The 42,971-nt window shown below is 61.2% G+C and carries 37 protein-coding genes and 1 pseudogene; 20 read left to right on the plus strand and 18 right to left on the minus strand.

What is annotated here, in order from left to right:
- Positions 1-285 (plus strand): LamG domain-containing protein (locus Q7S58_RS09275; RefSeq protein WP_304823945.1); only part of this gene is annotated, 285 nt, incomplete at its 5' end.
- Between the two features lie 135 nt (positions 286-420).
- Complete coding sequence (locus tag Q7S58_RS09280; RefSeq protein WP_304823948.1) at positions 421-1,467, plus strand: S1C family serine protease; 1,047 nt, start codon at positions 421-423, stop codon at positions 1,465-1,467.
- A 60-nt stretch (positions 1,468-1,527) separates the two neighbouring features.
- On the opposite strand, the gene Q7S58_RS09285 is transcribed toward Q7S58_RS09280, so the two are convergent.
- From Q7S58_RS09285 to nudC, 3 genes are all read right to left on the minus strand, one after another.
- Positions 1,528-3,300 (minus strand): NAD(P)/FAD-dependent oxidoreductase, encoded by a 1,773-nt coding sequence (locus Q7S58_RS09285; RefSeq protein ID WP_304823951.1) that lies wholly within the window; start codon positions 3,298-3,300, stop codon positions 1,528-1,530.
- 146 nt (positions 3,301-3,446) lie between these two features.
- Positions 3,447-4,331, minus strand: coding sequence for an LLM class F420-dependent oxidoreductase (locus tag Q7S58_RS09290; RefSeq protein WP_304823954.1), 885 nt, complete (start codon positions 4,329-4,331; stop codon positions 3,447-3,449).
- 38 nt (positions 4,332-4,369) lie between these two features.
- Complete coding sequence (nudC, locus tag Q7S58_RS09295) at positions 4,370-5,293, minus strand: NAD(+) diphosphatase (RefSeq protein ID WP_304823958.1); 924 nt, start codon at positions 5,291-5,293, stop codon at positions 4,370-4,372.
- A gap of 279 nt (positions 5,294-5,572) precedes the next feature.
- Here nudC and Q7S58_RS09300 point away from each other — a divergent pair, with 279 nt between their 5' ends.
- From Q7S58_RS09300 to Q7S58_RS09315, 4 genes are all read left to right on the plus strand, one after another.
- Complete coding sequence (locus tag Q7S58_RS09300; protein ID WP_304820759.1) at positions 5,573-5,743, plus strand: Flp family type IVb pilin; 171 nt, start codon at positions 5,573-5,575, stop codon at positions 5,741-5,743.
- Positions 5,744-5,916: 173 nt separating this feature from the next.
- The gene (locus tag Q7S58_RS09305) at positions 5,917-6,825 is read left to right on the plus strand and encodes an alpha/beta fold hydrolase (protein ID WP_304823961.1); all 909 of its coding nucleotides are present in this window, start codon (positions 5,917-5,919) and stop codon (positions 6,823-6,825) included.
- Between the two features lie 59 nt (positions 6,826-6,884).
- Complete coding sequence (locus Q7S58_RS09310; protein WP_304823964.1) at positions 6,885-8,198, plus strand: CaiB/BaiF CoA-transferase family protein; 1,314 nt, start codon at positions 6,885-6,887, stop codon at positions 8,196-8,198.
- Positions 8,195-9,460: a CaiB/BaiF CoA-transferase family protein gene (locus tag Q7S58_RS09315; protein ID WP_304823967.1), complete on the plus strand. Its 1,266-nt coding sequence runs from the start codon at positions 8,195-8,197 to the stop codon at positions 9,458-9,460. Before Q7S58_RS09310 ends, Q7S58_RS09315 begins: the two co-directional genes overlap by 4 nt.
- A gap of 81 nt (positions 9,461-9,541) precedes the next feature.
- On the opposite strand, the gene Q7S58_RS09320 is transcribed toward Q7S58_RS09315, so the two are convergent.
- From Q7S58_RS09320 to Q7S58_RS09335, 4 genes are all read right to left on the minus strand, one after another.
- A complete protein-coding gene (locus Q7S58_RS09320) occupies positions 9,542-10,102 on the minus strand; it encodes a hypothetical protein (protein ID WP_304823970.1) in 561 nt (186 codons plus the stop codon).
- A 458-nt stretch (positions 10,103-10,560) separates the two neighbouring features.
- Complete coding sequence (locus Q7S58_RS09325; RefSeq protein ID WP_304823973.1) at positions 10,561-11,034, minus strand: Zn-ribbon domain-containing OB-fold protein; 474 nt, start codon at positions 11,032-11,034, stop codon at positions 10,561-10,563.
- Between the two features lie 52 nt (positions 11,035-11,086).
- Positions 11,087-12,316: a hypothetical protein gene (locus Q7S58_RS09330; protein WP_304823977.1), complete on the minus strand. Its 1,230-nt coding sequence runs from the start codon at positions 12,314-12,316 to the stop codon at positions 11,087-11,089.
- A gap of 40 nt (positions 12,317-12,356) precedes the next feature.
- On the minus strand, positions 12,357-13,223 hold the full coding sequence (locus Q7S58_RS09335; protein ID WP_304823980.1) for an LLM class F420-dependent oxidoreductase: 867 nt from the start codon (positions 13,221-13,223) through the stop codon (positions 12,357-12,359).
- A gap of 133 nt (positions 13,224-13,356) precedes the next feature.
- Here Q7S58_RS09335 and Q7S58_RS09340 point away from each other — a divergent pair, with 133 nt between their 5' ends.
- The 3 genes from Q7S58_RS09340 to Q7S58_RS09350 all read left to right on the plus strand — a co-directional run bounded on the left by Q7S58_RS09340 (position 13,357) and on the right by Q7S58_RS09350 (position 16,534).
- Entirely contained in the window at positions 13,357-14,373 is a 1,017-nt protein-coding gene (locus Q7S58_RS09340) for an aldo/keto reductase (RefSeq protein WP_304823983.1), read from the plus strand.
- Between the two features lie 140 nt (positions 14,374-14,513).
- Positions 14,514-15,263 (plus strand): SDR family NAD(P)-dependent oxidoreductase, encoded by a 750-nt coding sequence (locus Q7S58_RS09345; protein ID WP_304823985.1) that lies wholly within the window; start codon positions 14,514-14,516, stop codon positions 15,261-15,263.
- Positions 15,264-15,292: 29 nt separating this feature from the next.
- Positions 15,293-16,534, plus strand: coding sequence for a cytochrome P450 (locus tag Q7S58_RS09350; protein ID WP_304823988.1), 1,242 nt, complete (start codon positions 15,293-15,295; stop codon positions 16,532-16,534).
- A 10-nt stretch (positions 16,535-16,544) separates the two neighbouring features.
- Here the strand turns inward: Q7S58_RS09350 and Q7S58_RS09355 are convergent, their stop codons facing one another.
- Positions 16,545-18,023 (minus strand): acetyl-CoA acetyltransferase, encoded by a 1,479-nt coding sequence (locus Q7S58_RS09355; RefSeq protein ID WP_304823991.1) that lies wholly within the window; start codon positions 18,021-18,023, stop codon positions 16,545-16,547.
- Between the two features lie 148 nt (positions 18,024-18,171).
- Here Q7S58_RS09355 and Q7S58_RS09360 point away from each other — a divergent pair, with 148 nt between their 5' ends.
- From Q7S58_RS09360 to Q7S58_RS09370, 3 genes are all read left to right on the plus strand, one after another.
- A complete protein-coding gene (locus tag Q7S58_RS09360) occupies positions 18,172-18,855 on the plus strand; it encodes a nicotinamidase (protein ID WP_304823994.1) in 684 nt (227 codons plus the stop codon).
- Between the two features lie 86 nt (positions 18,856-18,941).
- A complete protein-coding gene (locus Q7S58_RS09365; RefSeq protein ID WP_304823997.1) occupies positions 18,942-19,811 on the plus strand; it encodes an LLM class F420-dependent oxidoreductase in 870 nt (289 codons plus the stop codon).
- Between the two features lie 18 nt (positions 19,812-19,829).
- On the plus strand, positions 19,830-21,269 hold the full coding sequence (locus Q7S58_RS09370; protein ID WP_304824000.1) for an amidase: 1,440 nt from the start codon (positions 19,830-19,832) through the stop codon (positions 21,267-21,269).
- A gap of 79 nt (positions 21,270-21,348) precedes the next feature.
- On the opposite strand, the gene Q7S58_RS09375 is transcribed toward Q7S58_RS09370, so the two are convergent.
- Together Q7S58_RS09375 and Q7S58_RS09380 are read right to left on the minus strand one after the other, a co-directional pair.
- Entirely contained in the window at positions 21,349-22,107 is a 759-nt protein-coding gene (locus Q7S58_RS09375) for an SDR family oxidoreductase (protein WP_304824003.1), read from the minus strand.
- Positions 22,108-22,135: 28 nt separating this feature from the next.
- Positions 22,136-22,771 carry an HAD-IA family hydrolase gene (locus Q7S58_RS09380; RefSeq protein ID WP_304824007.1) on the minus strand — a complete coding sequence of 212 codons (636 nt, stop codon included), beginning with the start codon at positions 22,769-22,771 and terminating at the stop codon, positions 22,136-22,138.
- A gap of 149 nt (positions 22,772-22,920) precedes the next feature.
- On the opposite strand from Q7S58_RS09380, the gene Q7S58_RS09385 reads away from it, so the two are divergent.
- Positions 22,921-23,943, plus strand: a complete 1,023-nt coding sequence (locus tag Q7S58_RS09385; protein WP_304824010.1) for a flippase-like domain-containing protein — start codon at positions 22,921-22,923, stop codon at positions 23,941-23,943.
- Positions 23,944-23,948: 5 nt separating this feature from the next.
- On the opposite strand, the gene Q7S58_RS09390 is transcribed toward Q7S58_RS09385, so the two are convergent.
- The 4 genes from Q7S58_RS09390 to Q7S58_RS09405 all read right to left on the minus strand — a co-directional run bounded on the left by Q7S58_RS09390 (position 23,949) and on the right by Q7S58_RS09405 (position 30,004).
- Positions 23,949-25,112, minus strand: coding sequence for a CDP-alcohol phosphatidyltransferase family protein (locus Q7S58_RS09390; RefSeq protein ID WP_304824013.1), 1,164 nt, complete (start codon positions 25,110-25,112; stop codon positions 23,949-23,951).
- 96 nt (positions 25,113-25,208) lie between these two features.
- Entirely contained in the window at positions 25,209-26,213 is a 1,005-nt protein-coding gene (locus tag Q7S58_RS09395) for a radical SAM protein (protein WP_304824016.1), read from the minus strand.
- Positions 26,214-26,385: 172 nt separating this feature from the next.
- On the minus strand, positions 26,386-28,200 hold the full coding sequence (locus Q7S58_RS09400; protein ID WP_304824020.1) for an ABC transporter ATP-binding protein: 1,815 nt from the start codon (positions 28,198-28,200) through the stop codon (positions 26,386-26,388).
- Positions 28,187-30,004, minus strand: a complete 1,818-nt coding sequence (locus Q7S58_RS09405) for an ABC transporter ATP-binding protein (RefSeq protein WP_304824022.1) — start codon at positions 30,002-30,004, stop codon at positions 28,187-28,189. The genes Q7S58_RS09400 and Q7S58_RS09405 overlap by 14 nt, the downstream gene beginning before the upstream one ends.
- Before the next feature lie 223 nt (positions 30,005-30,227).
- Between Q7S58_RS09405 and Q7S58_RS09410 the strand changes: the two genes are divergently transcribed.
- The 3 genes from Q7S58_RS09410 to Q7S58_RS09420 all read left to right on the plus strand — a co-directional run bounded on the left by Q7S58_RS09410 (position 30,228) and on the right by Q7S58_RS09420 (position 33,163).
- Positions 30,228-32,051, plus strand: a complete 1,824-nt coding sequence (locus tag Q7S58_RS09410) for an NAD(P)/FAD-dependent oxidoreductase (protein ID WP_304824025.1) — start codon at positions 30,228-30,230, stop codon at positions 32,049-32,051.
- 273 nt (positions 32,052-32,324) lie between these two features.
- Entirely contained in the window at positions 32,325-32,720 is a 396-nt protein-coding gene (locus Q7S58_RS09415; protein WP_304824028.1) for a CBS domain-containing protein, read from the plus strand.
- 17 nt (positions 32,721-32,737) lie between these two features.
- Complete coding sequence (locus tag Q7S58_RS09420; protein ID WP_304824031.1) at positions 32,738-33,163, plus strand: c-type cytochrome; 426 nt, start codon at positions 32,738-32,740, stop codon at positions 33,161-33,163.
- A 61-nt stretch (positions 33,164-33,224) separates the two neighbouring features.
- Here Q7S58_RS09420 and Q7S58_RS09425 read toward each other — a convergent pair whose 3' ends face one another.
- Positions 33,225-34,535 (minus strand): acetyl-CoA hydrolase/transferase family protein, encoded by a 1,311-nt coding sequence (locus tag Q7S58_RS09425; protein ID WP_304824034.1) that lies wholly within the window; start codon positions 34,533-34,535, stop codon positions 33,225-33,227.
- Between the two features lie 406 nt (positions 34,536-34,941).
- Here Q7S58_RS09425 and Q7S58_RS09430 point away from each other — a divergent pair, with 406 nt between their 5' ends.
- Together Q7S58_RS09430 and Q7S58_RS09435 are read left to right on the plus strand one after the other, a co-directional pair.
- The gene (locus tag Q7S58_RS09430; protein ID WP_304824037.1) at positions 34,942-35,580 is read left to right on the plus strand and encodes a hypothetical protein; all 639 of its coding nucleotides are present in this window, start codon (positions 34,942-34,944) and stop codon (positions 35,578-35,580) included.
- 260 nt (positions 35,581-35,840) lie between these two features.
- Entirely contained in the window at positions 35,841-36,299 is a 459-nt protein-coding gene (locus Q7S58_RS09435) for a universal stress protein (protein WP_304824040.1), read from the plus strand.
- A gap of 85 nt (positions 36,300-36,384) precedes the next feature.
- Here Q7S58_RS09435 and Q7S58_RS22145 read toward each other — a convergent pair.
- The 3 genes and pseudogenes from Q7S58_RS22145 to Q7S58_RS09445 all read right to left on the minus strand — a co-directional run.
- Positions 36,385-36,468, minus strand: a pseudogene (locus tag Q7S58_RS22145) (hypothetical protein); the annotation flags it as partial.
- Positions 36,429-37,937 carry a thymidine phosphorylase family protein gene (locus Q7S58_RS09440; protein WP_304824044.1) on the minus strand — a complete coding sequence of 503 codons (1,509 nt, stop codon included), beginning with the start codon at positions 37,935-37,937 and terminating at the stop codon, positions 36,429-36,431. The pseudogene Q7S58_RS22145 and the gene Q7S58_RS09440, both read right to left, overlap by 40 nt.
- 5 nt (positions 37,938-37,942) lie before the next feature.
- Positions 37,943-39,334, minus strand: coding sequence for an MBL fold metallo-hydrolase RNA specificity domain-containing protein (locus Q7S58_RS09445; RefSeq protein WP_304824047.1), 1,392 nt, complete (start codon positions 39,332-39,334; stop codon positions 37,943-37,945).
- 439 nt (positions 39,335-39,773) lie between these two features.
- Here Q7S58_RS09445 and Q7S58_RS09450 point away from each other — a divergent pair, with 439 nt between their 5' ends.
- Positions 39,774-42,377, plus strand: coding sequence for a cation-translocating P-type ATPase (locus tag Q7S58_RS09450; RefSeq protein ID WP_370655492.1), 2,604 nt, complete (start codon positions 39,774-39,776; stop codon positions 42,375-42,377).
- A gap of 70 nt (positions 42,378-42,447) precedes the next feature.
- On the plus strand, positions 42,448-42,971 hold a 524-nt coding region (locus Q7S58_RS09455), incomplete at its 3' end, for a cation-transporting P-type ATPase (protein WP_304824053.1).

A 42,971-nucleotide genomic window follows, 5' to 3' on the forward strand; every position in this document is an offset into this window, starting at 1 on the left:
CCGCTGAATCAGTGGTCGCACGTCGCAGGTGTCTTTACCGGAAGCGTGCTGCAACTCTATGCGAACGGCGTCCTGGTTGGACAGGTCACGCTACCAGCCGGCAAATCCAGATCCAGCCGCATCGGCGTCGGACGGAACGCAGCCGGAGCATCGTACGGCGGCGCTGGCGGATTCAACTTCTTTTCGGGCTTGATCGACGACGTCCGAATCACGGCGCGCGCGCTCTCGCCTGCGGAGTTCGGACCGATTAATCCGCTCTCACAGAAACCTGCCCTGCCGCAGTAGGAGCAGGCGTTGTTGGCGGTTCGCTGGGCCCGTGCGCGTTTCGCGCTGATTAATCTGACCGCGTCGTCAGCGTTGTTCGCGGTCGCAATCACATCGGGCAAATCGTGATTATCTTTACTTCCAGGAGTATCGATAATGCGTTCCTCATTGAGATTGATTTCGGACGCCGGCGCCACCAATTCCGGCCGTCCGTATCCGCCTGATTCGTCCGACGACCGATTGTTCGACGCGTATTCGCGCGCCGTCATCGGCGCCGCCGAATCGGTCAGCCCGGCAGTCGTGAATATCGAGGTTGGCCGGCCTTCCGCGTGGCGATCGGCCGCCTCGCAGCATCCGGATTCGCCCGCCGGCAGTGGCTCGGGCTTCATCGTGGCGCCAGACGGGTACATCATCACCAACAGCCACGTCGTTCATGGCGCCTCGCGAATCTCCGTCACGCTTTCCGACGGGCGCAAATCGCAGGCGGAACTGATTGGCGACGATCCCCACACCGACCTTGCCGTGATTCGAATCGTCGGGTCCGATCTGTCGGCCGTGTCGCTCGGCGATTCGCAGGCGATTCGCGTGGGTCAATTGGCGATCGCGATCGGAAATCCTTACGGCTTCCAATGCACCGTCACGGCCGGCGTCGTTAGCGCCCTCGGACGCTCGCTCCGCACGGCGTCGGGTCGGCTGGTGGATAACGTCATCCAGACCGACGCCGCGCTGAATCCCGGCAACTCCGGCGGACCGCTGGTCAATTCGCGCGGCGAGATTATCGGCGTGAACACGGCGATCATCCTGTCCGCGCAGGGAATCTGCTTCGCAATCGCGATCAACACCGCCAAGCTGGTCGCGGGCCATCTGATCAAGGACGGCAAGATCAGCCGCGGCTATATCGGAATCGCCGGCCACAATGTCGAATTGCCGCGCCGCTTCGTGCGCTTCTATCGATTACCCGCCGACACCGCGGTGCGTGTCGCCGCGGTGGAGACGGACAGTCCGGCTGCGCTCGCCGGCATCAAGGAAGCCGACCTCGTGATTCGGCTCGGTGACACGACAATCGCCGGCATCGACGATTTGCAGCGCTACCTCACGATGAGCCAGGTCGGGATTCGCACGCCGGTCGCATTGATTCGCGGCACGGAGCGTCTGACGCTCGAACTGGTTCCGGTCGAAGCGGCCGCCAAATCGCGCGCCTGATTCGAGCACTTCGCCGAATAGCTTGTGTCGAGACGGCACTTACTTCATTAACTTAGCTGGCTATTTCCTGGTGAACGAGAAGTGCTCGTCCATCCGCGCTTTCACCTCGTTCAGGTGGTTGCAGTACTGGAAGAAGCCGCCGTTATAGTTGCCATCCTGGCGGCGCTGGAACTCGCCCTCGAAGTTATAGTAGCCCGGCGTGCAATCCTGGTTGCGAGTGGTCTTGCCGCGATGCTCGATTACTTCCTGCACCCACCACTCCTCGGCTTCTTTGGTCGCATCCATGGATTGATAGCCATGGCGGCGGGCGTAATCGATACAGGTAGCTATGTAATCGCCTTGAGCTTGCAGCATGTCAGTCAGGTTGAACTGGAAGGACGCCTGGTAGCCGCCCATGATGAACAGGTTGGGATAGCCCTCCGAATGGATCCCTAACAGCGTGCGGATGCCCTCGCGGTACTTATCATTCAGCTCGAGGCCGCCTATGCCCTTGATCTGGTTATAGATGCCGGTCTTCTGCACCTCGAAGCCAGTAGCATAGATAAGTACGTCCTCTTCGTACTGCTTGCCTTCCAACACCGGGCCTTTCTCGGTTATCTCCGTGATGCCCTTACCGTGCGTGTCCACCAGATGGACATTCGGCCGGTTGAAGGTAGGCAGATAATCGTTGTGAAAGCACGGCCGCTTGCACATCAGCATGTACCACGGCTTAAGCGCGTCCGCGGTGGCCTTGTTCTTCACAATTTCATCGATGCGCTGATGGATTTTCATCATCGCTTCGATGTTGGCGTTCTCCTGCAATCGAATCTTATCATCGTGCGACATCGCGTCGAGCTTGGCTTTCTGCGCGGGACTCATCATCATCTGGGGCGCCATCTTTGCCCGTTCGCGCCGCTTCGCCTGCCATCCTTTCGGCAAGCTCTTCGCCCATTCGGGATCGGTCTCCCAGTCATCGCGAATATCGATTGAAGAAGGTGTGCGCTGAAAGACATATAGCTCCTTCGCCGCCGCACCTAGTCCGGGGATAGCCTGTACGGCTGTCGCTCCGGTGCCGATTATCCCGACTACCTTGTCTTTCAGGCCCGACAAATCAGGCTTGGTGTAGGCATAGTCCCAGCGCGATGTGTGAAAAGAATGGCCCTTGAAGATTTCGAGCCCTTTTATCTTCGCCAGCTTAGGCTTCGATAGTGTGCCATTGGCGCAGATCACGAACCGCGCCTTCATGTGGTCGCCCCGGTCGGTGGTCAGGTGCCACATCTGCTCGGCTTCATTCCACTCAGTCGAAGTAACCGTGGTCTGAAACACGGCTAGCTCGTAGAGGTTGTACTTCCTCGCGATAGCCTGGCAGTGTGCGTAGATCTCAGGACCTTTCGCGTAGTGATCCTTAGGCACGTAGTTCATCTCGTCGAGAAGCGGCAGGTAGTCATAAGCGACGACGTCGCACGCGACCCCCGGATAACGGTTCCAATACCAGGTACCGCCAACATCGGCGCCTTTCTCGACGATCCGGATGCTCTCGACGCCAACCTCGCGCAATCGCGCGGAAGTAAGCAGTGCCGAGAACCCGCCACCGATGAACAGGCATTCGACGGTGTCGTTGATCGGCGCGCGCGGCTTGACTTCGCCGCCATACGGATCGATTTCGTATCTGGCCAGGTCGCCGCTAAGGTCGGATATGTATTGCCTGGTGCCTTCCGGGCGGTAGTTCAGCCGGAGATCGCGTTCCTCGGCGAACTTCTGCTTGACGCTATCGTAGAACTCCTGGTTCCGCGTGGGTCTTGCGGCGAGTCCGATAGGTTTCTCGATCTTGGGCCTCTCTTGCGCCTCTGCCATGGTCAGAATCCTCCGTGCGTATGGTCATTGCCGTGCCGGTTCAGCAGCGGTCAATGCCGATGAGCCGATCGATTTTGCAGCTTGCCACGAGATCGATCGAGATTTCCAGTGCGAAGGCACATCAGGAACGACCGAGCCCCGGGCCGCTATTTGATCCTGGCGGCGCGCTCGACCGTCGGCGCCAGCCGGCGCACGATCTCGAGCGTCTTGCCGGCTGCCATTTTGATCGCGTCGCCCTGCGAAAACAGCACCAGCCGATGCGCACCCGCATCCTTGTACAACTTCAGATCCTCGAGCGATATTCCGTCCTCCGGCGGGCCGACAAATCCGCTGACGTGGATCGTATCGGGATTGCGGCCGCGCTCGACGGCGACCTGCTTGAGCGCATCGATATCGCGCTTGAAGCTCGACGGCCGGCCCGCAAGCGGCACCCATCCATCGTAAGTGCGCACCACCCGTTCGAGCACCTTGGGTCCGCGCCCGCCAAGCAAAATCGGCGGCCCCGGCTTCTGAACCGGCTTGGGATCGCATCGTAGCGCCGGAAACTTCACCAACTCGCCCTGATAGCTGGGCTCCGACTGGGTCCATAGCACGCGCATCGCCTCGACCGTCTCGCGGAGCCGCTTCCAGCGCGTTTCAAACCGCGCGCCCATCGCCTCGGTCTCTTCGCGCAACCATCCCGCGCCGACGCCCAGGATCACGCGGCCACCCGACAGGATGTCGAGCGTGGCGATCGTCTTCGCGGTGATGATCGGTTCGCGCTCCGGCAGCAGGCAGATTCCAGTGCCGAGCTTGACGCGCCGGGTAACCGCGGCGGCGACACTGAGCGCAACGAACGGATCCATCCAGCGCCCGTAATGCTCGGGCAGCGTGCCTCCGCCGCCGCCGGGCAGCGGCGTCTTGAAGCCGACCGGAATCACTGGATGCTCGGGGATGAAGAAGGACTCGTAGCCGAGGTTTTCGACTTCGCGCGCGATTTCCGCGATGTCTCCCGATTCTGCGGTCGCCGCGATCATTATTCCTATGTCCATAGTTCCGGCTCCTGTCGATTAGCTAGTCGCATATCCAGTCACTGCTCGCCGAGCGCCCATGTCCTGATCAGGTGGTACGCGATCGCGATCGGCGGCGGCACTCGCACGCCGTCCACCGCCTTGCCTTCGACCAGTTCGCGCGCGACGCTGCGCTCGATCCATCGCACTTCGGCAAGCTCGGTCTCGTCGGCCTTGACGTCGCGGCTTTCCGCCTTCGCGAAGCATCCGATCATCAGCGAAGAGGGAAACGGCCACGGCTGCGTCGAGTAGTAGGTCACCTCGCCCACCTTGACCGAAGCTTCTTCCATCAGTTCGCGGCGCACCGCTTCCTCGACCGTTTCGCCGGGTTCGATAAAGCCGGCCAGCGCCGAGAACATCTCGGGCGGAAACAGCTTGCCGCGTCCGACCAGGCACGCCTCGCCGTGAGTCGCGAGCATGATCACCACCGGATCGACGCGCGGGAAATGCTCGGCGTTGCATTTACCGCATAGCCGGCGATACCCGGCGTCCATCAGCTTGGTCGGCTCGCCGCATCGCGGACAAAAGCCGTGGCGCTGATGCCAATCGATCAGCGCCTTCGCCTGTCCGATGATGGCGGCATCCTTGATCGACACATTCGATGCCGCCACGCGCGCGTCGCGAAAATGGCCGAGTCCCGCGAGCGGTCCCGCGTTCATTGGATCGCCGGCGTCCGAAACGTCGAGCGCGAATACCGCGCGCTCGCCGTCGAGGCCCAGGAAGATGCACGGCGCGTTGCTGCCAGCGAGCGAATCCGCGATGCCGGGCTTCAGCAGCCCAAGCTCGAGCTGAGCGCTCGACTTTTCCGAGCCAAGCAAAAAAGGCTCAAGGCGCCACATCGGGAGTATCAGCGACGACGGATCGCGCCGCTTGGATTCGATCCAGTTTGCGTCGATGCGCTTTTCACTCGCGCGATCCAATGGATTACCGGCAAAAGGAATCATTCAGCTTCTCCAAGGAAATGGCCTATCGATGTCCCGCTCAAACTAGCCCGATTTCACGACCGATTGCACGCGCGAGGTCCATCGATCGCGAAGGGTCCACGTTGGGACACGATGTCCCGTCATGACACTGCGCTTCGATGCAATTCTGGTCATGAGTTCGAATCAACTCGAATTTCACAACACTACTCAGTAGGCCGCGACGGCACGGCGGATGCAGTAGTTAGTCATCAGAACTGACAACGACAAAACAGCGCCAACACGGTGCAAAGGGGAATAAAAATGGACTACCTGACTAAACTCTTCGTCGCAATCCGCGAGAACCGCAAGGGCCAGACGATGACCGAGTACGTGCTGATCCTCGCCGCGGTCGCGGTCGCCGGCATGACGGCCTACACGCTGCTTGGTGGAAAAATCACCAGCGAGATCTCGACCGTCACTGCCGCCTTCTAACTTCCTGAGTTGTGCGGTGGGGGATCGAAACCCTCGCCGCACCCGCACACAAAATCCGTCACCTCCCTCTCAACTCGATTCATACCGTCTGCGCCCTCGGCGATCTCCTGATTCCTTGACGATCGCCGCGCCGGGTTGTAGTTCCGCTTGAGCAGTCGAAAGAGGAACTCGCAATGGAACGAACCGATGAACTCGAGATGTTCCGCACCACGCTCAGGATCGCCGATCTTCATCCCGACGCGATCGCGTTGCCCGACGATTGCCAGGTGATCGTCGGCGCGATGCGCCTGCATTACCTCGACTGGGGCGGCTCCGGCGCGCCGATCCTGTTTCTGCACGGCGGCGGCCTGACCGCGCATACCTGGGACTGCGTCGCGGTGATGCTGCGCGGGCGCTATCGATGCGTCGCGCTCGATCAGCGCGGTCATGGCGACAGCGAATGGTCGCCGGTCGTCGATTATCGGGTCGCGGCTCATCTTGGCGATATCGAGGGCTTCATCGACGCGATGAAACTGGACCGTCCGATTCTGGTCGGGCAATCGATGGGCGGTCTCAATTCGATCGCGTATGCGACGCGCCATAGCGATCGGATGCGCGCGATGGTGATCGTCGATGTGGCGCCGGAAATCAGCGCGTCAGGCGCGGACCGCATTCGAGACTTCGCCGCCACTCTGGAACTCGACTCGCCAGAGGAGTTTCTGGAGCGCGCGGTGAAATTCAATCCGATCCGCGATCCCGCGGTGCTGCGCCGCAGCCTGCATTACAACCTGCGCGAGACGCCCGCCGGCAAATGGATGTTCAAGCACGATCAGCGGCGCCGTACCGACGAAGCGATGCGGTCGTTCAGCGATGATCGCGCGCGGCTCGTGTCCGAAGTCTCGAAGATCAAATGCCCGACGCTGGTTGTGCGCGGCGCGCTCAGCGACATCCTCACCGACGAAGGCGCCGAGAAGTTCGCGCGCTCGCTTCCCGATGGCCGATGGGTGCGGATCGAAAAATCGGGGCATAACGTGCAAGGCGACAATCCGCGCGCGCTGCTCGACGCGATGCTCAAGTTTTTCCGCGATGCCGGAATTTCCTGATCGTTCGAAAGCACGTCGCGCTTGAATGCGGACCTCGATTTCGAGTACCGGATAAAGTGATGAGTATTGGCGATGCGAAAGGCGGACGAGCGCTCGAGGGCGTGCGGATTATCGATCTCACCTGGCTGCAGGTCGGGCCGCAGGCGACGCGCCTGCTTGCGTCGTTCGGCGCGCAGGTGATTCGAATCGAATGGCGCGAGCGCAAGGCGATCGATTTCATCCGCTATTCGCCGCCATTCGCGCCCGATCACGCGCGCCCAGACGGCGGGATAAGCCAGGGAGTGTCGCACGGCCACGGTATCCGCGGGAATTTCGATCGCGGCGCGTACTTCAACAACACCAATCCCGGCAAGTACGGAATCACGCTCAACCTGAATCATCCGAAGGGGCGCGATCTGCTGCGGCGGATGGTGCGCGACGCCAACGCGATTACCGAGAACTTCAGTCCCGGCCAGATGGACAAGTGGAATCTCGGCTACGAAGAACTGCGCAAGATCAATCCGCGCATCATCTATATGCAAACCACCGGCGTCGGTAAGGCCGGCGTTTACAAGGACTACGTCAGCTACGGACCGACGGCGCAGGCGTTCTCGGGCCTGACGTTTCTCTCAGGCCTGCCCGAGCCGCGTCCGCCCGCGGGATGGGGCTATTCGTATCTCGATCATTCGCCCGGCTATTTCGGCGCGATCATGCTGATGGCCGCGATTCGCCGGCAACGCGAGACTGGCGCCGGATGCTATATCGACATGTCGCAATCGGAAACCGGCCTGATGCTGTCGGGCACCTCAATCGTCGAGCATCAAATCACCGGCAAGCCCACCGCTCGTTACGGAAACCGGATGCCGTTTCGCGACTGGTCGCCGCACGGCGCTTATCGATGCGACGGCGACGACAACTGGATTGCGATTTCGATTCAATCCGACGAGCAGTGGCGCGCGCTGATCGAGGAGATGGGTTCGCCGGAGTGGGCGCGTCACGATCAATTTGCAAGCGCGGCCGGTCGCAAGCAACACGAGGATGCGCTCGACGAGATGCTCGCGACGTTCACGTCCGCGTGCGAGCGCTACGACCTGATGAATCGATTGCAGGCGCGCGGGATTGCTGCGGGCGTCGTGCAGAAGGCCTCGGATCGATTCGACCGCGATCCTCAGCTCAAGGCGCGCGGCTACTTCGTCGAGTTGCCGCACAGCGAAATCGGCACCTGGCCCATCGAAGGATTCCCCGCCAAGCTGTCGCGATCGCCAGCCAACGTCGGCGGAGCAACCGGCCGCGCCGCGCCCAAACTCGGCGAGGACAACGACTTCGTTTACGGCAAGCTGGTCGGCCTCAGCGCGGATGAGATGTCATCGCTGGCAGAGGAAGGTGTGATTTGAACGATCTAGATCACAACGGCAATCTCGGATCCTCGCTTGCCAATTTCACGATCCTGGAAATCGGCAATCAGCTTGGCGATTACGCGGCCTTGCTGCTCGCGGGCCTCGGCGCCGAGGTCATCAAAATCGAGCCGCGCGACGGCGCGGAGTCGCGACGAATCGGTCCGTTCGCGACCGCCTCCGACGACATCGAGCAGAGTCTTTTTTTCTGGCGCTACAACCTGAACAAAAAGAGCGTCGTACTCGACGTCGATGATGCCGCCGCGATCCCCGTGCTCACCGCGCTCGCCGCCACCGCCGACATCGTGCTCCTCTCCGGCGAGTTCGAGACGGTCGAGCGGCGCCTGCCGCTCTGGCGCAAAATCGCCGCCGACAATCCGCGGCTCATCGTATGCACGATCACGCCGTTCGGACTCGACGGTCCTTATCGCGCGCTGAAAGCCACCGATCTGGTGCAGATGGCGCTCGGCGGAATCATGGCCGTCTGCGGTTACGATCCCGCCGACGACGGAGTTTACGACACGCCGCCGATTGCGCCTGCGATGTGGCATTCGTATCACTTGGGCGGCGAATACGCGGCGGTCGCGATGATGGCGGCGATCAACTTCCGCGAACTCAGCGGCGAAGGCCAGTTCATCGACGTGTCGGTGCATGAGGCGGTCAATACCTGCACCGAGGTCGCGATTCCGACCTACATCTACAGCGGGCTAGTCCTGAAGCGGCAGACTGCGCGCCACGCCGCACCGAGCGTCACGCACGCGCGGCTCTCGAAGAGCGCCGACGGCGTCTTCATGCTCGCGGGCCTCAGTCCCTTCGAACGCGAGATGCGCGCGCTCGGGGAACTTGCCGATCAAGTTGGAATCGGGCACGTGCTGGGAACACCGGAATTTGTGCAACTCGAAAAAGAGGATCGCGTCGCCGCCGCCATCTATCGCAACGACTTGCTCGGCGAGGTAGTCGAGAGCCGCTCTGCCGATGAGATTTTCAGGCGCGCGCAGTCGGTCGGTCTCGCGTGGTCGCCGATTCGCCGGCCCGAGGATAATCTCGACGATCCGCACTTCGCCGCGCGCGGCAGCTTCGCGACGATCGAGCATCCGGAGTTGGGCCGCAGCTTGCGCTATCCGGGCACCGTCGCCAGCGACGGACAGTCGCCGCATTTTTCCTACACCCGCCGCGCCCCGCACCTCGGCGAGCACACCGCCGAAGTTCTCACCCGCGCCGGCGTAACTGCCACCACCATCGCATCACTGCGCAAGTTGTAACGGCGCACTGCGATCTGACGATCGCGCGCGTACGCCTGACGCGACGGATGACCCTCGATCGCGATTCTATGGGGGCGCTCTTCAAAGTCGTGGAGTATCTCGCCCCAGCCGGGGATCGTTGGTCTCGATACATTTTGCATTAGCCATCTCGAGCGAAAACGTCCACTGAAGAGTATCCATACGAGAAGGAGTCTGCTCCATATCCTTCGGCGCTTTCCGTAGAGTGTCGATTGCGGTCTTCGCAAGAGGCGCGCGCGATTTCTCGCAAAGCTCATTCGAGATGTAGACAATCGGAGTACCGTCAGGCCCCTTCTCTATTTGCCATTGGTCGAGAGGTGCGTCGAGGTTCGCCTTCATATAGGTTACGCCCGAACGGACGACTAGTGGAGGTACGACCATGCACCACGCGGTATAGGCCGACTCTTTCGAAAGTCGTTCCGAGCTGGCTGTGACTCGCCAGGGGAAACTCACCGCGAAGATTGAAATTCCCGCGGCTCCCGCCAGTCCGGTTAGTTTGCGCACCTTGAGATATCTGAGTTGGCGTCGCCCGATCTCAACGCGCGCGCGATGCGAGAAAGTAAGTCCGCATAACAGTGCAGCGATGAGCCCGACCATGCCGGCAAACGTGGCGGATTGGCGCACCAAGCGCACTCCCGATAGGCAATAGACTGCGGCGAGAACCAACCCATAGACCACAAGAAGCTTGCTCCCGCTGCTGAGGGCCCCAAGCTCGGTCGCGACACGTTTTAGTGTTATCCGCATAGTTCGAGGAAGGCACTGATAACATCAAGTCAAGGCAAAACGCCAGCAACTCAGCTGTTGGGACGCTTACTTACTCATCCGCTCAGAGTCTGTGAACTTTTTGTACGCCCCACATTTGTCATTCTGAGCCGAAGGCTGCGCAGGCGAAGAATCCCGGAGGGATGCCGAGCGAAGTAAAAGATCCGGGATTCTTCGCTGAGCTCAGAATGACAAAAGTGATTTGCTGATGCAGTTTTCATTTGGGTTCGCTCAAACGTGCCGACCTGAGCGCTGCTTGATCGAGATCCTTCGACTTCGGCAGCCTCCGCTCAGAGCGGCTCCTTGAATTGTGGACCCGGCTACTCTTCGAAGCGCCACGTATTTTCCGCGCTGCCGGTGATGCGCCAGCGGGGCATCACGATCTTCGGATCATTCGTTGCCTCGAACAGCACCTCGCATGGCAGCCCGATCGCGACTTCCGCCTCGTCGTTAGTCAGCACTCCCGCGACGCGCGTGACGGTGCCATCAGCTTCCTTGCAATCATCCAGTTCGATCAACGCGACGACATAAGGCACCGACTCGATGAATGCGCCCACGATCGGCTGCGTCACGACCACATAGCTATGAATCACGCCTTTGCCCGCAGTCTCGAACCATCCGACATCCATCGACATGCATTTGCTGCACGCGGGGATGTTCGGCGGAAACCACTTATGGCCGCATTTATTGCACTGATGCACCAGGTATTTGTGCTGGCGCGTCGCCTCCCACCATTCGCGCGTGTCGGGATCAGGGAGGATGCGGAGTTTCGAATAGTCAATCGTCACCGGCATAAGATGAATCCTTTTGAATCTGTATCGCGCGATTCTTGGAACCGCGCGAAGGTCACGCGGCGATGCCTCGCAGGATTAGACAGCTAGCCATGTTCTCCCAACCCCACGCCATCCCGCAGCAGATGCGCGCGTTCTTCACCTGCCGGCATCCTTGATCGCGATTGTAAGTGTGGTTACCTTCGCGCCATCCGGGGCAGGCGTCGTCCGCGCGATGCCGCAGTTGCCGCACGTTTTCGATCACCATCTGCACGCCATGCGTATAGCCTTCCGACAGATGCCCGCCCGAAAGATTGCTTGGTAACTCGTGATCGATCTTGAGCCGTCCGCCCTTGACGAATTCGCCCGCTTCGCCGGGTCCGCAAAAGCCGTTCGCCTCGAGCTGGATCAGCGTGGTGAAAGTGAACGCGTCGTAGCATGAGACGAAATCCACATCCTTATGGCTGATGCCGGCCATGCCGAACGCGCGCTTCCATCCGTAGTTGCCCGCGACGTAGTGCAGCACCGGCCGCGAGTAGTTCCAATTCGGCGATTCGGTCATCGTGCGCGCATAGCCACCCATGATGAACACCGGCGGATGCCGCAAGTCGTAGGCGCGCTCGCGCGACGTCACGATGATCGCGGCCGACACGTCGGTCTCCTGGCAGCAATCGAGCAGGCGAAACGGCTTGACGACCCATCGCGAGCGCTGATGATCCTCGATCGTGATCGGCGAGCGATGTCGCGCCTTCGGATTGAGGCTCGCGTGATAGCGATGCGCCACGGCGATCTCGGCGAACGCCTTGGTGGTGCATCCGGTGTCGCGCAGGTAGCGCATCGCGGACATGCCGAAGCGCTGCGCCGGCGTCGTCCAGCCCCATCCCATGTTGAACTGGTTGTCGTCGGTGGCGGTCGCGACCGGAATCGGTCCGCCGGGAATCTGTCCGCCCATCCTGCGCCCCGAGCGTCCGTTCATCGAGCGGAAGCACACGATCGTTTTCGCGTAGCCCGCTTCGATAAGGCCAATCGCGTGCGCAACCAGTGCCTCGGTGCTCGAACCGCCGCCGAAAATATCGAGGCAGTAGTTGAGCCTGAGCCCGAGCGCCGTCGCGACGTGCGCCGACGAGGTGGAGTCGCCGATCTGGTAGCTCGTCATCCCGTCGATGTCCGACGCCGCGAGCCCCGCGTCGCGCATCGCGTTGCTCACCGATTCGCACGCCATCGAAAGCGTGGTGCGGTTCGAGGGCCGCATCTGCGGCGTCTCGCCCACTCCTACGATGCAATATTTATCCGTGAGTGCGCCCATCGTTCTCCTCAGCCAGATTTTTTCTTCGACGAGTTAATCGTTACAGCTTCGCGGCGCACTCGACGATCGATTCGAGTCCGCGCACTACTTTGACGCCGTCTTCCGACACCGCCGATGCCGCCACGACGAGCCGGCTCACGCCCGCTTCTGCGTATTGCTTCATCGCGTCGGCGGTCGGCCCGTCGCCGCCCATCAGCAGCACCGAGAATTCGAGCTTGTCGGGATCGCGCCCGAATTCTTTCGCCATCGATTTGATTTGCGGGATACACTCGCGCGCCTTCTCGACACTAAGGCCGCCCGGACACCATCCGTCGGCGTAACGCGCGACTCGTTTCAGCGCGTACTTGGGATCGTGCGCGCCGAGCAATATCGGCGGTCCCGGTTTCTGCACCGGCTTAGGCCCGAGCTTCACCGGCGGGAACTTGACGAACTCGCCCGCATAGCTGACGTCGTCGCCGCTCCACAGCATTCGCAGCGCCTCGACCGACTCGCGCAGATGCTGCCAGCGATGCGCGAAATCGACACCCATGACTTGCGCCTCTTCGCGGAACCATCCGGCGCCGACGCCCAGGATGAGCCGCCCCTTCGAATACAGATCGATCGACGCCGTCACCTTCGCCGTCTCGATCACATCGCGCTGCGGCAGCAGGCAAATCGCGGTGCCGATTTTTATTCGCGAGGTCGCATCGGCGGCGATCGCCAGCGCGACGAACGGATCGATCAGACGCGCGTAGAACTCGGGAACCTTGCCGTCGCGCGATCGCGGATAGTGCGTCGTGTAAGTGCTCGGCACCACCATGTGTTCCGCGACGAAGAACGATTCGAAGCCGAGGTTCTCGGCCTCGCGCGCGATCGCGCCCGGATTTCCCGATTGCTCGGTGAGAAATACCAACGCGCCAATTTTCATCGATACGACCTCGCTCGTGGCGTTTTGATCGAGCGCCACCATAGCACCGAATCGTGCGTAACAGGTTGCGCCGCGAACTTCTCGGCGCTCGCCACAAAGCGCTAGTATCCCGCCAGAATCGCGGAGAAGAAAAATGGCGCTAACGCAATCGAGTCGATTCCAGTTCACGCCCGATCTCAGCATCTGCCGCGTCCTGAACGGGATGTGGCAAGTCTCCGGCGCGCACGGGCGCATCGATCCCGCGCGCGCAGTGGCTGAGATGTTCGCCTATCACGACGCCGGCTTCACCACCTGGGACCTCGCCGATCACTACGGCCCCGCCGAGGATTTCATCGGCGAGTTCCGTCGCGAGTTCGCCGCGCGCCACGGCGCTGAGCGACTCGCCGAGATTCAGGCATTCACCAAGTGGGTGCCGCGGCCGGGCCGAATCACGCGGCGGATGGTCGATGACGCAATCGGGCGCTCCCTGTCACGGATGAACGTCGAGCGTCTCGACCTGCTGCAATTTCATTGGTGGGATTACGCCGACGCGAGCTATCTCGACGCGCTCAAGCATCTCGCCGACTTGGCTAGCGAGGGCAGGATTCGTCATCTCGCGCTCACCAACTTCGACACCGAGCGCGTGCGCATCATCACCGACAGCGGCATCCGCATCGTGTCGAACCAGGTGCAGTACTCGATTGTCGATCGGCGTCCCGAAGTCCTGATGGCGCCTTACTGCCGCGCTCACAACATCACGCTGCTCACCTATGGCACCGTGCTCGGCGGATTGCTCTCGGAGAAATTTCTTGGTCGCAGCGAGCCGAATCGCGGCGAACTCAACACCGCGTCGATGCAGAAATATCGCAACATGATCGACGCGTGGGGCGGATGGGCGCTCTTCCAGGAATTGCTCGGCGCGCTGAAACCGATTGCCGACAAGCACCGCGTGAGCATCGCGAATGTCGGCGTGCGCTACATCCTTGATCGTCCGGCGGTGGCGGGCGTGATCGTCGGCGCGCGGCTCGGAGTCGCCGAGCATATCGCGGACAATGCGCGCGTGTTCGGCTTCGCGCTCGACGCCGACGATCGCGCGAGCATCGACGCAGTGCTTGCGCGATCGCGCGACCTGATGAATTCGATCGGCGATTGCGGCGACGAATATCGCTAGCGCGATCAGAAAACGATCGGCAATTCCAGGTACTTCGTGCGCGAGTGAGTGTTTCCTGATCATCCAAGATAGTCAGCGGCTTTCAAATCACGAGCGCCCCTGCTATCGAACAAATATTCCCGCGAGGAGACTATTCATAAATGGATCGTCTGAAAAACAAAGTGGCGCTGATTTCGGGCGGCGCGCGCGGACAAGGCGCGGCCGAGGCGCGATTGTTCGTCAACGAGGGCGCCAAAGTTGTGATCGGCGACGTGCTCGACGAACAGGCCGCCGCCGTCGCGCGCGAAATCAATGTGAAGGATCGCGCAGTCGTCGCGGTCCACCTCGACGTGACCCGCGCTGACGATTGGCGGAGCGCGGTCGCGCTCTGCGAGAAGGAATTCGGCGGCCTCGACATCCTGGTGAATAACGCCGGCATCTTCAACACCTCGGGCCTCGAGGACACCAGCGAGGAACTCTGGGACGCCATCGTGAGCATCAATCAGAAAGGCGTGTGGCTCGGGATGAAAGCGGCGATCGCGGCGATGCGGCGTCGCGGCGGCGGCTCGATCGTGAATATCTCGTCGGTCGCGGGACTTACCGGTTCCACCGGCTCGACTGCTTACCACGGCACCAAGGGCGCGGTGCGGCTGCTGACCAAGGCCGCGGCGGTTCAGTATGCGAGCGCGGGGATTCGCGTCAACTCGGTGCATCCGGGGCTTATCGGAACGCAGATGATCGACATCATCCCGAAAGAGCAACGCGAGTGGTACGTCAAAAACGTGGTGCCGATGGGACGCGAAGGCACGCCTGAAGAAGTCGCCAAGCTGGTGCTGTTCCTCGCGAGCGACGACGCATCCTACTGCACCGGCGCGGAGTTCGTCGTCGATGGCGGCATGACCGCGACCTGACATCGATTGCACCAGCCAGGAGGTGTCACGTGCATCTGGACGAAATCGATTTGCTGGATGCGGAGCGCTTCGAGCAAAGCGTTCCGCACGAATGGTTCACCTGGCTGCGCCATCACGCGCCAATCTACAAGCATCGCGAGCCCAACAACGGACCAGGCTTCTGGGTGATCACGCGCTACGATGATGTAGTCCAGGTGAATCGCGACGGAGTGACCTTTTCGTCGGAGCAGAGCCGCGGCGGCGTCGTTGCGATGGAAGATGCGGCCGCGGCGGCGGACTTGAGCGCGCAGGGGCGCATGATGCTCACGATGGATGCGCCCGACCATACGCGCTACCGCTCGCTCGTGAATCGCGGTTTCACGCCGCGGATGATCAACGCGCTCGGCGGACGCATCCGCGAGATGGTGATCAAAATCCTCGAGCCGGCGCTCGAGAAACGCGATTGCGATTTCGTCGTTGAGGTCGCGTCGGAGTTGCCGCTACAGGTCATCGCCGAGATGCTCGGTGTGCCGTTCGAGGATCGCCACAAGCTGTTCGAGTGGAGCAACCGCATGATCGGCAGCAAGGATCCCGAATATGCGGTGAGCGAGCAGATGGCGCAGCATGCCGCGATCGAGATGTACATGTACTCGAACGAACTCGCGAAGCAGCGCCGCGAGGACCCGCGCGACGATATCGTCACCACGCTGCTGAAACCGGATGCGAACGGCGACAGCCTCTCCGAGATGGACTTCAACGTGTTCTTCCTGCTGCTGGCGGTGGCCGGCAATGAGACGACGCGCAACGCGCTCTCGCACGGCGTGCACGCGCTGATCGATCATCCGGCGCAGTATCGCAAGCTGGTCGAGAATCCGTCGCTGGTGACGTCGGCAACCGAAGAGGTCCTGCGCTGGGCGTCGCCGGTGATGTATTTCCGCCGCAACGTGACGAAGGATACCGAGGTGCGCGGGCAGCAGATCAAGGCGGGCGACAAGGTGGGCATCTGGTACATCTCCGCCAATCGCGACGAGGAGATTTTCGAAAATCCCTTTACGTTCGACATCGCGCGCTCGCCCAACGAGCACGTGGCCTTCGGCGGCGGCGGTCCGCACTTTTGCCTCGGCGCGAGCCTCGCGCGGATGGAGATAAGCATCCTGCTCGAGGAACTCGCGAAGCGGGTCGGCGCGATCGAGCAAATCGGCGAGGTGAAGCGCCTTCGCTCGAACTTCATCAACGGGATAAAGCATCTGCCGGTGCGGCTGACGCCGTCGAGGCGCGACGCGTCGCACTAGGCAGGCATCATCACGCGGGCTCGAACAGGTTGATGCCGTCGGCGTTGCGGACGCGGCCGCGGCGTCCGACGAATTCCTCGCGCTCGAGATCGGCGAGAATCTCGCGAGGTGCGCGCGCGAAGAATCGCTGGCCGGTCGCGAGGCGTCCAATCACGATCGCGCTTGCGGGAAGGCCCGCGCGATCGTGCTCGACGGTGTAAGTCTCGATCGTCGCGGGACCTTCAGCCTGTTCGATCACGGCAACCGCCGGATGGGCCGGCTCCTTGAATGCGGAGTAAGCGAAGTCGCGCTCGGGCGACCGCGTGTTGTAGATCGCAGCCGCGTGCTTGGTGAAGTACCAGCCGAGGCCGGTCGTCATGCCGAACTCGCCGGGATGGGCGCGCAGGCGCGAAGTCATCGCGGCGATCGAATGGGTCACGTAGTTGTTGGCGGGGCCGCCGGCGAAGGGCAATCCGCCGGTCACGCTGAAGCCGCGCCGCTCGCCGAGCTTCATGCCGACTGCCTCCATCGCAAATTCGACCGCAACCGGAAAGCAGCTATAGAAGTCGAAGTGTGAAACCGCGGCGGCATCGATCGCCGCGCCGCTCAGCGCCGCATCGACGCAGTTTTGCAGCATCGGGGAGCGCGCGAAACTCATCCGCTCGCTCATCCACCATCCGTCGGTCGCGTCTGCTGCGGCATGAATGTAAACGAGCTTGTGATTGGGAACGCCGAGACGGCGCGCCTCGCTCTCGCTCGCGAGAATCACCGCGGCCGCGAGATCGACTTCCATGATCGCGTTCATCAGCTTCGTGTAGGGAAAACATATGATGCGATTGTCCGGCGTCGCGGTGGCGATTTCGCCAGCGGTGCGCTCCTTCGGGAACCACGCGTACGGATTGGCCGCGGCAACCTTGCTCATCGACGACCACAACTGGCCGAGGCGTTCGCGATGCTCGGCTAGGGACCATCCGTTTCGCGCGCGATAGGCATTCTCGTAGAGCGGATAAACCTGGATCGGCATTCGCGCGCCGTGACGATCTTCGTAAGCATTCGAGCCCATGCGCGGATCGCCCATCATCTCGGGCTCGCCGGTTCCGCGGTTCAAATCCCAATTGACGCCACCGGTCTTTTGCGCGTGACGCTGCGAGTAAATAGCTTCGGCGCCGACCACGATCGCGGCGCGAATTTTTCCGGCGGCGATTTCGCCCGCAAGATAATTGACCAGGAATTGCGGCGTGTTGCCGCCGAAGGTGGTGTAAATCTTTCGCTTCGGATCGATGCCGAGGCGCTGTGCCAGTGCGTCGGGCGCGTTCTGATATCGCGCGGAAACGATACTCGGGATGGCGATGGCGTCGATCGACTTGAGCAGATCCGGTGCGCCCGAATCTTCGGCCGCGGCGCGCGCGACCAGCTCCATCATAGCGAGCGGTTCCGGCGCCATCGCGAGACCCGCCGCTCTCGGATTGTACTGCGCGACTCCTGCGATTACTGGAAGATTTGTTTGCATCGGAAGCACCGCGCCGAGGTAAGTGAATCGATCACCTGATCGAACACATAAATTGAAAATGCCGAAGTGGAGATTCCTTTTCGCGGATTCTAGAATGAAGCTTGGCGCCGCGTCCAATTCAACGAACGAAGCAATCCGCTAAAGAGTGATGAAAGAAAAAATAATTCCGTTGGGCAACGATCGCTCGGCGCTGCTGGTGGTCGATATGCAGCCGGATTTCATGCCGGGCGGCGCGCTCGCGGTGCAAGGCGGCGATGAGATCGTTGCTCCGCTCGGAGCGCTGATGGAATCGGGGCTGTTCGATGTGATCGTTGCGACGCAGGATTGGCATCCGCGCGATCATGTTTCATTCGCCAGCAATCATCCGGGGCGGATGCCGTTCGAGACGATCGAGCTTTACGGATATCCGCAAACGCTGTGGCCCGATCATTGTGTGCAAGGGACGCCCGGCGCCGAGTTGCACTCAGGATTGCCGTGGCATCGAGCTAGCGCGATCATCCGCAAGGCGACCGACGCGTCGACCGATTCGTACAGCGCGCTGCGCAACAACTGGAATCCGCACGGTGAACGTCCGCCGACCGGCCTCGGCGGTTATCTGATCAACCGCGGAGTCGAGCACGTCTTCGCATGCGGCCTCGCGCGCGATTACTGCGTCGCGTGGAGCGCAGAAGACGCGCGCGATGCGGGGTTTAGCGTGTCGGTGATCTGGGATCTGTGCCGCTCGATCGATCCTTCAAGGGACGATGCTCTTCGCGACGATTTGGATGCGCGAGGTATCGCGATCGTCACCGCCGCGCAGGTTGCGCAATTGCTCGCATCTGCATGCGAGTGATCGCGCGCGTGCGCTGGCAAGACCGATTCAAATGCGCTATCGAACCTTCAGGAATTTAAATCCCCGCATCGCCGAGACAGACAAAAATGAAAATCGGACTCCTCGCCTTCGTCACAGAAACCACAGTCGATCCCGGCGCGGTCGCGCGCAAATGCGAATCGCTCGGCTTCGATGCGATCTTCATCCCCGAGCATCCCATCATCCCGGTCACGCATCGCACGCCTTATCCGGCCGGCGACGGCAAAATTCCCGAAAATTATTCTCACATGCCCGACCCGTTCGTCAGCCTCGCGATCGCCGCCGCAGCCACCTCGAAGATCAAGCTCGGCACCGGCATCTGCCTTGTCCCCGAGCGCGATCCGATTCTGCTCGCCAAGGAAGTCGCGACGCTCGATTTCTACTCGGGCGGCCGCTTCATCTTCGAAATCGGCGCAGGATGGCTCGCGGATGAATCCGAGATCATGGGAATCGATTTCAAAAAGCGATGGCCGATCACGCGCGAATACGTCCGCGCGATGAAGCAGCTATGGACCCAGCCCGAGCCCAGCTTCGACGGCGAGTACGTGAAGTTCCCGCCTGTCAGGCACTATCCGAAGCCCGTGCAGAAGCCTCATCCACCGATTCATATCGGCGCGGGCGGCAGCGGGCTAGGTCCCAACGATCGCGCGCTCAAAAATGTCGTCGCGATCGCCGATGGATGGAGCCCGATCGGAATCAGTCCTGAGGCGCTCGTGCCGGAATTGGAAAAGCTGAAGCAGATGTGCGGCGAAGCCGGCCGCGACTTCTCCAAGCTCACGATTTCGATCTACCAGCTAGCCGCGCAGAATGATCCGAAGCCGGAGATCGCGCGCTATGAACGCGCGGGTGTGCATCGCATCATTATATCTACTAACCACCTCGAGCCCGGCAGAGCCGACCGCGAGCTTGAGTCGCTTGCGCGGATCTACTTGAACTAGCATCGACAGGAGGCCGCCGTGTCCGAGCTTGCCTATTCCAGCGCAATCACGATCGCGAACAGAATTCGCAGCCGCGAAATCTCCAGTAGAGAGGCGCTCGACTACTTTCTCGCGCGCGTCGAAGCACTCGACCAGCGAATCAATTGTGTCGTGACGATCGACGCCGAGCGCGCGCGCAAGGAAGCTGATGCTGCCGACGCGGCGCTCGCGCGCGGCGAAGTAAGCGGTCCGCTGCATGGCGTGCCGATAACAATTAAGGACTCGTTCCAGACCAGGGGAATGAGAACAACTTCAGGCGCGCCCGAACTTGCTGATTTCGTGCCTGAAGAGGATGCGTGGCCGGTCGCACGCCTGCGTGAAGCAGGAGCAATCATCTACGGCAAGACCAACGCGCCTATCTATGCGGGCGACTTACAAAGCTACAACGAAGTATTCGGTACCACCAACAATCCCTACGACGTGTCGCGAACTCCCGGCGGTTCATCCGGCGGCTCGGCCGCGGCGCTCGCATGCGGCTTTACTCCACTCGAACTGGGCAGCGATATCGGCGGCTCGATTCGCCTGCCGTCTCATATGTCGGGTATCGCAGGCCATAAGCCCAGCTATGGAATCGTACCGGCGCACGGACAGATTCCCGGCCCGCCGGGAACGCTTACGATGGCCGATCTTGCCGTCGCAGGACCGATGGCGCGCACTGTCGAAGATCTCGAGCTAGGGCTCGATCTTATGGCCGGTCCCAATCGCTGGGAACGTCCGGCATGGCGCCTCGATTTGCCGCAACCGCGTCATCAGAGCCTTAAGCAATACCGCATAGCAGCCTGGCTCGACGATCCACGTTGCCGGGTAGAACCAGAGATGCGCGATCTGCTGGAGAAGGCAACACGGATGCTCGCTCAGGCTGGCGCGTGGGTTGACTATGAGGCGCGGCCTGCCTTTACCTTGGAGAAGGCAGTCGACACCTTCTTTGCCCTGTTACAAGCTGCGCTCGCGGGTGGCGTAGCTCTTAACCGGATCGAGGGCTACGCCGCGTCGCCGGGCGATACCCCGGCTGCGCGCACGAAACGCCAACTGGCGATCAGGCATCGCGAGTGGCTGACCTACAATGAGCGGCGTTTGCAGATGCGCAAACGCTGGGAGGAGTTCTTCACGCAGTGGGACGCCATCTTGTTACCCGTGATGCCTTGTCCCGCGATTCCGCACGATCATAGCGAGCCTCAAGCTACCCGTATCGCGTGGGTCGGTGGTGAGCAGCGCCCTTACTGGGATCTTACCGCTTGGATGGCGCCGGCCGGCGTTTGCTACTTGCCGGCTACCGTGATCCCGGTCGGATGCCTTAGCACCGGGCTGCCAGTCGGCATCCAGATTGTAGGTCCCTATTTGCACGATCGCACGACACTTAGTCTCGCCAAACACTTTCTTGCCCTGCTAGGAGGTTGTCCCCGTCCACCCGGCTTTTGAGTAAGTCGTGCGATAGTGATGAGAGTCCGAAACCCATAGGCGGTTCGGATTCTTGCTCCTCGTATCCGACTTACATGGCCTAGCCGCGGCCGACTAAAGGCATCTTGGTCGCCATCACGGTCATGAATTGCACGTTGGCATCGAGCGGCAACGTCGCCATGTAAATCACCGCGCGTGCAACGTGCTCTGCGTCCATGGTCGGCTCGGCAACTATCGAACCGTTAGCTTGAGGGACGCCTTTGCTCATCCTGCGCGTCATCTCGGTCGCGGCATTCCCGATATCGATCTGCCCGCAAGCGATATCGTACTTGCGGCCGTCGAGCGATGTCGCTTTGGTCAGGCCGGTCATTCCGTGCTTGGTCGATGTATAGGGAGCAGAGTTAGGTCTGGGGCTGTGCGCGGAAATCGATCCATTGTTGATGATACGTCCGCCGCGCGGATCCTGGTTCTTCATGATCCTGAAAGCTTCCTGGGTGCAGAGAAACGCGCCGGTCAGATTGATATCGACCACCGCCTTCCATTGCTCGTAAGTGAGATCCTCAAGCGGTATCGGCGGCGCACCGACTCCCGCATTGTTGAATAGCAGGTCGAGCCTACCAAAGGCCGTGGCCGTTTCGGCGAAAAGAACTTTCACCGCGGCCGGATCGGCTACGTCAGTCGGAACGACCAGCGTCGGCGATCCTGATCCCTTCCCGTCTGCGGCCGTTGCCTCAAGCGGTTCCTTGCGGCGTCCGGCGAGTACAACCGCATAGCCTTGCTGCATGAGAGCTAGCGCGACCTGTTTGCCTATGCCCGTTCCCGCGCCTGTTACAATGGCAACTTTAAGATTCGGTTCCATCCCGCGATTCCTTAAGAGTGTCGAGCACCTAGATTAACTTTATGCCGGTAGTAGCTTCAAGCTCAGCTATAGCTTGAGGCCCGTTCTCCACCTTGATTGTCGCCATACCCATCGCGCGCGCCGGTTTGAGATTGACTCCCAAGTCATCCAGGTACACACACGCTTCGGGCCTGACCCCAAGCTTGTCGCACATCATCAGATAGATGCGCGGATCGGGTTTGCGGATGCCGATCTTGGACGATTCTATCAACTCGTCGAACAGTTCCATGATTTCGCGCGCATAGAGCGACCGGTCCGCCGTGTCGCCGCTCGCCGCGTTCGACGGCATGTTGTTAGTGATGCATCCAGTCTTGAACCTGGTCTTGAGGCGGCGCAGCGCCTCGATCATCTCCGGCCGGAAATCGCCCGCCAGCAGCGCGACGACGTCGCGGCCCGGTATATGATGGCCAAGCGCCATCGCTTCCGCCGCGAAGGCAAGGTCGAAGCCGTCAAGGTCCAGATGCGAGCGCTCGAACTTGGCCCACGCGTTGTTTTCATGATTGGTGGAATTGATTTTGCGGATCAGTCCAACCGGAATCCCCTTCTCGCGCTCGTAGCGCTCGAACGCGTGGAACGGTGAGGTCGTGAACACGCCGCCGAAATCCCATATCACAGCTTCGATCATACGATTCTCAATAACATTGATCCGCTGAAGAGCGAATATGGTCGCTCCGGGAGCCGGTCTGTGATTTTATAACTGCCACCCGGAGTCGAAAAGTTGAAAGCGCCGAGAAAGTTCTGCGAGCTTCGTAAAATCATCGGGCGAGGCCGCGGATGAATAGCCGCCGGCAACGCGCCGCATGGACGATGCTGGGCGTGGCGCTGCTCTGCATCCTGATCTACGAATCGGGGCCGCGTCGGATCGTCACGGATCTCTCTTCGGTTGGCATCGGGCTGGTAGCGATAATCCTGCTTGAGTTCATCGTCGACGGATTCAACACGCTGGGATGGTGGTTCACTTTCCCGTCCGAACTTCGGCGTGGCAGCTATCGGCGACTCTTCTTCGTGAGACTAGCCGGCACCGCGCTCAATCAGACCATTCCGGCCGCGTCGATCGGCGGCGAGCCGGCCAAGGTGTATCTACTAACCCCGGATTTTCCAGTCGCGACCGCTATCGCCAGCGTGCTCACGTCCAGCATGACCTTCAGCCTGTCGAAGGTCGTGTTCATCGCGTGCAGCGTAGTCGTTACTTGGCCTCGGTTTCATCTGCCGCACGGATTCTCGGTCGCGGTGCTGAGCGGCTTCATCGTTACGCTGGGCGGAATCCTCGTATTGCTGGTCTTTCAACTGCGCGGTTTCACCACCGCGACCAAGCTTATCATCGCGCGAATCCCGATGCCGGAGCGATGGCGGCAAGGCATCCACCGCCTCACTCCAAACGTCGATCAGGAGATCATCGACTTCTATCGCTCACGTCCGCGCGATTTGCTACTCGCCGCGCTGTCGCATCAACTTGCCTTCGGATGCGGCGTCATCCAGGTTTGGCTGCTGCTCGGCTGGCTCGGACTGCCTCGCGAACTAGTGACTTGCCTTGCTATAGAATCCTTCACGATGCTGCTCGGCTTTGTGACCTTCGTGGTTCCTGATTCGATTGGAGTGCAGGAAGGAAGCAGGCTGATCGCATTCACCGCGCTAGGAATGCCCGCCGCGGCCGGCGTAGCTGTTGGAATAGCGTTCCGGCTGACTTCGATCGTAGGCGCGGCTGCAGGCCTGTTAGCTTTTTCGATTTTGAAAGGACGGCGGCCAGCCGACTTAGTTAGTGGCCGGACCAATCAAGCTATTGCGCCACCGGGCTGATGTGACTAACTGGTAATTCCGGTGCCGGTCCTTTCAACAGCCTCGCCGACGCACCACCATGCATGAATCGCGGCTGTGATACCTGCCCATGCGACTGCCATATAGAAGCCATAGGCCGGGAGTCCAATCAAAATCCAGGGCAGGAACAACCAGTTGTAGATGTTTCTCCGGCCGGCAATCAGGCGGAACCGGGCTAGAAAGTGAGTCGCGTTGTCCACGCTGCGTCCCCATCTGACGTCAGCTACCGAGTAAACGATATTGTCGATCAAATCGAACGCTACCATTAGAACCGCGGCGGTCCATGCGAACTCAAAGCCACTGCGGGGCAGGTAGAATCCCAATGCAATGTACCAGGAGTTCTCATAGAAGAAGTCGAGCACGTGTTCGTACTCGCCAGCCTTTGAGGTCGTGCGGGTGATGCGCGCGAGTTTGCCATCCACACCGTCCAGCACCTCGACAAATACCGCAAGCAGTACGCCGAAGCGCAACCATCCGGAGTAGTAGAGCAGGCTCACCACGAAACCTAGGGCCGTGGTTATAAGAGTGACCTGGTTCGCGGTAATCGCAGTAGGTGCGAGCCATCGAACGAGCAAACTCTCGAAGTAGGGGTCAAAGTATTGCGCTGGCAGTTCGAGCGTGCGCCTTTGGATGTAGTCTAACAGGATTGGCCAACAAGCTTCGGCGTCCGCTTCGGTGGCGATCCGGCGAAGATGGAATGGAACCTCGCCGTGCATCGCGTCCCAGTAAGTGGGCATCGCACTGACCGCCGCAACTTCGATACGCGCAGCGTCGAAGCTGGTAGCATCGAGCGATCGCGCATGGAGAACGGCCGCGACCTCGGGAGCCTCGCCGGCTTTTGGACTTAGGATCGTGTCGATACTTTGTTCAGCGAGCCACGCTAGCAGCCGCTGATCGATTAGCAGATCCGCAGCAACTGCGATGAAGCGATCGGCGAGATAGGGGCGCGCGTCGCGCATCATTGCCCATGCGTCGGAGCCCGCGGCATCGTGATAGGTGACTGCTTTGCGGACTCGCTTCGATGGCTTCGGCAAGGACGAATCGCGAGGCTTCAGCAACGAGATTCTATCGACGGCTCCCAGTTCGGATAGCTGGCGCAGTAACCGCTCGAGCAGGGTAATCCCGCCGACCAGCCGCAAAGTATTGCCCATCTCTGGGGCATATACGACGACCGCCTGAATTCGCGCAGGAGCGACACCTCGCTCACTGTAGGTGTCCGGGAGATGTTCGAGCGCCTCACCCATGAACTAAGGCTGCTGGTGCGCAGCGACGGGCCGGCGCCCGTTGCGAGTGCTGCGTCCGATACCGGTCGCGAGCGAGATGCTGCTGCGCAGGCTTTTGAAGGGTTCACCTAGCGAGTGCGAGATCATGCGGACGCATCCGAGACAGCATCCTTCTTCACAGGGCTTGTGGCGATTGTTGCGCCGAAGTTCGGCCAGGTCCAACTCTGCCAGCGGGAATGAATAGTCGCGCTGCTGGGCGCACCATTGCACCGAGCCTTTGGAGTTAACGTACAGGAACTTGAAGCCCGCGAGACACTTCCACTTTCTCGAAAAGTCGCCCAGCAGCATCTCCTGTAAGTGCTCGCCGTAGAAATTCATGCCCTCGAAGACGCCGTAGCGGCGCAGGATGCTGAGAAACTTTTCGCCTCTGATCGCGAGGCGACCGCCGCGCCCGTGCATGATCGAAAAGCCAAAGGCGAACGGAAATTCCTTCAAGTGATCGCGGAAGCGATCATAATCCGGCAGTGTTTCCTCGTTCAAAACGGTCTGGACTTCGACCTGGAACCTGGCGTGCGCGGCGAGCAGCTTCATCCGCGGCATCAGCGACTTGAGCGACTTGACCGAGCGTGGGGTGGGCTCGATCGAATCAACCGATAGCTGCATGAAGTCGAGGCCGGAATCGTTGAGTCGCTCGATCACTCGCTCAGTCAGAAAGAAACCGTTGGTGATGACGGTCGTGACGTTCGACCCGCCGCGCTTGGTCTTGATATGCGCGATCAGCTCGGGCAGGCCAGGGTGCATAAGCGGTTCGCCGCCGAGCAGGTCGTACACCAACACGCCAAGCTGGTCGAGGTCGTCGATGCGAGTTTTCAGATCGGGCAGCGGGACGGTAGGTCCACCGGGCGTGTACTCGTCACAATAGTCGCAGGTTAGATTGCAATCGTCGGTTACTACTACCTGAGCGTACATCGGGCGCGAGTCCAACACGCGCTTCGCGCCGGTTAGCAAGAATTGGCGATCGACCCCCATCGAAGCCCTCCCTCGGAAACAAAGTGCCGAAACTTCCGATGCAGATAGCACAGCAAGTTTATAAACGCATCTGGGTGGTCGAGAGGGTTGGCGCGGGAGCTCCCCGACGTTTCACGTGAAACGTTCTGATGCGCACGATCATGGTGTAGAAAAAGGGTCGCCGATAGCGGCGTTATCGATACGCGGCGGCCTGGATTCCGTACAGTTCGGCGTACTGGCCGCCCTTCGCCATTAACGCTTCATGCGTGCCGACTTCGGCGACGCGCGCGCCGTCGAGCACGACGATCTGATCGGCCATCCGCACCGTGCTGAAGCGATGCGAGATCAGGATCGTGATGCGCCCATCGCGGCCGTTGCCGATGCCGCCATTATGCCCGCCGCCGCGAGCCGCCGCGGCGTAGCGCTCGAAGAGTGCGTGCTCGGTCTCGGCGTCGAGCGCCGCAGTCGGTTCGTCGAGTATCAGCAGCAGCGGATGATCGCGCATGAAGCCGCGCGCGAGTGCTAATTTCTGCCACTGGCCGAAGCTCACCTCGACTCCGTCGGGCCAGGTCGGACCAAGCTGCGTCTCGAGGCCCGCGGCGAGCCGCGCGATCACGTCGTCGGCGCCCGCGCGTTCGACCGCGGTGAGGACGGCCGCCTGATCGTAGAGTCGCGGAACGTCGCCGACGCCTACTGAGTGGCGCGCGCGAAACTCGAACTTAAAAAAATCCTGGAACGCGCCCGCGACGTGCGCCCGCCAATCCAGCGCTGGAATCCGCGCGAGATCGATTCCATCGACGAGGATTCGTCCGTGGTCAGGTTGATAGAGCCGCGCGAGCAGCTTGACCAGCGTGCTCTTGCCCGCGCCGTTCTCGCCGACGATCGCGACGACCGATCCCGGTTTCAGATTCAGGTTCACGTCTTCGAGCACGTGGCGAGTCGTGCCGGGATACGCGAAGGAGACGTGTTCGAACCGGATTCCATCGACCAGCCGCTCGGGCGCCGGCGTGTCGGCATGCTCCTCCAGCGACGCGGCATAATCCTCCAGCCAGGCGAGACGTTTCGAGCCGTCGAGCCAGATGCCGCGCAGGAATCCGATCTCGCCGACCGTCGCGCCGATATACGCCGACAGCCGCGAGCCCGCCGCCAGCACCAGCAGCACCTGTCCGGGCGTCGCGCGGAGATTCACCGTCACGAACACCACCGCGCCGATATAGCCGGCGCCGAAAATCAGCCACGCGATCGTATGCCATCCCGCGCTGCCCCATCGCGCCGACGCCACCGGCCCGTACCATCGCTCCCACGCCTCGCGCCGCAGTTTCACCAGCCGATTCCCGATCCGCGTGACGCGCACTTCTTTGCCGGGCGGCGCAGTGGTGGCGATGGTGAAGAGATGCCGCGCGAGCCGATTCGCCGATGCGCCTTGTTCCTCCGCCGCGCGCTCGATACCGGGGCGCCATGTCGAAGTCAGCACAGTAGGCAGCGCGAACGCCGCGAGGAGCGCCAGCGCCGGATTGATCGACATCAGCAGCGCGACCGTCACGCCGAGCCGCAGAATCCATCCGCAGGTCGAGAACAGCGACATGTACATATGATCGAGCACGAACACCTGGTCGCGCAGCACCGCGAGCCGATCGAGATACTCGGGGCGCTCATGATGAGCGATCGTTGCGACCGTGGCCTGCAGCCGCGCGACGTGCGACTCGAGCGCGATCGTCAGCCGATCGCGAAACCGGCGCTGGATACGGTCGCTCGTCACACGGAGAAACCAGGTGCCCACCGCCGACACGCCAAGCCCAATCGCGGCGGCGAACAACTCGGTGCGATGATGGCCCGTCACTCCGTCGGCCAGCAGCATCAGCCACAATGCCATCAGCGCGTCGGGCAGCGCCGACAGCAGCGACAGCCCGAACGCGACCGTCAGCAGGCGCGGCTCCGCTTGGTAGCCGCGCTTCAGCGCGCGCCACATCGCGGGTATCGCAGCCGGCAAATCGTCACGCGGGCTCATCGAGCGCGACACCTCCTTCCGCGTCGTCCGCGGCATCGGTGAAGCGCGACGCCTGCAACTCGAACATCGTGCGATAGCGTCCGCCGGCCGCCATCAACTCATCATGCGTGCCGAGTTCGATCACGCGGCCGTGCTCGAGTACGCAGATGCGGTCCGCGTGACGCACGGTCGAGAATCGATGCGATATCAAGATCGTCGTCGCATGATGCGTCGCCTTCAGAATCCGCTCGAAGATTTCCTGCTCGCCGCGCACGTCGAGTTGCGCGGTCGGCTCGTCGAGCAGCACCACGCCCGCGCCTAGCCGCACCGAGCAGAGCGCCCGCGCGAGCGCGATTCGCTGCCATTGCCCGCCCGACAGATCGGTGCCGCCCGGGTAGCCGCGCGCGAGAATCGTATCGAGCGCTGCGAGACGTGACGCGCCGGCCTCAGCGAGCGCCTGCTCGATCTCGGCGTCGGGCGCTCCCTCAGGTGACACGTTGTCGCGGAGCGGCAACTCGAACTTCGTGAAGTCCTGGAACACCGCCGTCACGCGCTCGCGCCACGCGTCGAGATCGATTTCCCGCAAATCGATCCCATCGATCTCGATTGCGCCTTCCTGCGGATCATAGAGCCGGCAGAGCAACTTCGCGAGCGTCGTTTTGCCCGCGCCGTTCTGGCCCACGATCGCGAGCGACGAGCCAGCGGGAATCGTCAAATCGAAACCGTCGAGCACTGGCTCGCCGGTGGTTGGATAGGCGAAGCGCACGTTCCGAAACCGGATCTCCCGCGCCGGCATATTCGTCGCGGCTTGTTCGCCGCGCACGAGATTGCCCGCCAGGGTCATCGCATCCTGCAGCCGCAGCACCGCGCCCGCCGGCGCCGACGCACCATCGAGCGCCCACGACAGTCCACCGAATGCGATCATGCTCGTGCTGACCGCCGCGCTCGCGAAGGTGACGACTTGCCCCACCATGATACGTCCCGCCGCGGCGTCGCTCGCGATCGCCCAGAACACCAGCAGGTTCGCCGATAGCACGAGCAGCAGGCTCCAGAGCACTGGCCGCTCGCGCAGCCGCGTCGCCTCCCAGCGCAGATCGAACAGACGCCGCCGCCTCGACGTGAATCGCTCGATCGTCCATCCCGCGAGCCCGAACAGGCGCAGTTCCTTCGCCGCCGGCGGATCGACCGCGAGCCGGTATGCGTAGTCGGCGTGGCGCTGCGCCTCGCGAACCTCGTCAGTATTGCGATCGCGCCACACGCCGCTCTCCCGCAGCAGCCAATGCGTCGCGAGCCACGCGCCAGCGAGCAGAATCGGCGCCCACCACGCATACGCGGCGAGCACCAACGCCGATAGCAGTCCGCCGACCATCTCGACCAGGCCCGACGCGATGAAGTCCATCGAGATACTCATCGGCGGTCCGCTGATTCCAAGATCGAAGTCGCGCGCCATCGCGAGGTCGGTCGTGAGTCGCGGGTCTTCGAGATGCCCCATGCCGGGCGGAGTGACGCAGGCGGTCGTCAATTGATCGTAGAGCCACGCCGCAGTGCGGCTGCCGAGATTCGCGCCAACCGCATGATGAAGCGGCGGCAGGATCTGCAGCAGGACGAACACTGCGCCGACGGCGAGCAGCGGCGCCGCGAGCGAATTGCCGCGCTGCACCGCGCCGACCAGCACGCCCATCGCGATCGCGAACAGCGCCGGCAACAGTCCGCGCAACCAGAGCGCGGCCCACCATGCGATCGCGAGCGCACGATCGGCTTGCAGCAAAACGCCGAGAAATTTCCACTCGGCGCGCGCTTTCAGGCGATCGATCATCGGCATCATCACTCTATCGTATAACCGTTTTGAGCGTGCGCGGGTTACGCGCTCGAGAGAATAGACCCGACTAATCCAGTGTCTGCAACCGCTGACCGAATTTGCCGTAGCGGTTCGGTATCTGCTTGAATATTATCGCCGATTTGAGTATCGCTCAGTAACTATCCGATCGTTCAATAACGCGTCTCAACAATCCGCGTGTGCTGCCCGCCACGCCCGATGGAGTTCGCCAATGAGTGAAGTCGCCAAGGTCGAGTCCGCCACCAACGGTAATCAAGCGATCGATTTCGACCCCGAAGTTCTGCGTGCCAAGTACCGCGAAGAGCGCGACAAACGCGTGCGCGTCGATGGCAATGAACAGTACGTCGAAGTGAAGGGTGATTACAGCCGTTACGTGGACGATCCCTATGTCGCCCCGGGCTTTACCCGCGAACCGCTCACCGACGATGTCGAAGTATTGATCATCGGCGGCGGCTTCGGCGGCCTGCTGGCGGGCGCGCGCTTGCGCGAGGCCGGCGTCCAGAGCATCCGCATGATTGAGAAGGGCGGCGATTTCGGCGGCACCTGGTACTGGAACCGCTATCCGGGCGCGCAGTGCGATATCGAGGCCTACATCTATCTGCCGCTGCTCGAGGAAACCGGCTACATCCCCAAGGAAAAGTACTCCTACGCGCCGGAAATCCTGGCCCATTCGCGGCGCATCGCCGAGAAATTCGACCTCTATCGCGACGTATGCTTCCAGACCCAGATCAGAGACATAACCTGGAACGAAGACGAGCGCCGATGGATCATCACCACCAACCGCAATGATCGCATGCGGGCGCGCTTCGTCGTGATGTCCAACGGGCCGCTGAACCGCCCGAAGCTGCCCGCAATTTCCGGCATCGACAGCTACAAGGGACACACCTTCCACACCAGCCGCTGGGATTACAACTACACCGGCGGCGATACCACCGGAAATCTGCACAAGCTCGGCGACAAGCGCGTCGCGGTGATCGGCACCGGCGCGACTGCCGTGCAATGCGTCCCGTATCTCGCGCAGTACGCGCAGCATCTGTATGTGTTCCAGCGCACGCCGTCGTCGGTCGATGAACGCCGCAATCGTCCGACCGATCCGGAATGGGTGAAGACCCTGACCCCCGGATGGCAGCGGCGCCGGATGGACAATTTCAACACGCTGGTCTCCGGCGGCTTTGCGCAAGAGGACTTGGTAAGCGACGGATGGACCGACATCATCCGCAACCTCGGCGCGATTCTCCCGGTCAAGAATGATTCCAATCTGTCGCCGCAGGAAATGGCGCGGATGATGGAACTCGCGGATTTCAAAAAGATGAACCAAGTCCGCGCTCGCGTTGACCGGGTCGTCAAGGACCCCAAGACTGCGGCGGCGCTGAAGCCGTGGTATCGCCAGTTCTGCAAGCGCCCGACCTTCAACGACGAATATCTGCCGGCCTTCAACCGCCCCAACGTGACGCTGGTCGATACGCAGGGCCGCGGCGTCGATCGCATCACGGAGAAAGGCCTGGTGTTCGGCGGCGTCGAGTACGAAGTCGATTGCATCATCTTCGCCACCGGGTTCGAGGTCGGCACCGCCTACACGCGGCGCGCGGGCTTCGAGGTGTATGGTCGCGGCGGCCAGTCGCTCACCAAATACTGGGCGAACGGCCTGAGGACGCTGCACGGTTTTTACAGTTCCGGGTTCCCCAACTGCTTCCACATGGGCATCACGCAGAACGCGCTCACCGCGAACTTCCCGCACATGCTCGAGGAACAGTCGCACCACATCACCGAGATGATCCAGCACGCGAAAGCGAATGAGGCGCGATGCATCGAGCCGACGCCCGAGGCCGAAGCCGAGTGGGTGGCGACGATCAAGGAGAAGGCGATCAACAATCGCGACTACCTCGAGGCGTGCACCCCCGGCTACTACAACAACGAGGGTCGGCCCGAGTTGGGCTTCGGGCTGGCCGGCGAGCTTTACGGCGGCGGCTCGATCGAGTTCTTCGACATCGTGAAGAAATGGCGCGAAGAGAAGAAAGGGGTGCAATTCAGCTAATCGATTCGTCGGGAGCCGAGGCCGATCCGCCCGCGGCTCCCGTCGAACCCGCAAGACATCGCGAATCGCGCGCTCGATCCCATAACCGGACCAGAGTGTATCGGAACGCGACACTGGCTCAGCGCTTTGGTGCGAACGGAGCCTCGGTGGCCTTTGACACACTCAAGACGCGCGAAAAGTGAAGTCTTTGCGCATAGACAGATTGCACTTCGGCGCGGCTCGGCGTGGCAGTTGTTTTGCTCCACTTCCTTCGCTCATCGAGGTGAGGTGACCATGATGCAAATGCTCCATGTAATGACAAAGCATCCCGAGACCGTCCGATCGGGCGATATGTTACTGAAGGCTAAGGAGATGATGGATGCCGGCAAGTTCCGCCGCCTGCCGGTGGTCGATGAGGGTCGCGTCGTGGGAATTCTCACCGAGCGCGATCTGCGCGAGCACGCGGGCTACCTCGACTCGACGAAAGTAGATGCAGCTATGAAGGCGCCGGTCGTAAGCGTCGATTCGAAAACTTCGGTGGAAGAAGCTGCGCGATTGATGCTGGTGCACAAGATCGGCGGACTGCCGGTCGTAGATGGCGGCAAGTTGGTCGGCGTCGTCACCTCGAGCGATATGCTGAGAGCATTCCTCAACGTGGTCGAGGCAACCCAGAAGATCGTCGAACATTAGCGAACGGCGGGGGCACAATGTCGGTGAAAAGGGCGATAAGTTCGAGCGGATATGCGCTTATCATCTCGATTATAGCCGGTACTTGCCTTCCTTCGATTGCTGCCGCGCAGAGCGGGAAGCAGGATTACGACGCGTATTGCGCGGACTGCCATGGTGCGAGCGGCAAAGGTGACGGACCGGCCAACCAGGCAATTGCAATGACTCCATCGCCACCGGATCTGAGGCGACTCTCGGCACGCAACGGCGGCAAATTTCCGTTCGACGAGGTCGTCGACATCGTAGACGGCCGAAAGGCGATTCCGTCGCACGCGCGCCTGCAGATGCCGTTTCTTGGGGTGAAGCTTCAGAAGCCGGGCGAAGAGTTCAGTCCCGGCAGTGACGCCGATGTTGCGCGCAGGCTTGCCGCGATCGCTCGCTACGTCGAAAGCCTTCAGCAGAAATAAATCGTCGGTCCGGCTGACGATGAACTCAGACCGTGCGCGATATCTCCACTTGCGCCTCGGCTCAGAGATAGCCTAGTTCCCGCGCGGCGCGGTGAAGTTCTTCCCGAAAATTCGGATGAGCTATCGCGATCAGCGCTTCGGCGCGCTCCGAAGTCGATTTGCCCGACAGGCAAGCCACGCCGTACTCGGTCACGATATACTGAGTATCTGTTCTTGGATCGGTGGTAGGTCCTTCAATCTTTGCGACGATGCGCGAGATGGTGCCTTTGTTCGCGGTCGAGTACGCCGCGAGTATCGACTTGCCGTCCTTCGATAACTGCGCGCCGCGCACGAAATCGAGTTGTCCGCCGGGCGCGCTGTATTGTTTTCCCTGGATTGCTTCGGAATTGACTTCGCCGCCCAGGCCGACCTCGAGAAACGCATTGATCGAGATTACGCGATCGTTCTGCCCTATCACGTTCGGGTCATTCACGTAGTCAACGCCGCGAGCCTCCATGCTCGAATTGTTGTTCAGAAACTCATAGAAAGGTTCGTCCCCCGCCGCCAGCGTGTACACGTTCTTGTATCGATTCAGGGCCTTGTACTTGTTCGTCACGGCGCCTGATTGAATCAGCGCCGCCAGCGACGGCATCATCAGCTCGGAGTGGATGCCCAAATCCTTGTGCCCGTGCAAGGCCGCGCATACCGCGGCAGGTACGCCGCCGATTCCTACCTGCAGCGTCGCACGGTCCGGGACCATTTCGACGATGTGCTTGCTGATCGCCTGATCCAGCGGCGTCAACAGCCGGGGAGGCAGCGCGAACAGCGGGCTGTCGTTCTCGACGATTGCTGCGACTTCGGAGATATGCACCGACGAATCGCCGAATACTCGCGGCATCCTCGGATTGACTTCGACGATCAGCTTCTTTGCGATTCGCGCCGTCGGGATCGTGTAGTCGCCGTTGGTGCCGCAACTGAAGAACCCGCCCTTGTCCATCGGCGCGACCATCATCACGAAAGCGTCGATACCTATTTCGCGCAACGTGCGTGGCATCGCGCTGAAATTGCCCGGCATATAAAAGACCACGCGCCGATTGTCCTTCTGGCCCTGTTCGAGCAGCCGTCGTTCGACGATGGTCGGAAAGAATGGATGCGGCTTGATGACGTCCATGTATTCGTACTTGAGAATCGTCACGGCCGCGGCCGTTACCGAGTGCGAATAGTAAACGCGAAGCTCCTCGATTTGGCCGGCCTTCACTCGCTTTTCGAGCGCCGCTAACACCGCGGGCGGTTCGCTGACCGCCATGCCCATCGAGAGATTGCCGCGCGATGGGATCATCTCCACCGCCGCCGCCGGCGTCATCAACTTGGACTTGTATTCCGTTTCATACACGCGTTCTTTCCGTTGCTCAGCGGCATCACAGGCGGATTGCCTCACAGGAGCCGACGAGCGGACCGCATAGCGACAATAATCAGGAGGCGGTTAGCGGCTTCCATGCCAGCTTGAAACCGGGCCAAACGCCGCTTGATAGCACCTCCGCACAGCCTACCGGTGTCGAATTGCGGCACCAGGAGACGCAGTCGTTGTATCCGATCGCGTCATTTGGAGGCGCCTGCGATTGCAAGTGAGGACAGAACAGCGCTCCCGATCGTGGCATTAATGACCCCAGGCGCATCAGCGGCGGCCCCTTTCGATAAATATACCAGTTATTCCGGTTCGGGTTGCGGAGGGCGGCCATTTGGTCCGCGGTTTGCTCTCTAGTTCGGGAACATCAATCAGCGAGCCGAGGAGAATAACCGTGAACAGAGATTTCGAGATCAGACAACTGCTTCGCGCCTACCGCAGCGGCTTGATGAGCGAGGCCGCGTTCGAAGAGGAGATGACGAAAATCGAACAGGAATCAGCCGCGCCGGGCCAGTCGCGAGAGCCGGGATTCCAGGCGCTGGGGCAGATGTACCGCTCCGAGCGCGAGGCTGTAATTTCCTTTCTCGACGAGTTGCACGCAACCCAGATGGACGCTGCGATCGCATTCGCAAAATGGGCTGCGGTATGCCGCACCAGGGGCTTGCGGACTTGTCTCATGATGATCGCAGAGCGCAAGGCCTATCACGCGCGGATGATCGAGCGCCGCGTTCATGAACTGGGTGGAATGCTGCGCGCGACCTCGACTGAGTATGGCAATAAACTGGTTGATCTACTCGCCAATGCCGAGATCGCTGAAGCGCAAAAGTTTGGCGCGCTGGCATCGCTGGTCCAGGAGCCGCAGCAAGCCGTAGCGCCGATCATGGAATTCGCGGCGGCGCTGACCAACGATATTGAAACCAAGCAAGCGCTGCGTCTGCTGGCGGAAGACGAGTTGTCGTCGGCCGCGTGGTTGCACGAGATCGCAGCGGCGCTCAACGCGGCTGAGGGCTCAGCGCCAAAGGCGCCGCAATAGCAGTTCGTGGGATCAATGCCATCAAGGGGCCGCGGGAAAACCAGGGCGTCGCGGCAAATCGGAGAAAACGCCCGACTGAACCCGGCGAAGGGGACATCGGCGAGCCCTCGCGCTATATCTGGACGCCGCCTGAGGAACTGAATCAGGAGCTGGACAAGTAATCTTGCCTGACGAATGTAATCGGCTTGTTTCAATGCGGCCTGCCGCCGCGTGACTCCCCGCGTGGTCAATGCCGTTCCGGGATTCAGCAGGAGGAAACGATGACTCAACTTTTCCGCAAGATCCTGTGTCCGATTGACTTTGCGGAGCACTCGTTGGCGGCTCTTGAAGTCGCACTGCAATTGGCGCAGCAGAACGATGCCGCTTTGCATTTGCTAAGCATCGCGCCTACGCCAGCGGGCGCGGCCGGCTTTCAGCCGGTCCCGATGGAACCGTATCCCTACGTTGAGAAGGACATGCGCCAGCAGCTCGATAACCTCGCGCGCGAACGGATTCCCCCTACGACGCGCTGCGAAACGCACGTGGTCAGCGGCGATCCTGCCGAGAGGGTGCTCGCCGCGGCGCGTGACCTCGGCGTCGATCTGATCGTCATGGGCACCCACGGACGCAAAGGCTTGAGTCACCTGGTGCTCGGGAGTGTCGCCGAGCGGGTGGTGCGCGAATCACCAGTCCCGGTCCTGACAACGCATTCGACTGCTCGCGTCCGAAAGATCGCTTGAGCGGTTTGCTCACTCGATGGTGGCCGCTTCGAGCAGGTTCCGCCAGCGTGACAATTTCCACCAGGCGGCCGTCCTCGACGACCGGCAATCCCTCGATTTTTCGCTCGCGCAGAATACGCGCGGCCGACCTTACTCGAAGTGGATAAGATGACGCACCGAATCGCAGTATTCGAGCGCGTTCTGAAGCTGAGAATCGTTGTCGGCGTGGATCTCGAAAATCGGCTCGCCCCGCGTCACATTATCGCCCACGTTTTTATGCAGCTTCACCCCTGCAGAGACATTGGCCGGGGCGCCCGCGCGTTTTGCGATTCGCGATATTTCCCAGCAATCGATCTGCTGAATCCGGCCGCTTTGCTCCGCGGCAATCTGCCGCCGCACAGGCGCTTCGGGAGGCAGCTCGCGTCGTCCCTGCGCCGCCACGATTCGGTCGAACCTCGCGAGCGCGGCGCCCGAATCGAGAACCCGGCGTGCAGCCGCATAGCCGCGCGACGGCGGTTCGACGCCCGTAATTTCGAGCAAACGTCCGGATAGCATCAGCGCCTTTTCGCGCAGATCCGCAGGTGCGCCCTGTTCGCATCGGAGGACGGAGAGCACGTCCAGCGCTTCCAATCGCGGCCCGATACCGTATCCGATCGGACCCAGCGCATGGGTTGTCACGATCTCCAGCCTGAGACCTATCCGCTCGGCCACGGCCCTGAACAACCCTCCGACATGCTCGGCAAGTTCGAGTGTTCTGACTTTGGTCGAAGGTCCGACGGGGATGTCGATTAGCACGTGCGTCGCGCCGGCGGTCTTCTTTTTAGCGAGAATTGAGGCGACCATCTGCGCTTCCGTGTCGATCTCCATCGGGCGCTCGACCGTGATGAGAATGTCGTCCGCCGGCGCCAGCTCGAGTGCGCCACCCCATGCGATGCAACCGCCGACTTCATCGACCACCCGGTACAGCCGTTCAGGCGAAAGCGCGACGTCGGCCAGTACCGCCATCGTATCGCCGGTGCCCGACGGACTGGTGATCGCGCGCGAGGACGTTTTCGGAATCTTCAGTCCGAGTTCCGCGAGAATCGGCACAATGATCATGGTGGTTCTGTTGCCGGGAACACCGCCGATACAATGCTTGTCTGCTACAATCGGATCTGCGAACCTGAGCTGCTGGCCGGTTGCGATCATTGCGAGCGTGTAGTCCGTCAGCTCTGCCAGATCGATTTTCTGAAGAGCACAACCCAGCACGAACATCGAAAGTTCGACGCGTGAATAACGCCGCGCCGCCACGTCGGCGAGGATCGCGTCGAAATCCTCGCGTCTGAGCCGTTTTCCGCGGAGCTTTGCCCTGACCAGATCCACGCTCCGCGGTGCGACGGCGAGACTTGCTCCTACCGCGGCGCCTTCAGGCAAGCCGAGATCGTGAAATGCTTCCTTCGACAGACCGATCTCGTCGGCTTCAAGCAAGTCGTCGCTGCAGATGTTCAGAACACCGGTAATTTCCCGCTGTTTGCCGGTTTCGCGATCGGCGCCGAAGACGCGCGCGCGATCGAGCGGACGCAAGCCGAGGTTTCCGTCATGCACGGCACGCTCGTGAATAATGATCACATGCTCGCGCATCGTATCGAGCGGCAGATGTCTCAGCCGAAAGTCCGTCACAGTAGCTAGCCTATACGCACCTGTTCGAGATTGCGCGGCGCCACGGCGTTCCATCCCAGCTCATGCACGATACGGGCGCGCAGAGCTTCGGACGCCGCTGGCGCGCCGTGGACGACATAAACTAATTGCGGCCGAACTTTAGCCTGCTTCAGCCAGTTTACGATTTCGTTCTGATCGGCATGCGCGGAAAACGCGGGGACCTCGACCACTTCCGCAGACACCGGAACGTAGGCACCCAGCATCTTCACCATCTGAGCGCCCTCGAGCAAAGACCTGCCACGTGTGCCCTCGGTTTGATACCCGACCAGGATCACCGTGTTGCGGCGGTCGGGCAGCCGCCTCTTGAGATGATGAAGGACGCGGCCGCCCGACGCCATTCCCGACGCCGAGATGATTATCATCGGTCCCGGCATCGCGTTCAGCCGCATCGACTCTTCCACCGTTTTGATCTCAGTCAAATCCCGATCATTGAAGAAATTCCTGGTGTGCGCGATGTCATCGCGGATTTCGGGACTGCCGCGCTCGATCGAGTCTTCGTAAATCCTGAGCGCCGCTAGCGCCATCGGGCTATCGACAAAAATTGGAACTCGCGGTATTCGGCCCGCGGCGCGCAGACCCGCCAAATGGTGCAGGACGACTTCGGTCCGATCAACTGCATATGAAGGAATCACGACTACGCCGCCGCGCTCCACGGTCTTTGCAATCGCGTCTGCGAACCGCTGAAGCGACGAAGTATCGTCATGAATCCGATCGCCGTAGGTGGATTCGATCACGATCACTTCGGCCGCGGGAGGCGGTGCCGGAGGCCGCAGCAGTGGATGATATGGGCGGCCCAGATCGCCGGAAAAGAGCACTCGCCGGGCCGAATTTATCTCCAAACATATCAGCGACGACCCGAGGATATGCCCCGCGCGCAGAAAACGAGCGGTGATCGGACCCACCTCAACTTTTGCATCGAATTCGACTGAGGAAAAATATCCGAGCGAATTCCATGCGTCGCTTTCGCGATAAAGGGGCAGGGCGGGAGAGTGCTTGGAGTATCCTTTCAAGTTCGCGTAGTCGGCCTCTTCCTCCTGCAGATGGCCGCTGTCGGGCAGCAGGATCCGACACAGCGCCTGTGTGCCGGGTGACGAAATCACCTTGCCGCGGAAGCCGTCACGCACCAGGCGAGGAATAAACCCGCTATGGTCCAGGTGTGCGTGCGTCAGCAGGACAGCGTCAATAGCCCTCGCATCCAGCGGCAACGGTTCCCAGTTCATCAGGCGCAGTTGCTTGAGACCCTGGAACAAACCGCAATCCACCAGTACCCGATGGTCACCGAAGGTAAGCAGAAACTTGCTGCCGGTGACAGTGCCGGCAGCACCCAGAAACCTGAGTATTGGAGCGGGCGCGGTCACGATGAACTCCCCATCAGGGCCCGAGCCGTAAGCGGGGCCGTCCTAATCGTGTCGGTTGAATGATCGATGGTATCACACGAGGCGATCCGTCGAACGCCGGCGCGTCGAAGGCCGCAAAAACCCGTGCTCCCGATGTCATCGATCATGACGACGCTTCCATCCGCAGGCAATTCGTCGGAATCAACCTTGATCCTTTTATCCGCGAGACGGCGCTTGCGCCCGACGATTCATTCGATACCCGCGCAACGCTGCGCTGAGCAGTAATGCCGTTTCGCCATACGGTCGCGAAAATAGTTGAATCCGCGATGCATGTCATCCGGGGCATCGCTCGCAGAGCCGCTTGTGATGCATCTAACTGTAGAACGCTATAGTGTCTTGGTCATCTGGCGGCAAAGACGACCCATCCGTTCTTGATATGGGTTGAGGCCGCCAACCTGACATGACTTCGGCAGCGAATCAGCAGGGGGGCGCGATTCATTCGGATTCCGCGCACGAATCCGCAATTCCGCGGGGATTTTCTGAAGCGGAAGCTGCGGCCCGCCTCAAATCAGAGGGATTCAACGAACTTCCGCAGAGTTCCCGGCGGACATTATTGCGAATCGCGCTCGAAGTGTGCGAGGAGCCGATGTTTCAGCTCCTGATCGCCGCCGGTTCTGTGTACCTGCTACTGGGCAGCTTCGGCGAAGCAATCGTACTGCTTGCGTCAGCAGCAATCACCGTTACGGTCGCGATCGTTCAGGAATCCCGGACCGAGCGCGTGCTGGAAGCGCTTCGCGATCTCTCAAGTCCTCGTGCGCTCGTCGTCCGCGATGGAGTCCGAAAGCGAATCGCAGGCAGAGAGGTAGTCCGTGGCGATACGATTATCCTTACCGACGGTGATCGCGTTCCCGCCGACGCGATTCTGACTGTCAGTCATGATCTGCAGGCCGATGAGTCGTTGCTAACTGGCGAGTCCGTGCCTGTACGAAAGACGGCGGCACGCGACACGCCCAGCTCGACGCGCCTCGGAGGCGACGATCTTCCGTTCGTATTCTCCGGCAGCTTGATCGTGCGCGGACAGGGAGTCGCAGAGGTCTATGCGACCGGTTCGGCGACTGAGATTGGCAAGATCGGCACTACGCTTATCGACATAAGAGAAGAGCCGACCCCTCTCCGCGCTCAGACGCGGAGGTTGGTCCGGGTCCTGGCGACCGTCGGAATTTCGATAAGCGTCGTGACGATAATTCTCTACCGGCTGTTGCGCGGCTCGTGGCTCGACGGGCTCCTCGCGGGAATCGCCCTTGCGATGTCGATCATCCCCGAGGAGTTTCCTCTGGTTCTGACGATTTTCCTCGTGATGGGCGCGTGGCGTATTTCGAAGGCGCGCGTGCTGGCGCGGCGTTCCGCGGCTATCGAGACACTAGGTGCAGCCTCGGTTTTGTGCACTGACAAAACGGGAACGTTGACCCTCAATCAGATGTCCATCGCAGCGCTCCGGGTGGGCGACGAGCTGTTGCTGATGGCGGCCATGGAGCCGCGCCACCTTCCTGACAAATTTCGCACGCTGCTGGAATACGGAATTCTCGCGAGCGAGATCGACCCGTTCGATCCCTTGGAGAAAGCTTTCCACGCACTCGGACAGCAATCGTTCTCCACTGCGGAACACATCCACCTTGATTGGTCGCTCGTGCACGAATACGGCCTGACGCCGCAGCTCTTTGTAATGTCTCACGTGTGGAAGGCCGCCGGCCAGCGAGATTACATCGTAGCTGCAAAAGGCGCTCCTGAATCGATCGGCGAGCTCTGTCATCTAGATAGCGCTGAGCTTGGCAAGATGCTGCAAGCAGCCGACCAGATGGCATCCCAGGGCATGCGCGTCCTCGGCGTCGCCAGAGCAGTCTTTCCTGGAACTGCCTGGCCGCAGTCGCAGCGTGACTTCGATTTCGAGTTCCTCGGGCTGGCAGGCCTGGCCGATCCAATTCGTCCTACTGTTCCACAAGCGGTTCGCGAGTGTCGCGAGGCTGGAATCGCGGTTGTGATGGTCACCGGTGACTATCCAGTGACGGCGCGGGCAATCGCGGAGCAGGCGGGCCTCGACGTCAGTGGCGGCGCTATCACCGGTGAGCAAGTCGCCAGGATGACCGACACGGAACTTGGCGAATGCGTTCAAAGTGCCGCGATCTTCGCCCGCATCACACCGGACCAGAAGCTTCGGATCGTGAACGCATTCAAGGCGAATGGTGCAGTCGTAGCGATGACTGGCGACGGCGTGAATGACGCGCCGTCTTTGAAGGCCGCACATATCGGGGTTGCCATGGGGGGTCGCGGCACGGATGTAGCCCGCGAAGCCGCGGCGCTCGTGTTGCTCGATGACGACTTCGGCTCGATTGTCAAAGCAATCCGGCTGGGCCGGCGCATCTACGACAATCTGCGCAAAGCGATGGGCTATCTGCTTTCCGTCCACGTGCCAATCACCGGCCTTGCCCTGTTACCGCTTTTTCTGGGCTGGCCGCTTGTACTATCGCCGGTCCACATCGCGTTCCTCGAGCTGGTGATCGATCCGGTATCGTCAATCGTCTTCGAGGCGGAGGTCGAGGAAGGCGACGTGATGCGCCGGCGTCCGCGCGATCCAGGGATGCCGCTGTTTTCTCCCGCACTGATCGGCCGGAGCCTTCTGCAAGGGACGGTAGTCCTCATGCTGACGGCCGGCGTGTTCATGGGCTCGATGCTTCATCGAATGCCTGAGGAGGAGGTCCGTGCACTTACCTTCGCGTCGCTCGTTGCGGGCAACTTCGGACTCGTCCTGGTCAATCGCAGCTTCACCCCTTCGATCCACGCCGCGCTTGGGCGACCAAATAGAGCACTCTGGATAGTTCTTGGGTCAGCAGTCCTGCTGTTGGCCATAACGTTGACGGTTCCATCCGCAATGACGGTGTTTCACTTCGGCGACTTGCATGCCCACGACTTGATGGTCGTTCTCGCCGTGGCAGCGGCGACCGTATCGATCCTCGAATTGTTGAAGGGCGTTTCCTCCTCAGTATCGCGTCGGAGCCAGAGGATATAGCCGCGAACTCAGATGATAATGCGGGGCGGACACGCTGAGGAGGGGAGATTCAAGCCATCAGGTGGAGCACATGGATCAAGCGCCACTAACTCGCGCTCCGGAGCCGAGTGATACGATCTCCAGCGGGAGCCAATCTGACGCCGGCCTCTCCAGCGCGGAGGCGCAACGCCGCTTTGTTCGATTCGGTCCCAACGAGCCGGTGCGGGCGAAAGTCGCCGGCCCGCTTTTTCAATTCCTGCGCTTCTGCGCCAATCCCCTGGTCCTGATACTGCTGATCGCGAGCGTGACCTCGGCGCTGGTGGGCGAGGCGGTGGGCTCGATCATCATTGCCGCGATGGTCGTGCTGAGCGTCGTGCTCAACTTTGTCCAGGCCTATCGCTCTGAAAGAGCAGTGCGGCGCCTCAGAGATCAAGTAGCTCCCACCGCGAGCGTCAAGCGCGACGGCAACTTTGTCGAACTACCGCGCCGCCAGCTCGTGCCCGGCGACATCGTGCGGCTTTCGGCCGGTGATCTGGTTCCGGCTGACGGCCGCTTGCTGCGGAGCCAGGATCTTCATGTTCAGCAGGCGGCTATGACCGGTGAATCGATGCCGGT

The sequence above is a fragment of the Candidatus Binatus sp. genome (assembly GCF_030646925.1).
Classification (GTDB): Bacteria; Desulfobacterota; Binatia; order Binatales; family Binataceae; genus Binatus.

Bases quoted from the DNA above. Each gene is read 5' to 3' on its own strand.
- Q7S58_RS09335 (WP_304823980.1), bottom strand. From the start codon at position 13,223: ATGAAAATTGGCGCGTTGGTATTTCTCACCGAGCAATCGGGAAATCCG.
- Q7S58_RS09340 (WP_304823983.1), top strand. From the start codon at position 13,357: ATGGCGCTAACGCAATCGAGTCGATTCCAGTTCACGCCCGATCTCAGC.
- Q7S58_RS09355 (WP_304823991.1), bottom strand. From the start codon at position 18,023: ATGCAAACAAATCTTCCAGTAATCGCAGGAGTCGCGCAGTACAATCCG.
- Q7S58_RS09415 (WP_304824028.1), top strand. From the start codon at position 32,325: ATGATGCAAATGCTCCATGTAATGACAAAGCATCCCGAGACCGTCCGA.
- Q7S58_RS09385 (WP_304824010.1), top strand. From the start codon at position 22,921: ATGAATAGCCGCCGGCAACGCGCCGCATGGACGATGCTGGGCGTGGCG.
- Q7S58_RS09360 (WP_304823994.1), top strand. From the start codon at position 18,172: ATGAAAGAAAAAATAATTCCGTTGGGCAACGATCGCTCGGCGCTGCTG.
- Q7S58_RS09395 (WP_304824016.1), bottom strand. From the start codon at position 26,213: ATGGGGGTCGATCGCCAATTCTTGCTAACCGGCGCGAAGCGCGTGTTG.
- Q7S58_RS09330 (WP_304823977.1), bottom strand. From the start codon at position 12,316: ATGGGCGCACTCACGGATAAATATTGCATCGTAGGAGTGGGCGAGACG.
- Q7S58_RS09410 (WP_304824025.1), top strand. From the start codon at position 30,228: ATGAGTGAAGTCGCCAAGGTCGAGTCCGCCACCAACGGTAATCAAGCG.
- nudC (WP_304823958.1), bottom strand. From the start codon at position 5,293: ATGATTCCTTTTGCCGGTAATCCATTGGATCGCGCGAGTGAAAAGCGC.
- Q7S58_RS09300 (WP_304820759.1), top strand. From the start codon at position 5,573: ATGGACTACCTGACTAAACTCTTCGTCGCAATCCGCGAGAACCGCAAG.
- Q7S58_RS09375 (WP_304824003.1), bottom strand. From the start codon at position 22,107: ATGGAACCGAATCTTAAAGTTGCCATTGTAACAGGCGCGGGAACGGGC.
- Q7S58_RS09285 (WP_304823951.1), bottom strand. From the start codon at position 3,300: ATGGCAGAGGCGCAAGAGAGGCCCAAGATCGAGAAACCTATCGGACTC.
- Q7S58_RS09450 (WP_370655492.1), top strand. From the start codon at position 39,774: ATGACTTCGGCAGCGAATCAGCAGGGGGGCGCGATTCATTCGGATTCC.
- Q7S58_RS09420 (WP_304824031.1), top strand. From the start codon at position 32,738: ATGTCGGTGAAAAGGGCGATAAGTTCGAGCGGATATGCGCTTATCATC.
- Q7S58_RS09325 (WP_304823973.1), bottom strand. From the start codon at position 11,034: ATGCCGGTGACGATTGACTATTCGAAACTCCGCATCCTCCCTGATCCC.
- Q7S58_RS09400 (WP_304824020.1), bottom strand. From the start codon at position 28,200: ATGAGCCCGCGTGACGATTTGCCGGCTGCGATACCCGCGATGTGGCGC.
- Q7S58_RS09345 (WP_304823985.1), top strand. From the start codon at position 14,514: ATGGATCGTCTGAAAAACAAAGTGGCGCTGATTTCGGGCGGCGCGCGC.
- Q7S58_RS09380 (WP_304824007.1), bottom strand. From the start codon at position 22,771: ATGATCGAAGCTGTGATATGGGATTTCGGCGGCGTGTTCACGACCTCA.
- Q7S58_RS09365 (WP_304823997.1), top strand. From the start codon at position 18,942: ATGAAAATCGGACTCCTCGCCTTCGTCACAGAAACCACAGTCGATCCC.
- Q7S58_RS09305 (WP_304823961.1), top strand. From the start codon at position 5,917: ATGGAACGAACCGATGAACTCGAGATGTTCCGCACCACGCTCAGGATC.
- Q7S58_RS09390 (WP_304824013.1), bottom strand. From the start codon at position 25,112: ATGGGCAATACTTTGCGGCTGGTCGGCGGGATTACCCTGCTCGAGCGG.
- Q7S58_RS09280 (WP_304823948.1), top strand. From the start codon at position 421: ATGCGTTCCTCATTGAGATTGATTTCGGACGCCGGCGCCACCAATTCC.
- Q7S58_RS09435 (WP_304824040.1), top strand. From the start codon at position 35,841: ATGACTCAACTTTTCCGCAAGATCCTGTGTCCGATTGACTTTGCGGAG.
- Q7S58_RS09310 (WP_304823964.1), top strand. From the start codon at position 6,885: ATGAGTATTGGCGATGCGAAAGGCGGACGAGCGCTCGAGGGCGTGCGG.
- Q7S58_RS09405 (WP_304824022.1), bottom strand. From the start codon at position 30,004: ATGATGCCGATGATCGATCGCCTGAAAGCGCGCGCCGAGTGGAAATTT.
- Q7S58_RS09290 (WP_304823954.1), bottom strand. From the start codon at position 4,331: ATGGACATAGGAATAATGATCGCGGCGACCGCAGAATCGGGAGACATC.